A 57,671-nucleotide genomic window follows, 5' to 3' on the forward strand; every position below is an offset into this window, starting at 1 on the left:
ACAACGGCCAGGGAATCGAGGCGGAGTTTTTGCCCCACATCTTTGATTTGTTTGCCCAGGGCGACCAGGCGCTGGACCGCGCCCAGGGCGGGCTCGGAATCGGGTTGACGCTGGTCAAACACCTGGTGGAACTGCACGATGGGCAGGTGCACGCCTATAGCGAGGGCCGTGGCAAGGGTTGCCGGATCTCCCTGAGTTTTCCGGCCAGCGTCTCAAGCGGGGAGGGCATGGGGCTTGGCCCTGCCGCGCCAAAGATCGCCAGGCCGGCCGAGGCAGCGTCCCGAAAGGTGCTGGTGGTCGACGACCTGCCCGCCTCGGCCGAGACATTGAAAGTGCTGCTGGAGCTCGAAGGCTTTGTCGTCAGGATTGCCAACGACGGCGCGTCGGCGCTGGACATCGCCCGGCAGTTCGTGCCGGATGTCCTCATCCTCGATATCGGGCTGCCCGGCATGGACGGCTTTGAAGTCGCCCGCCAATTGCGCAGCCGGCCGGAGTCCAAAGACGCACTGCTGATTGCGCTGACCGGGTATGGCGAAGCCGAAAGCCGGCTTCGCTCACAGCAGGCAGGGTTTGATCATCACGTGGTGAAGCCTGCCGACATCGACTTCCTGCTGTCCATCGTCAGCCAGCCGGCGGCAGGCCGTCAGGTTGCGGCCAGTTCGTAGCGCGGGTGCCTGCACAAACAGGCAGTGCGCCCGGAAAGCCCGGGTGCTATCAATTCAATAGCGTATACCCATTGCCGGGATTGGGCCGGAGGCCGATTTCATGCATGAATTCGGTCCCGCCGCCGGCGGCGCCTTGACTAGTCGGCCGGATGGTTTTCGCTTTCCGCGGGCGCGCTGCGAACCACCAATACGGGGACAGGTGCCAGCCTCAGTATCTGTTCCGCACCGCTGCCCAGCAACACGCGGCCTATACCGCGCCGGCCGTGGGAGCCGACCACCACGAGGTCGGCGTTCCACAGCTTGGCGGCTTCGGCCACGGATTCACCCAGGCGTTTGCCAGGTTCATCAAGCAGCGCCTGGCTGGCTTCCACGCCGGCCGACTGGGCGATAGCCATGGCGTCATTCAAGACCTTGGCGCCGTTTTCCCGCATCATGCCGGCCACGTCGGCAGAGTAGGTGCCATAGGGGTCTATGCCGCCCATGTAGGCCATTTCATTGACGGTGTGCACCAGCCGTACTCTGGCGCTGGTCTCTCGGGCCATCTCAAGCCCAACGACAAGCGCTTTGTTGGAGGTGTCGCTGCCGTCCACGGAAATCAGTATTCGTTTGAACATGGGAGGTGCCTCATTGCTGTTGGAACATCATGAGTGTTGCCAACGTCCCGGTGTCGTATGTTGATACGGATCAAATGCAGGCCGATTAGCGGTGTCCGCCCGGCGCTTCTTCGCCAGTGGTTTGACATGCCACACAAAATCGGGCGGACGGTAACGCTTCCAGGCGGCGCAGGTCGATGGGTTTGCTGCACCGCAAACACCGGCCGTAGTGCCCTTCCTGCAAACGGCGGCGCGCCGCGACAACCTGGGAAAGTTCTTCCAGGGTCCGTTCCGTATCCAACACCGCCATGCCGGACTGCAATTCCCGTTCAGCCAGGTCCTTGAAGTCCTGTACTTCCCCGCTGGCGGCTTCTTCGGCTGCGAGTTCATTTTTCTTGTCTGTCTCGAGTGCGGCCCTCAGTTCGGCTTCGCGCCGGGCGAGGAGATCGCCGAAATGCCCGGCAAGTGAATTCACGTCATGTGTCATGACAGACCCTGTCAATGGTTGATTAGGCGGTGTTTGCTTGTGTTGTGAATTTTCCGGATGCACAACGCCGCGTTATTGATCTGGCGCAAACGGAACCAATCTTGGGCGCGCCGGCCCGCTTTGGCCTTGATGAGAATTGCACCGGTATCAAGCCGAAAATCCGCCGCGGTTGCGCTACATCAAATACCTGCGCCTTCTGGTTGGCCATCATGAGATATCAACTTCGTCGAAAGGCTCGCCATGAACATCAAAACCGCTGTGATCGGTGCGGCTTTCGCCGCATGCTCCGCCGGCTACGCAGCGGGCGACGCCCTGGCGCAGGCCACAGAGGCACAAACTCCCGCTGGAAAATCCAGCGCGCCGGCGGGCGTGGCCGCACGCTCAAAGGCGGCCGCGCAGAAGGCTGCACAAGAGGCGGCTGACGCAGCCCGCGCGGCCGCCGATCTCGTCAAGCTCACACTGCAGCTGGCCGACACCGCTGCCGAAGACGTCTCGCGCCGGGCCGCCGAAGAGATCCGTGAGAAGGCCCTCAAAGCGGACGAAGCCGCAAAACGGGCTCGTGAGAAAGCGGAGCAGGCCGCCGCCATGGCAACCGAAGACATGAAGAAACTGGCGGCAAAGGCCGCGGAAGCGGCCAGGCGGGCGGCATCCGCCGTACGCGCGGCATCGGCAAGCGCCGAGCAGGCGATGCGCAAGTCGGGCCAGCCCGACAAGGCGGAAACACAAAAAGCCATGAAGGCAACCCAGGATGCATTGAGAAACGCGGAAAAAGCCGCGCAGGAGTCAGCTGAAGCCGGCAAGCAGGCGTCGGACAAGAGTGCGGATTCCGGGTTGAAAAAATAGCCGGTGGATTTCCGTGATTCGGCTGAAGACATGACTGGCGCCATTCAAGCCGCCGGCCTCCCGCATGAACCGGCAACGGCGATCCTGGGATTGAGCAGCGAAGAAGCCTTGGTGCGGCTGCGGGCAGACGGGCCCAACCTGCTGCCGGGAAGCGAGCCTCAAAGCTTCTGGAAAATGGCATTGGGCGTCATGAAGGAGCCGATGTTCCTGATGCTGCTCGCCGCCGGTGCGGGCTACCTGGTGCTGGGTGACACGGCCGAAGCCACGTTTTTGCTGGCCTCGGTTTTCCTGATCGTTACGCTGACGATTTTTCAGGAACAGAAAACACAGCGAGCGCTGGAGGCCTTGCGCGACCTGTCCGCCCCGCGTGCACTCGTCCTGAGGGACGGCAGGGAGCTTCGCATCGCCAGCCGTGAGGTGGTTCGCGGTGACGTGCTGGTGGTGCGCGAGGGGGACCGTATCGCGGCCGATGCCGCCTTGCTGGAGGGGGCCCTCGAAGCCGATGAGTCGCTGCTGACCGGCGAGTCGGTGCCCAGGCCCAAGCTGCCGCATCCCCAAAATGGGCACAGCCCTGATGCCGATGACGAAAGCGGCGCGTCTCTTTACGCCGGCACCGTGATAACGCAGGGTGCGGGACTGGCACGGGTCCATGCCACCGCAGGCCTTACCGCAATGGGCCGCATCGGCCTGGCGCTTGCGACCACGCAGCCCCCGGCTTCACGGCTTTACCGGCAGTCGCGGCGCATCGTACGGGGATTCGCTGGCGCCGGGCTGGCGGTGGCCGTTCTGCTGGTCTTGCTGGCATGGCTCAGGGATGGTCAGGGCTTTGTCGCCAGCCTTCTGCCTGCGATTGCCTTTGCGATGGCTGTTCTGCCGGAGGAGATTCCCGTCGTTCTCGCCGTGTTCCTGGCTCTGGGTGCGTGGCGTTTGTCGCGGCAGAAAATTCTCACCCGCAGGGTTGATGCGATCGAGGTGCTGGGCGCCATCACGGTGCTGGCGGTGGACAAGACCGGAACCTTGACTCTTAACCGCATGGAGCTCGTCGAACTGGCAGGACTGAATACCGTGTTCAAAGCCGGCAGTGACACGCCGCTTCCCGCGGCGCTTACAGAGCTGCTCGAATGCGCCATGCTGGCCACGCCGCTAAAGCCTTTTGATCCGATGGAAAAAGCCATACGGGCGGTCGGCAACGCTCGCCTCACACCAGACTCCAGGGCGCTGCTGGGCGCCGAGCCGGTGCGGCTGTATCCGCTGACGCCCCAGCTTCTGGCCGTCACCCATGCCTACGAAAGCGGCTCACCCGGGCAGTATTTTCTGGCGTCCAAAGGGGCGCCCGAAGCCATCATGGGCTTGTGCCGGCTTGAGGCGCGCAAGCGCGAGGCTGTACAGCAGCAGGTGCAGGACATGGCAGCCAGGGGCCTGCGTGTTCTGGGCGTAGCGTGCGGTGAATGGCAGGGTACCGAATTGCCAGGTAGCCAACAGGACCTCAGTCTTCGCTTTGTCGGCCTGCTGGGCCTGGCCGATCCTCTTCGGCCCACGGTGCCGCAAGCCATTCAGGATTGCCACGAGGCGGGCATCCGCGTCATCATGATGACGGGCGACCATCCCGTCACGGCCAGCGCGATTGCGCGCCAGGCGGGCCTGCCGAACCCGACCGATGTGCTCACGGGCGCGGAAATCGATGCAATGGATGATGGCGCGCTTCGTAACCGCTTGAGGAGTGCCTCCATTTGTGCACGGCTCAGGCCCGAACAGAAGCTGCGGCTTGTGCGCGCGCTGCAGGCCGACGGCGGGACGGTAGGCATGACAGGGGATGGCGTCAACGACGCGCCCGCGCTCAAGGCTGCGGATGCCGGGATTGCCATGGGAGAGCGCGGAACCGACGTGGCCCGGGAGGCGGCGGCCCTGGTGCTGCTGGATGACAGTTTTGCCAGCATCGCGACCGCCATACGCCAGGGCCGCCATGTCGATGACAACATCCGCAGCGCTGTGCGGTTCATCTTTGCCGTGCATACGCCCATCGTGGCGCTGGCATTGATTCCGGCCTTGCTTCGCTGGCCTGTTTTGTTGCTGCCGGCACAGATCATCCTGCTTGAACTGATCATTGATCCGGCCTGTTCCATCCTGTTTGAGGCGCAACCGGCGGACCCCAGGTTAATGCGCCGCCCGCCAAGACCGGCAACGGATTCACCGTTCGCTCTGCGCAACATGGCTTATGGACTCTTGCAGGGCTTTGGTCTGGCGCTGACGCTGCTCCTGGCAAACTGGTTCATGCTGGATCAGGGGTGGCATGCGGCGGAGATACGCACCACGTTGTTCGTGAGTCTTGTCGCAGGGCTGTTTTTTCTGGTGCTGGTGCATCGCCATTCGGTGAATGTCCTCAAGAACCCCTGGCTTCCTCGCCTCGCCGCGGCTGTTGCGGTGCTCCTTTCATTGGTGTTGTGGCTGCCGTGGCTGCGCGGCGTCATGGGCTTTATCGCTCCGTCCGGGCGAGGCGCAGTCGGGTTGTTGTTGATCCTGGGCGCCGTGACGCTGTGGTTGCTGGCCTTGCGACACCTATCTGCGGTGTTGCAGGGTGCGACCGAAGGCAAGGGCTTGTGGCAAAGCCACCGCCCTTGATTTACCTCAAGGAGTGGCCGAGTCGCCTGCCATACCCTTGCTGGTGACCGGTGCCTGCGCAGCATTGCATCGATCCAGCTTAGTTGCTTGCAACCCAAGGAGAAAACCATGTCCAAGTCAACCCTTATCGTTTGCTATTCCAACACCGGGACATCGCGCCGAGTAGCGGAGCTCCTGGCCAGCCAGTTCCAGTGGCCGTGCGGCGAGATCAGCGAAGACCGTTCGCGCACAGGAACCATAGGCATGCTGCGCTGCGTGGCGGATTCGCTGCTCAGGCGCCATCCCGCGATTCGTTATACCGGCCCGGATCCCCGGAGCTTTCATACGGTCGTGCTGATCGCCCCCATCTGGCTCTACCGGCTGGCCGGGCCCATGCGCAGTTTTGTGCGGGACCATTCCTCAATCCTCAAACGGGTTGCGGTGATCTCGGTGATGGGCGGGCAGGGCGCCACCAACGCATTTTCGGAAGTCGACCAGATACTCGGCCATCCCCCCATCCTTTCGGCCTCATTCACGGCCCGTGAAGTGGACGACGGCAGCTATTCGTCCGGCCTTGAGGCATTTGGCAGAGCCGTCCGCGACAGCGGGCAGAAAGACGAAGCCGTGCGGCCGACGGACCTGTCACCCAGCGCTGTCTGACCGTATGGCCTCGCTTCACCAATTACTTGTGCCGGTTGATGGCAGCCCGACCTCCGCCAAGGCGATGGAAACCGCGGTTCAGCTGGCGCGCCTGAACGGGGCGCGCATCCGGCTTCTTCACGTGGTCGATGAGCTGGACTATGTCAACGGCTTTGAAACCCCGAAGACGTATCACGAGGAACTGGTACCCCTGATGCACGCCGCAGGTGAAAGACTGCTGGCTCGCATGCGCCGCCTGGCCACCAACAAGTGTGTGCCGTGTGACAGCGTACTGGTTGAGTCAGGCGCCGGCCGCGTTTGCGACCGGGTCGCCGAGCAGGCGAAACAGATTCATGCCGACATGATTGTGCTGGGCTCGCACGGGCGGCGCGGCCTCGAGCGCATGTTTATGGGCAGCGATGCCGAACAGATCGTGCGGCACGCACCCGTTCCGGTGCTGGTGGTGAAAGGCTGAGCCGGCTCCATGGCCGCGGCGTGTCCCGCCGGGCACGCCTTCGCCTAGATCGTTTTCAGGCGGCAACTTCCAGCTTGTTGACGATGCGTGTCACACCCCTCGCTGCGAATGCCGCACCGGCAGCCGCTTCCCGTTCCGCCAGGGAGTGCACCTTTCCGTGAAGGGTGACGACGCTGCCTTTCACGTCGACCTGGATGTGCCGCGCTTCGCGTTCGGCCTGGCGCTCGAGTGCGGAACTTATCTCCGCCGCGACATCCCGCGTGCTCACAGTGGGTTTGACGGCGATGTTGTTGGACAGGCCTCGCACGCCCACCAGGCCGCGTACGCATTTCTCGGCGGTGCTGGACTGGTAAGCCCAGTCGACATCACCGGTGAGGGTCACCCATCCTTTTTCGACCTCGACCTTGATCCGGTCGGGTGGCAGGAGCACGCTCCAGCGCAGTGCGGATGCAGCAACCGAGGCGAGTTCGGAGTCGCTGCGATGGTGGGCGGCCACCAGTTTCACGTCCAGCTCAATGGCCAGCCCGCGCACACCCGCCACGCGGCGAACGGCGCGCTCTGCCGCCACTTTTTCGGCAAAGGTGTTCAGGTGCCCCGTGAGGGTCACGACGCCGTCATTGACGAGCACGCCGATGCCGGCTGAATTGACGGCCGGTTCCCAGGCCAGTTCGGCGGTGACGTCGGCCTTGAGTTGCATATCGGTTTTCATGGTTTTCCCTTCGATAAAGCGATCACCACACCGTGTGGTGACGTCACTTTAGGCAAGGGTGAAGGTGCTTGTTTTGACATTTCTCAAGCAAGCCGCATGTCGCGGGAATCCCCTGTCCTGCCACCAAAAGAAGCCTTGTTGACGTTCATCAAACGGCAATTGCGTCAGCGGGAATACGCTGAAGGCAGGATCATTCAAAGGACACCTGCCATGACACACAGGGTAGGTAAGGTAGAACGATGGTTTCGCATCGCAGCCGGCATCGCGCTGCTGTCGCTTCTCTTTTTGCTTGAGGGAACCACCCGTTGGTGGGGCTTGCTGGGCCTGTTTCCGCTGCTGACGGGCTTGTTCAGTTTTTGCCCCTTGTACTGGGCTATCGGCGTGGACTGAGCGAGCCGGAACGTCCAGTTGCACGCCCTCGCTAGCGTTTCTTCGCTGCAGGAATGCGCAGTGGCACATAGGCCGCGTTCCCGTCCCGCATCACCAGCAGTGCAAGGCTGGAGCCGGGCTCGAGGCGGGACAGCACACGGTCAAAATCCTCCACGCTGTCCAGACTGAGTTCATTGGCGGCGATGAGCACGTCGCCGGCTTGTATGCCTTCGCTGCGCGACAGCCCGGCGGCCTGGCGCACCAGCAGGCCACCCTTTATGCCCAGTTGCGCCTGCAAGTCCCTGCCGGATTCGGCCAATGCCAGACCCAGGCGAGGGAGATCACCGGGGGCCGGTGCCGCCAAGGGGCGCGGCGCGCTCGCGGGAGCCTCCGCCAGCAGGACCGTCGCCGTTCTTTTCAGGCCCTCGCGCCATACCTCCAGCGTGCCTGGCGTGCTGGTGCCATGGTCGCTCATCTGCAATGCCAGGCTGCTGAAATCCCGGACCTTGGCGCCGTTAAAGGCTGTGATGATGTCGCCGCGCAGCAAGCCGGCCTGCGCTGCGGGGCCGCCGGGCGTGACCTGCACGACGAGTGCGCCGGTGGGGTCGCGCACCCCGAACGAATGCGCGAGCGCGGCGGTCATGCCCTGCAGTCTGGCTCCGAGCCAGGCGCGCCGTATCCGGCCCTGCGAACGCAGGCGCCATGCGATGTCGACGGCCAGGTTGATGGGCACGGAAAACGACACCCCCATGTAGCCGCCGCTGCCGCTGTAGATCAGCGAGTTCAGGCCGACGATCTCGCCGTCGGCATTGAAGAGCGGGCTGCCTGAACTGCCGGGATTGATGGCCACGTCGGTTTGCAGGAAGCCGGTTTCGCCGCTGCCGGAAAGGGCGCGGTTTTTGGCGCTGACAATGCCTGCGGTGACGGAGCCGGGAAAGCCAAATGGCGAGCCGATCGCGGCGACCCAGTCACCCACGGCGAGTCTGGAGGAGTCGCCTATCGGTGCAGGCGACAGCCCGGTGGCGTCGATTTTGAGCAAGGCCACGTCCGAGATGCGGTCCAGCCCGACCAGCCTGGCGGGGAAATGCCGGCCGTCCTGCAGCCGTACCTGGGCCTCTTGCGCATCCCACAGCACATGCGCGCTGCTGACGATGTAGCCATCCGCCGTCAGCACAAAACCGGAGGCAAGGTCACGCGCTTCGCCGTGCGCAAGACTGATTGGCTGCGGCCTTGCCAGCTGATCACCGAAGGTGTCTGGCGGCGCAAATTCGGGTTCCGGCTCGGCGCTGCCGCTGGGCACCCATGCGTTGATGGTGCTGATTTCAACGACGCCGGCGCCGCGGCTGGCCACGATGGCGCCAGCCGATAACGAGGGGCGGCGGGCCAGCGGCTCCGCATGGGCGCTTGCCGGGATCACGGCGGCACAGACCGCCAGTCCCGCAAGCAAGGCACGGTAAGACTTCATGCGGCCATTGAACAGGCTGCCGGCAACGGGCGATTTGAGCCACCTCAAGTTCGCTGCAAAAAAAGCCGGACGGCGGTCTTTCAGGCCGCTGTGCCGCCGTGGGGACTGACCTCGGTGCCGGCCTGGCCCGCCAGCATCTCTTCGATCCGGGCCAGCGAGCCTATCAACGCCTTCTTGCCGGTGTTCGAAACAAAGCCGGTGGCGGCCTGGACTTTGGGGCCCATGGAGCCTGCGGGGAAGGAATGCGCCAGCAGCTCCTGCGGCCTGACTTTTCCCAGGGCGCGCTGCGACGGCATTCCCCAGTCGAGGTAAACGGCATCCACGTCGGTGGCGATCACAAGGCAGTCGGCGTGCAACTCTTGTGCGAGCAGGGCGCTGGTCAGGTCCTTGTCGATCACGGCATCCACGCCCTGCAGGGAACGCCCGCCGTTCGCGCGCACTACCGGGATGCCACCACCACCGGCGGCTATGACCACGGCCTCATGCTGTAAAAGCCAGCGGACCGGGTCGGCGCCCAGTACGCGCAAGGGGTAGGGCGAAGCCACGACACGCCTGAAGCCCGTGCCGTCGGGGGCGGTGTTCCAGTGCATGGCCTGCGCAACCCTTTCGGCTTCCTCGCTTGTATAGACCGGTCCTATTGGTTTGGTGGGGTGGCTGAAGGCCGGGTCGCCCGGGTCGACTTCCACCCGCGTGAGCAAGGTGACCACGGAGCGGCCGGGCGGAAGGTGGTTGGCGAGCTCCTGCTCCAGCAAGTAGCCGATCATGCCTTCGGTTTGCGCGCCCAGCACGTCAAGCGGGTAGGGTGCCACCGCCGCGTAGGCCGAGTTCTGCAGGGCCAGCAAGCCTATCTGGGGGCCGTTGCCGTGCGTCACCACCAGTTCATGGTGAAGCGCGACGCGGGCCAGCTGGGCCGCCACGGACTGGATGTTCTCCAGAAGATTCTGCGCACTGAGCGACTGGCCCCGGCGCAGCAGGGCATTGCCGCCCAGCGCCACCACCAGCTTCATGAGAGTGTGGCCACGAGCACGGCCTTGATGGTGTGCATGCGGTTTTCCGCCTGCGTGAACACGACGGAGGCATCGGACTCAAACACCTCGTCGGTCACCTCGATCTCGCTGAGGCCGTAGCGCTCGTGGATCTGGCGCCCCACCTCGGTCTCCAGGTTGTGGAAGGCCGGCAGGCAATGCATGAAGCGGGTTCGCGGTTTGCCAGTGGCTTTCATCAAGGCACTGTTGACCTGGAATGGCCGCAGTTGCTCAATCCTGAGTTTCCAGGTCTCGTCCGGCTCTCCCATGGACACCCAGACGTCGGTGTAGAGAAAGTCCGCGCCTTTGACCGCTTCGGCCGGATTGTTGCTGAGGTTGATACGTGCGCCGGTTGTCGCGGCAAGCTCGCGCATTTGCGCGACCAAAGTCGGCGGCGGCATCAGCGCGGCGGGTGCGGCAATGCGCACGTCCATGCCCATCTGCGTGCCGCCCACCAGCAGGGAGCAACCCATGTTGAAGCGGGCGTCGCCCAGGTAGCAAAAAGACAGTTCATGCAGCGGCTTTTCGCCGAACTCCTGCATGGTGAGCAGGTCGGCCAGCACCTGGGTGGGGTGGGCTTCGTCGGTGAGCCCGTTCCAGACCGGGACATGCGAGAAGCGCGCGATCTCTTCCACCACCGTCTGGTGAAAACCGCGGTACTCGATGCCGTCATACAGCCGCCCCAGCACCCGCACCGTGTCCTTCAGGGACTCCTTGTGTCCCAGCTGCGAGCTGACCGGGTCGATATAGGTGACATGGCCACCCTGGTCGTGCACTGCGACTTCGAACGCGCAGCGCGTGCGGGTAGAGGCTTTCTCGAAGATCAGCGCGATGTTTTTTCCCTTCAGGCGCGCAAGCTCATTGCCCGCATATTTGGAGCGCTTGAGCTCCGCCGCCAGGTCCAGCAGGAAACGGATGTCCCTGGGGGAGAAATCCTTGAGGTCCAGCAGGCTGCGGTTGTGAAGGTTAAAGCTCATGGGTGGCCGTCTTTCGTGGATGCCTCAAGGCAGAGGTCGGTTGGGGCGGCGCTCAGGCGGGGTCGCGTTCAATCGGGCAGGACATGCAGTGGCTTCCGCCCCGGCCGCGGCCCAACTCGCCGCTGGGAATGGTGATGACTTCCACGCCTGCCTTGCGCAACAGGGTGTTGGTGTGGGTGTTCCGGTTGTAGGCCATGACGACGCCGGGCGACAGCGCCAGCACGTTGTTGCCGTCATCCCACTGTTCGCGCTCCGCTTCATAGGCATTGCCGCCGGTGGCGACAACGCGCAGCTTCGGCAGGCCCAGCGCCTGCGCGAGCACTTCAAGAAACGGCTCAGTCTCCGCCCTGACGTCCAGCGCGCCGGGTTCATCGCCGGGCCTGAGGCTGAACACGCGTATGGCCTGCACGATCTCCGGGAACACCGTCACCAGATCCCGGTCGCAAAAAGTCAGCACCGTGTCCAGGTGCATCGCCCCGCGAGACTTGGGCAACTGCGCGGCCAGCACGCGGGTGGCGCCGTCGCGGGCAAACAGGTTGCGCGCAAGCTGGGTCACAGCCTGGGGTGAGGTCCTCTCACCCATGCCGACCAGCACCAGCCCATGGCCCAGGGGCATCACGTCGCCGCCCTCGAGCGAGGCCTGCGGATGCGGCTGCTCCGGGTCGCCCCACCATTCAGTCACCTTGCCGGCGAATGCAGGGTGGAAGCGGTAGATCGCCGCCATGAGCAGGCTTTCCTGCCGGCGTGCGGGCCAGTACATGGATCCCAGCGCCACACCGTCGCCTATCCAGCAACTGCTGTCGCGCGTGAAGAGCGTGTTGGGCAGGGCGGGCAACAGCAGGTCTGACGGGCCCGAGCATGCGGCTGTGAGACCGGGTAGTTTGAAGGGCACATCCGCCGGTGTCAGTCCGCCTATCAGGAACTCGGCCAGGCGTGCCGGCGGCAGTTCCTGCAGCCAGGGCCGCAGCACGGCAGCGGCCTCAAAGTCGGTGCCGGCCAGTTCACGGTCCAGCAGCCGGTCGCGCGCCAGCGGATTGCGCAACGTGACTGCCAGCAGGTCATGCAGTTCCAGCACTTCCACGCCTTGCTCCGTCATGGCGCTGGTGAATGCATAGTGATCATTTCTGGCCTGGGCGACCCACATCACGTCGTCGAACAGCATGTCCCGGCAATTTGCCGGCGTCAGCCGCATGTGCGCCAGGCCCGGCCGGCAGACCAGCACCTTGCGCAGCCGGCCCGTTTCTGAATGGACGCCAGCCATTACAGGCTCAACTGGCCGGTGGCCAGCATCCAGCCCGCCACCACCGCGAGCCCGAGTACCGCAGCGAGCATGACTTTCTCGCCCGCTGTGAAGGGTTGTTTGCGCGCCTGCTGTTTGGCGACGAAGTACAGAGCAGCGCCCGGAGCGTAAAGCAGGGCGCTCAGCAGCAGGTATTTGGCGCCGGCGGCATACAGAAGCCACAGACAGTACACCGAGGCAAGCGCGGCCACCGACAGGTCCAGCGACCAGCGGGCGCCTTGAGGCACCTGACCCTCGCTCGCAATCAGCTTCAGACTGTAGAGCGCACTGAACAGGTAGGGCAGCAAAATCATCGCGGTCGACAGGGAGATCAGCGCCAGGTAGGACGCTTTGGAAACCAGCGTGACGACGAGGAAGATCTGAACCATGGCGCTGCTCAGCCACAGGGCATTGGCGGGAACACCCTTGTTGTTCTGGCGGCCCAGCCACTCGGGCATGGTGCCGCTGTTGGCCGGCGTGAAGAGCGACTCGGCAGCGAGCAAGGTCCAGGCCAGGAAGCCGCCGCCCACAGATACGATCAGGCCCCCATAGATCAGTACCGCGCCCCAGGTGCCCACGGCTTTCTCAAGAACGCCGGCCATGGAGGGGTTTTTCAGACCGGCCAGTTCCGGTTGCGTGAAGATGCCCAATGACAGCAAAGAGACGGCCATGAGAAGAGCCAGGCAGATCAGAAACCCTATGACCGTGGCCCTGCCCACATCCTTGCGCTGCCGCGCGCGTGCCGAATAGACGCTGGCGCCCTCGATGCCGATGAAGACCCATACGGTCACCAGCATGGTGCTCTTGACCTGGTCCAGCACGGAACCAAGCTTGGCGCCACCCCAGAAGTCCAGGTTAAAGGTGGGCACCTGGAAAGCGGCTGCGGCCAGCACGATGAACAGCAGCAGGGGAATGACCTTGGCCACTGTGACCATGGCATTGACCCAGGCGGCGGTATTGATTCCGCGGAGGACCAGTGCATGCACGATCCACAGGGCTGCCGATGCGCCGGCCACCGCCGCGGGGGTGTTGCCTTCGCCGAAGGCCGGGAAGAAATAGCCGAGCGCGCCGAAGGCTGCTACCAGGTAGCCGACGTTGCCTATCCAGGCACTGATCCAGTAGCCCCAGGCGGAGTTGAAACCGATGTAGTCGCCCGACAGGGCGCGCGCATAGGCGTAGACGCCGTTGTCCAGCTCAGGCTTGCGCAGGGCCAGCATTTGGTAGACGCGCGCCAGGACCAGCATGCCTCCGCCCGTGATCAGCCAGCCGATCAGGATGGCGCCCGCGCCTGCGCCTGCCGCCATGTTTTGCGGCAAGCCGAAGATGCCGCTGCCGATGATGGAGCCCGCCACCAGCGCCACCAGCAACGCGAGACCCAGGGTGCTCTGGGACTGCCGCGTGGTGGGAATGGCCCGCTGTGCCGACGAGGGGGAGGGTGTCGTTGACAGTGTGTTCATGGGATTCTTTCAGAAGGGTTTGGCGTTGGCGTCGGCAGTGAACGGTCGAAACGGGTGTCCGGTGACTTACTGAACCAGCAGCACCGGCACATCGACGTCTGCCACCACCCGCTGGGCGACGCTTCCGAGCAGGGCCCGTCCGAGCAAGCCATGGCCGTGGGTGCCCAGGACCAGCATGTGAACCTTTTCGCGCTTCGCGGCCTGCACGATTTGTGTGGCTGGTGTGCCAGCGACCCACGAGGCCCGGTAGTGCACGCCATGGCGCTTGAGGAAGCGCTCGATCGGCTGCAGCACTTTTTCAGCCTCTTCCTGGTGCCATGCGCGCACGGTGGCGGCACCAACCATGGTCTTGACGCGCGGGGTAACAGCCGGTTGCACGTTCAATACGACGAGTTCTGCGTCCGGCCCGATCAGGGTTTCGTGGGTGACCAGAAAAGCGAGGGCCTTTTTGGTGAATTTGCTGCCGTCAACGGCCAGAAGGACTCTCATGGTTTTCTCCAGGAATTAAGGAAATGAAAAGCCGCGTTCAGCGCAGGACAAGCACGGGAATGGTGCTGTGCGTGAGCACCTGCTGGGTCTCGCTGCCGAGCAGGATGCGCGAGAGGCCCTTGCGGCCGTGCGAGGCCATCACGATGAGGTCGCACTTGTTCTTTTTGGCCGCTGCCAGGATGGCACTGGCGACGAGGTCGGATTTGGCGATCAATGCCTTGGCCTTGACGCCTGCGGCCTCGGCGGACTTCTGCACGGCGTCGGCGATGGCCTGGCCCCTGTCGGCCCACTCTTTTTCAATGCGGCCGACATCCTGTGGCGATATGGTGGCGCCGCCTTCGAAGTAGCTCATCGGGTAGCGGGGAACGACGTTGAGCGCCACAAGGTCGGCTTCCAGCGACGCGCCAAGGGCGATCGCGTCCTTGACTGCTTTTTTGGAAAGCGGGGAGCCGTCTGTGGCAACAAGAATGCGTTTGTACATGGTGGTTCTCCTGTGTTGATGTGCCGCAGTCTAGGAGTGCCGCACCTGCCCAGGCTTGATCCATGTCAAGGGCGCAGCACTCTGCGCCGGCAGTCTTGCGTCATGCGAACGGGGCCTACGGCTGGAGCGCGTTGGAAGTGGCGGGGGATGTGTGTGGATGCGTACAAAGCCGCATCGACCGAAAGATATCCGGGCGACTTCAGCGCGCGACAGAAAGCCTCTGCGGCGGCACGGACGAGCCTAGGCCGCTGGAACCTGGGGCGCGCGCAAAGTGATAAACCGTGTCGTTCAGGTAACCGGCCACTTCCGAGATATCCGCTTCTTCCCACTGCAGCCCGGAGTTGCCTTGCCAGAGGCGAACCTGCGTCTTCAGGCTCTGCCAGTCATGAACGCGCCGGTTGTTGCGCCAATGCATTTCCGAGGTGTGACAGGCAATGCAATGCGTCGTGTACAACAACTCGCCGCGGCTTGGTACGGGTGCCTTCTGTGCATGTGCCGCCAGACTGGCGAGCCCTATGGCGGCTGGCACAAGATACCGGCTTGCAAATCTGATTGGCGATGTCATGGGATTCATCAATGCGCTGCTACGCGATTCAAGGGAAGGCAGGCCTGCAGGCGGGTTCCGCGGCCCGGCGCCGATTCCACGAGAAGCTCTCCTGCGCAAGCTTCTATTCGCTGTTTCATGCCCATCAGGCCATGTCCGAAATTGTCTTGCTCTTTGACAGTAAAGCCGACTCCGTCGTCCTCGACTTCGACCTGCACGGCATCCCCTGCTTTACGCAAGGTAATGGAGCAGCGGGAGGCGTTTGCATACTTTCCGATGTTTGTCAGCGCCTCCTCTACAAGCCTGTAGACAGCGAGCTGGGCACCAGCGGGAAGGGCAACATCGCTCAACGTGGTCGTCACGCCTATCCCCGACGCCGATGAGAAGTCCCGCGCCAGATTCGCGACAGATTTGACCAGACCGTGCTTCGATAGCAATGGGGGATCCAGCCCATCTATGATCCGGCGCTTGAGCGCCATGGCCTGATTGAGAATGTCTGTCAGATGGCGCAAATGTTCCGAGGCTGCGGGAGAAATCCTGTTGACCTCCGGCTGTATGCAGGCAATATCTAGCTTTGCGCTCATCAGAAGGCTGCCAAGTGCGTCGTGCAGCTCTCGAGCGAGATGCTCGCGCTCCTGAAGGCGAACCTGCTCCTGGCAGTTCAGACAGCCAGGCAATGGCAACGAAACCGGGTCGGGAGGTCCATGGGAGAGTGCTACTCGTATTTCAGTGGCCATTTGTGTACTTCCCTGGTTGCGTGGCGCGTATGAGACTTCGCTTGCTCAAAGCTGGATCAGTGGAGGCTGGCGGATCAACACCCCATCTCATATCAGTACAACGTGGATCGTTCAAATGCTAGTCCTGCCGCGGGAACTCGCATCGCCTGATTCGTATGTGTATGTGTTGGCGCAATGGTTGGAGAGATTCCGCTTCTAAATGCACGGCCTTTGATTTAGCTCAAGACTCCAAAATTTCTTCGGTGCTATAGACCCATCCGTGCGCAGGGAAAACCAATCGGCTTTCTGAATTCAATAGCTCAATAAGGCAATAAGTCATTCCGTTTTGAGCGGTGCCGACGGCAAACCTGTGGTGGACGGTGACGACATAGCGCCACTCTGCGCGCCGCATCGGCAAGTGTCTGTGCGCCAGCGAACTTATACAGCTGCGCCAAACAGCGCGCCTACACCCGCGGTAATGCCCATGGCCAGTGCGCCCCAGAAAGTCACGCGCCATGCGCCGACCGTGATCCCCGCGCCGCCCGCCTTGGCGGCCATCGCACCCAGAACCGCCAAAAATACCAGAGAAGTTCCTGACACCCACCAGATCAGTGTGTCGCCGGGCGCTATCGCCGTGACGGCCAGCGGCAAAAGCGCACCGGCCGCGAAGCTGGCTGCGGACGCGAGTGCTGCCTGCAGGGGCCGGGCCGCCATGCTGTCGGAAATGCCCAGTTCGTCGCGGCCGTGCGAACCCAGTGCGTCATGGGCCATGAGCTGCTCCGCCACCTGCTCCGCCAGAGCCTGGTCCAGCCCGCGCGCGACATAGATGGCGGTCAGTTCGCGGTGTTCGGCCACGGGATCCTTTTCAAGTTCGGCGCGCTCCCGGGCCAGGTCGGCTTTCTCGGTGTCGGACTGCGAGTGGACCGACACGTATTCGCCCGCGGCCATTGACATCGCGCCCGCCGCCAGGGCGGCCACGCCCGTCATCAGTACATTGCCATGCGTGGCGCTGGCCGCGGCGACACCCACGATCAGGCTGGCGGTGGATACGATGCCGTCATTGGCCCCCAGCACGGCGGCGCGAAGCCAGCCGATGCGCGAGGTTCGATGCCGTTCAAGATGCCTCATGCATCCATCCTTCTTTTCAGAGTTAGGGGGAATCAGCGACGGCCCGAAAGCATTCGGGTCAGTGTGTTGTCGCGCAGCAGGTAGTGGTGGTACAGGGCCGCCAACGCATGCAGGCCCACCAGGAAATACCCTGCAGTCGCTCCCGCTTGATGGACTTCCTTGATCCAGCCCGCCGCGTCCTTGCTCTCGGCCATCAGTGCGGGCAGTTGCAAGCCGAAAAAAGGAAAGGGCTGGCCGCGGGCGCTGAGTAGCAGCCACCCGGCCACAGGCATCACGATCATGAGCAAATAGAGCCCCGCCTGCACCAGCCGGGCCAAGCGGCTTTGCCAAAGTGGAGGAGCCGGATCGACGGGCGGGGCGCGGTCGCAGAGATTGACCGCCAGGCGAAGCCAGGCCAGTGCAAACACAGACAGACCCAGCATGTAGTGCCAGGTTCTCAGCCCGCTGCGCATGTCACTGCCCCTGGGGAAGGCGTCACTGAGCTCCATGCAGGTGTAGACCGCCACCAGCAGGACCAGCATGAACCAATGCAAGCCGATGGAGAGTTGGCCGTAGCGTTTTTCCGGGTGATTTTTTGAAATCATGATGTTTCCCGCTGTCGTCAAGATGAGTCGTTCATCGCGGCATTCCGGCCGCGGCCGTTTCACGTATCCGCACACTTCCCCCGCTTTTTCCGGACGGCCGGAACGGACGAGCCGGTTGCCCGCTTGCACTGGTTAAAACAATAGCGCGCCGCTGCGGCCCGGACTTGATCCATGTCAAGAGCGCGGCAGTCCGCGCGGCTACGCTTGTGTGATGCAAACCGCTGCCGTCCCGGTTCCCGCCGGTTTTCCCCCGCCCGATGCCGGCCGCGCCGCCGCATGGGAAGCGATGGACGATCCGGCCGAATGGGAAGGTTTCAGCCGGCCGGTGGCGGGGCGCGAGGGCTGGTGGGAGTCTTGCCTGGCGCTTGAGGGCATGCACTGCGCGGCTTGCGCGCTCACGGTGGAGGAGGCGCTGCACAAGCTGCCCGGCGTGGACACTGTTCAGGTCAACGGCGCTACGGCGACGGCCAGGCTTCAATGGCAGTCGCAGGCCACGCGGCCGTCCCTCTGGATGGCTGCCTTGCGGCAGGCCGGTTACGGCGCCTTGCCGGCAGGCGACCTGATGCTGGCCGGCCGCAGGGTGCAGTCCCAGCGCGTGATGCTGTGGCGCTGGCTGGTAGCCGGGTTTTGCATGATGCAGGTCATGATGTATGCGACCCCGGCCTACCTGGCAGCCGCTGGCGAGATCACCCCTGACATCCACGCGCTGCTGGGCTGGGCCTCGTGGGTGTTGACCTTGCCGGTGCTGCTGTTTTCGTGCTGGCCCTTTTTCTCGGCGGCACTGCGCGATGTGCGCCACCTGCGTATCGGCATGGACGTGCCGGTGGCCTTGGGTGTACTGATCGCCTTCGGGGCCAGCACGGCCGCGACCTTCGATCCCGGCAGCCCCTGGGGCGGCTACGCGTCGTATGACGCGGTGCCCATGTTCGTGTTTTTCCTGCTCTCTGGCCGCCTGCTGGAGCAGCGCTTGCGCGACCGCACCGCCGGCGCGCTGGAAGCACTCATGCGGCGGCTTCCGGACAGCGTGGAGCGGCAGGAGGCAGACGGCAGTTTTCGTGCGGTGGCCGTGCGCCGCCTTGTCGCCGGCGACCTGCTCCGCGTGCTGCCCGGCCAGGCCTTTCCCGCCGACGGGGCCGTGGAAACCGGCGAGAGCCGGGTCGACCAGTCGCTGCTGACCGGCGAATCCAAGCCTTTGCTGCGGCGGGTGGGCGATGGCGTCATTGCCGGCAGCCATAACCTCACGGGTGCGCTGCTGGTGCGTGTGCAGCGGGTCGGGCCGAAAACCCGGTACGCCGAAATCGTCGCCTTGATGGAGCAGGCCTCGGTCGAAAAGCCCGGCCTGGTGCAGCTGGTGGACCGCATCGCCGGCCCTTTCCTGGTAGCGGTGTTGCTCGCGAGCGCCGCCGCTGCGGTGTGGTGGTGGCCTTTCGGGCAGGGGCACGCATTGGCCGTTGCGGTCTCGGTACTGATCGTGACGTGCCCTTGCGCCTTGTCGCTGGCAACGCCGGCAGCCATGCTGGCCAGTGCCGGCGCCCTGGCACGGCGCGGCGTGCTGGTGCGCAAACTCCAGGCGCTGGAGAGTTGCGGCGCCGTCGACACCGTGGTCTTCGACAAAACCGGAACGCTCACGCAAGACCGCCTGGAAGTGGTGATGGCCCACACCCCGGCAGGCGTCAACCGCGATGAGGCCTGCGACAGGGCGGGCGCTCTCGCCCGGCACTCGCTCCATCCGGTTTCACGCGCCATCGCCGCGCGCTTTCCTGCACCGGGCTGGGTGGCCAGCGAAGTGGAGGAGGTCGCCGGCCGCGGCCTGCGGGGCAAAGTCTCCAGGCTGGACGGAAGCGGGCAGCAGCACCTCTGTCTGGGCTCGGCTTCCTTCTGCGGTGCGCCGGTTCCGGGGCGTGATGTGCCTGTGCTGCGGGCACACCTCTCCGACGGGGAGCATTACCTGGCGGGTTTCGAACTGGATGAAGCGATACGGCCCGATGCGGCCCAGGCCGTGTTGGCCTTGCTCAAACTTGGGGTTCGTGTGCAGCTTCTTTCGGGAGATACCGGCCAGGCTGTGGCCCACCTGGCGCACCGGGCCGGCATTGAATGGTGTTTTGCCGAATGCACACCTGAGGTCAAACTGGCGCATGTGCGCCGTCTTCAGCGCGAGGGCCATCGCGTCATGATGGTGGGCGACGGCATGAACGACGGACCGGTGCTGGCGGTGGCTGACGTGTCCATGGCCATGGGAGAGGCCGTTCCGCTGGCGCAAGCCAGGGCGGATTTCATCATGACCGGCAACCGGTTGCTCACTGTGGCAGCGCTGCTGACGCAAGCCCGGCGAACGAGGACGGTCGTGCGCCAGAACCTGCTGTGGGCGGCGATTTACAACGCGGCCTGCGTTCCGCTGGCGATTTTGGGCTACATGCCGATCTGGCTGGCCGGCTTTGGCATGGCGGCGAGTTCACTGCTGGTGGTGGCCAATTCCGCGAGGCTGGCACACCGTGCACCGGAACACTGAATGGACATCCTGTTTTTACTGATCCCGCTCTCCGTGGTGCTGGCGCTGCTTATTATTGGCGCGCTGGGCTGGGCGGTGTGGCGCGGACAGTTTGAGGCGCTTGAGCAGGAAGCCGAGCGTATTCTGCACAGTGATTGACCTGTATCAAATGGCGGCCCGTTCGTCGCATCGACACTTTGAAGCATCAAGAACAAAGGTGCTTCATGAACGAAGAAACGACGCAAAGAATCGCCTATCACGACAAGGTGGTTCGCCAGTTTTCACTGGCGGCCGTGCTCTGGGGCGTGGTGGGAATGGCGGTGGGCCTTTTTATCGCCGCCCAGCTGGCCTGGCCTGAACTGAACTTCGGAATCCCCTGGCTCAGCTACGGCCGGCTCAGGCCGCTGCATACCAATGCGGTGATTTTTGCCTTCGGCGGTTGCGCCCTGATCGGCAGCAGCTATTACGTGGTCCAGCGCACCAGCAGCGTGCCGCTGTTTGCGCCGCGGCTGGCAGCCTTCACCTTCTGGGGCTGGCAACTGGTCATCGTCGCAGCCGCGATCAGCCTGCCGCTGGGCTACACCACCGGCAAGGAATACGCCGAGCTGGAATGGCCCATCGACATCCTGATCACGCTGGTCTGGGTGGCTTATGCGGTCGTTTTCTTCGGCACGCTGGGCATCCGCAAGGTCAGGCACATCTATGTGGCGAACTGGTTCTACGGCGCCTTCATTTTGGCGGTGGCGGTGCTGCACGTGGTCAACAGTGCAGAAGTTCCGGCCGGCTGGATGAAATCCTACTCGGCCTATGCCGGCGTGCAGGACGCCATGGTGCAGTGGTGGTACGGCCACAATGCCGTGGGTTTCTTCCTGACGGCGGGCTTCCTGGGCATGATGTATTACTTCATCCCCAAGCAGGCGGAGCGGCCTGTCTACAGCTACCGGCTGTCCATCGTCCACTTCTGGGCGCTGATCTTTACTTATATGTGGGCCGGCCCGCACCACCTGCACTACACGGCCTTGCCCGACTGGACGCAATCGGTGGGCATGGTGTTCTCGCTGATCCTGCTGGCGCCCAGCTGGGGCGGGATGATCAACGGCGTGATGACCCTCTCGGGCGCCTGGCACAAGCTGCGCGAGGATCCCATCCTGCGTTTCCTGATCGTGTCGCTGTCTTTCTACGGCATGAGCACCTTCGAGGGTCCGCTGATGTCCATCAAGACCGTCAATGCCCTGTCGCACTACACGGACTGGACCGTCGGCCACGTGCATTCGGGCGCTTTGGGCTGGGTGGGGCTGATCTCCATGGGCACGCTGTACTACATGGTTCCACGCCTGTTCGGGCAAAAGCAGATGTATTCGGTGCGCGCGATCGAAGTGCATTTCTGGACGGCGACCGTGGGGATCGTGCTCTACATCGCGGCCATGTGGATCGCCGGCGTGATGCAGGGCCTGATGTGGCGCGCCGTCAACGCCGATGGAACGCTGACCTACACCTTTGTCGAATCGGTCAAGGCTACCTATCCCTTCTACGTGGTGCGTTTCTTCGGCGGGCTGCTGTACCTGGGCGGCATGGTGCTGATGGCCTGGAACGTCTGCATGACGGTGGCCAAGGGCCGTCCCGTGCGGGTGCCGGTTCCGGCACTGGCCCACGCATAACAAGACACAAGAGAAGAAAGCACATCCCATGAAAGACGACAACACAACGACCGCCGGTTTTTCTCACGAAAAGATAGAAACCAACAATTTCCTGATGATCATCCTGATCCTGCTGGTGATCGCCGTGGGCGGACTGGTGGAAATCGTGCCGCTGTTTTTCCAGAAGTCGACCACCGCGCCTATCGAGGGCGTGAAGCCCTACGGTGCGCTGCAACTGGCCGGGCGTGACATCTACCTGCGCGAGGGTTGCTACAACTGCCACTCGCAGATGATCCGCCCGTTTCGCGCGGAGACGCTGCGCTATGGGCATTACTCGGTGGCCGGCGAGTTTGTCTACGACCATCCTTTCCAGTGGGGCAGCAAGCGCACCGGTCCCGACCTGCACCGTGTGGGCGGCAAATACACCGATGAGTGGCATCGCATCCACCTGAACAACCCACGCGATGTGGTGCCCGAATCCAATATGCCGGCCTACAGCTGGCTGGAGAAAAAGCCCGTCGACCCGGCCGACATGGCGCCGCGCATGAAGGCGCTGCGCAGGGTAGGGGTGCCGTATACCGATGCCGAAATCGCCCAGGCCGCGGCCGAAGTGAAAGACAAGACGGAAATGGATGCACTGGTGGCATATCTGCAAATACTGGGCAAGGCCCTCAAGTAAGGAAAGCGCCATGGACGTCAACACGCTGCGCATCATCGCAACCCTGCTGTGCTTTGCCACCTTTATCGGCCTTCTGGTGTGGGCCTATTCGAAGCGCAACCGCGAGCGCTTTGAAGAGGACGCAAAGATCCCCTTCCTGCAGGATTAGCGACATGCCCCTCATCTTCACCGTATTTTTTCGACTTTCACAACGCATCGGGTGCGACTTATGAGCGATTTCACCGACAACTTCTGGTCCTGGTATGTGGCCGCACTGACTTTGGTCAGCATCGCCGGCGCCCTGGTGTTGCTGTGGGTCACAGCGCGCAAAAAAATACCCGAGCGCAGCGACAACACGACGGGCCACGTCTGGGATGAAGACCTGCGCGAATCCAACAACCCCATGCCGCGCTGGTGGATGTGGCTGTTCGTCCTGACCGTGATTTACTCGCTGCTGTACCTGGTCGCGTATCCGGGCCTGGGCACCTACCCAGGCGAAATGGGCTGGACCACACGCGGCGAATACGACGCCGCGATGGTCAGCGCGGACAAGGAGCTCACCCCGCTGTACGCCGGGTTCACCGCCAAAAGCGCAGAAGTGCTCGCGGGCGATGCCAATGCCATGGCGGTGGGTGAACGTCTTTTCATGAACAACTGTGCCCAATGCCACGGCTCGGATGCGCGCGGCAGCAAAGGCTTTCCCAACCTTGCGGACACCGACTGGTTGCACGGGGGATCGACGGAAAAAATCAAGGAAACCCTGACTTTGGGGCGCAAAGGGCAGATGCCGCCCATGGCTGCCGCTGTGGGCTCGCCTGAGGATGTCAAGAACGTCGCGCAATACGTTCTCAGTCTTTCGGGCGGCCCGCACGACTCGGTGCGCGCGCAACTCGGAAAATTCAAATTCAACGCCTGCGCAGCCTGCCACGGCATCGACGGCAAGGGCAACACCGCGATGGGCGCCCCCAACCTGGCGGACGACATCTGGCTGCACGGCTGGGGGGAGCAGGCCATCGTTGACATCGTGAACAAGGGCAAGACCAACGAGATGCCCGCACAGGCAGGCAAACTCACCGAAGCGCAGATCCATGTGCTGACAGCCTATATCTGGGGGCTTTCCAATAAAGCCGCCGCAGCCAAGCTTTGAGGCGACGGTGAGCCAACCCGCCATCCGAAAAATCATCCCCATCGTGCCGGCGGCAGAACCGGCCGGGGAGTCGCTTTACGAGGCACAAAAGAAGATTTACCCACGCTCCGTGAGCGGGCTGTTCGCCCGCTGGCGCTGGGCCTTCGTGATCCTGACCCAACTGTTCTTCTACGGCCTGCCGTGGCTGCAGTGGGGTGAGCGCCAGGCAGTGCTGTTTGACCTGGGGGCCAGGCGCTTCTATCTTTTCGGCTATGTGCTTTATCCGCAGGACTTCATCTACCTGACCGGCTTGCTGGTGGCCAGCGCCTTGTCGCTTTTCCTGTTCACGGCGGTTGCGGGCCGCCTGTGGTGCGGCTTTGCCTGCCCGCAGACGGTGTATACCGAAATTTTCCTCTGGATAGAACGCAAGGTGGAGGGCGATCGCACGGCCAGGCTGCGGCTGGACGGTGCACCGTTTTCGCTGGAAAAGCTGGTCAAGAAATGGTTCAAGCACATCCTCTGGGTCGGCGTGGCGATGTGGACCGGTTTTACCTTTGTCGGCTATTTTGTGCCGGCCCGGGAGCTGTTCATGCAGTTCCTGCAGACGAAGATGGGCGGCTGGGAAATCTTCTGGGTGCTGTTCTACGGCTTTGCCACTTATGGAAACGCCGGCTTCCTGCGCGAGCAGGTGTGCAAATACATGTGTCCCTATGCGCGCTTCCAGAGCGCGATGTTCGACAAGGACACGCTGATCGTGAGCTACGACCCCGCGCGGGGCGAGCCCCGCGGCGCGCGCTCACGCCAGGCTGACGCTGCGGCACTGTCGCTGGGCGCTTGTGTCGATTGCACCCTGTGCGTGCAGGTGTGTCCAACGGGCATAGACATCCGTGAGGGCCTGCAGTACGAGTGCATAGGCTGCGCCGCTTGCGTGGACGTGTGCGACGGCGTCATGGACAAAATGGGTTATGCGCGAGGCCTGATCCGCTTCACGACCCAGAACGCGCTTGCCGGAAAATGGAACGCTTCGCGCATATTGCGCCAGGTGCTGCGTCCGCGGGTGCTGATCTACACCACGCTGCTTGGCGTGTTGTGCCTGGCGCTGCTGTGGAGCCTGGTGGCGCGCATGCCGCTGAAAGTGGACGTCGTCCGGGACCGGGCGGCTCTCTCGCGCATCGCGGCGGGCGGGCGGCTTGAAAACGTTTACCGCCTGCAAGTCATGAACGCCACGGAACAGCCGCAGCGCTACAGCATCGCAGCTGCCGGGCTGGAGGGCCTGACGGTCGCATCCGAGCCAGAAGTCAAAGTCGGCCCCACGGAATCACGCTGGGTCGCTGTGCGGCTGCAAATTCCCTACGGGTCGGCGCAGGCCGGCTCGCACCCCATCGTGTTCCGGATAGGCGATGAAAGCGGTCGGGCCCACGTCGAAGAAAAATCCGTGTTTCTGGTTCCGCGATGAAAGGCCGCTCATGAATACTTCTTCCATCTCCCTTCAGGCGACCCCCTGGTGGAGGCACGGCCACGTCTGGCTGGTGATTTCCGGCCCCGCAGTGGTGGTCGTTGCGGGTCTGGTAACGGTCTTTCTCGCCGTCAGATATCCGGATGCCGTGATAGGCGGCCAGGAACCGGCGCGGACGTCGCGCGCCAAAGTACCCCTGCAAACCAGGGACAGGGCGCTGGCCCCGGCCCTGGAAGGGCGCAACCACGCAGCGACACCCGACGAGGCGCAGCACCCCTGATCTGCCACGACGCATACGACAACAAGGAGACCTCATGATCTCAGCCAACAAGATATTGGGCATTGCCTGGCCGGCTTTTCTGTCCGCCTGCCTGCTGGAATTGCTGCTGTTCGGGCTGTTCGATCCTGAGGAAATGTTGCGCTACGGGGAACCCGCCGGCTTGTCCCGGCTGGCGGTTCAGACGATTGCCTTTTTTGTGTTCTGGCTTGCCTGCGCGGCGTCAAGCGCCTTGACGGTGCTGCTGATGGGGCCTGCGCCGGTTTCCGTAGAAGGGGCCGGGCGGTAAGATCGGGTCCTACTCCCGAAGTTGCCCCATGTCTCTTTTCCCCCATGTCGGCGATGCGGTGCCAAAGCGCCGCCCTTCAACTGCCATCGTTCCGGCCGTGATGGCAACCTTCACATTGCTGGCCGCCATCCACCTGGCAACGAGCGCGCAGGCACCGTCCGGGCTGCCGCTTGTAGTGGCCCTGGCCGCTGCGACCTGTGGTGTGGCCTGGCTACTGGCCGTACGGGATGGGGCGCGAGACCGCGCAGGCAAACAGGCCCTGGAGGGCGCGGACGCCAGGCTGGCAGGATTGCTGGACTCTGCCATGGACGCCATCATCACCGTTGACAGCGAGCAAAACGTGATTCTCTACAACCAGGCGGCCGAGAAGATCTTCGGCTGGCCTACGCGCGAAATGCTGGGCCAGCCGCTCACGCGCCTGATCCCCCAGAGACACCGGGCTGCGCACGGCGACCAGGTCAGGCGTTTCGGCCAGACCGGCACGACCTCGCGGCGCATGGGAGACGGCACGGTGCTCTATGGACAGAGGGCTAGCGGCGAGGAGTTCCCGCTGGAAGCCTCGATCTCGCAGCTTGATACCGTGCACGGCAAGATTTACACCGTCATTCTTCGCGATGTGACCGAGCGCGTGCGCGCCAGCGAGGAACTGAGCGCCTTCGCATCGGCAGCCCACGCGATTCGCGAAAGCGAAAAAACACGGATCGCGCGCGAACTGCACGACGAACTCGCACAGTCCCTGACGGCCATCAAGATGGACGCCACCTGGATCCGGGAGGCCGTGCCTGCCGACGCGGATGCGGTGCACGCCAAGCTGGATGACATGTTGGGCCTGCTCGACACGACGGTGGCTGCGACCCGGCGAATTGCCTCGGACTTGCGGCCGCTGCTGCTGGATGACCTCGGCCTCGTTCCTGCGATCCAGTGGCTGACCCACAACTTCAGCCAGCGCCACGGTGTGGCGTGCAGGCTGTCGCTGGATGAGGAGGTGGAGCTGGCCGAACCCTATGCCACAGCCGTTTTCCGCATCGTGCAGGAGTCGCTCGTGAACGTGGCAAAGCATGCCGGCGCGTCGCAGGTTGACGTGCGCATTGAAAGAAGCCCCGCAGCCGTGATTCTCGAAGTGGCCGACGACGGTGCCGGATTTGCGTTGAATGCGCCGCGCAAGGCCAGCTCGCTGGGCCTCATGGGTTTGCGTGAGCGGGCCCGCCTGCTGCAAGGCACGGTCGACATAGACACCGCGCCGGGGCGCGGCGCCCGCATACGGGTCAGCATCCCGGTGCCCGAGACAGGAGACATCACGTGATCAGGATTGTTATCGCCGACGACCATTCCATCGTGCGCGAAGGGCTCAAGCGCATCGTGTCATCCATTGACGGTATGGAAGTCTCCGGTGAAGCCGGCAACGGGACGGAGGTCATGCAGCGGGTGCGCGAACTGCTGTTTGATGTGCTGGTACTCGATCTTTCCATGCCCGGGCGCAGCGGCATGGAACTGATCAAACTGATCCGCGCCGAAAAACCGCAGGTGCGCATCCTGGTGTTGAGCATGCACCAGGAGTTGCAATACGCCGTGCGGGCCATTAAAAACGGCGCCAGCGGCTACCTCACCAAAGAGAGCGCCCCGGGCCAACTGGAGCAGGCGATACGCAAGGTAGCCTCCGGCGGCGCCTTTATCAGCGCTGAAGTTGCCGAGCAACTGGCGCTGGGCGCGATGCCTGGCAGCCAGGTGGTGCCGCACGAAAGCCTGTCCAACCGCGAGTTCGAGGTGCTCCAGCTGCTGGTAGCCGATGTTTCCATGACGGACATCGCCACCAGGCTGAACCTGTCGGTCAAAACTGTCAGCACCCATAAAACCAACCTCATGCAAAAGATGGGGTTGCAAAACCAGAACGAGCTGATCCGCTATGCGCTCAAGCACGGCTTGACGGAGCCGCTGGAGCCCTGAGCCCCTCTTCCGCGGCTTCGGCCGCCAGGAAATAACGATGTGTTGACAAGCGTCAATACGGACGTTGGTGCACTGCCTACAGTCAGGGTATTCAAACTCTGAACCGGGGGTGTCCCTTGAGCAATGAACTCAAACAGCTGCTGGTCCACGCCGACGCCTCGCTACAATTCGCGCAACGCCTCGAATTTGCCGGCCGGCTTGCCGCCCGGCATGGCGCCGGCATCACCGCACTGTATGCGTCGCCTTCGGCATCGGAGGCGATTCCTGCCGCTTCCGGCATGGGGCCCGGCCTGGCCGTGAGGCGGGAAAACGTGCAAGACACCGAACTGGCACGGGCGCGCTCACTATTCGAGCAGCTCAAACCCGTGGGGGTGCCGGCCGCCTGGGCTGAAATCCATGAATTCCCGCTGGTTCCCGCATTTGCGGAACAGGCGCTCTACGCCGATTTACTGGTGCTGGGTCAGCATGGCCCGGGCGAGGGCTGGTCCACACTCATGCCCGCAGATTTTCCGGAAACCGTGATCGCCCTGAGCGGACGGCCCGCGGTGGTGCTGCCCTATACGTCGGCGAAGCCCGGTTTGCCGGGCAATGTGGTGATTGCCTGGAAACCCACTCGCGGGGCCGCGCGGGCCGTGACGGCGGCCCTGCCCATCCTGCGCAACGCCAATGCCGTGCATATCCTGAGCTGGGGCGCCGATGCCGCCGCAGGCATCGGTGCAGGCCCGAGCATCGTCTCCTACCTCAAAGCCCATGGCATCCAGGCCACCTGGCAACAGGAAGAGACGGAGCCCGAGAACCTGGGTGACCTGCTGTTGTCGCGCGCATTCGACCTGCAGGCGGACTTGCTGGTGATGGGCTGCTATGGCCGTTCCCGCGCCCATGAATGGGTGCTCGGCGGTGCGTCCCGAACCGTACTCAAGAGCATGACCCTGCCTGTATTGATGGCGCATTAACGCGCGCCAGGGCGGCAAAAACTCGGAAAATTCCGAGAGGCGCTCGGAGCGACGGCGCCGGCAAACCAGCGTTATCCGAGCCGGCCTTTCAGCAAACGCCGATGTCGCTGCGGCCATGCCTCGGCGACAGTAGAGGCATGCAACACACCGCTTCACCCATCCGGGTTTTCCTGGCCGATGATTCCGCGCTGAGCCGCCGCCGGGTGGCCGAGATGCTCACGGCCCAGGGCATGGTGATCACCGGCCAGGCCAATACGCCACAGTCTGCTGTGTCCGGCATTCTGGCGACACAACCTGACGTTGTGGTGCTGGATGTGCAGTTCGAAAACGGCACGGGGATGCAGGTGCTTCAGGCCGTTTTCAAAACCTCCCCGACTATCCCATTCATCATCCTCAGCAACCATGCGGAGCCGGCCTACCGCGCGCGTTACCTGGCTGCGGGCGCCCTCCAGTTCCTCGACAAAAGCAGCGAATTCAATGAACTCGGCGAAGCCGCAGTCCGGCTTGCGAGGCTGCAACGTTCAGGCCGGTCTATTTCTTCCCTTCAACCCCAGGAGCCGCTATGTCCCTAGCTCAATCCCCCGCCATTGGCGCATCGCAAGCGGAGAACCTCAATTCGCCGCAGGGATCCACCATCCCGCCGCTGAAGACCCACTGCTCAAACTGCAGCCTGCGCGACATCTGCCTGCCTTGCGGCATGAAGCCTTCCGATGTGGATGTCCTGGACAACCTTCATTTCAACCGCACCAAGGTCAAGGCGGGACAGACGCTCTACCATGAAGGGCAAACGTTCCGGAACATCTACGCGGTACGCATGGGCACCTTCAAGTCCAGCCTGACGCTGGCAGACGGCCGTGAGCAGGTCAGCGGCTTCCAGATGGCCGGCGAGCTGATGGGCCTGGACGGCGTCGCAGACGGCGCCTACGCCAGCAACTCCACCGCCATTGAAGACACCGAGGTTTGCACCATTCCCTACGACCAGATCAGCGGCCTGGCTGCGACCAGCGCCGACCTGCAGCAGGCTGTCAGCCGGTTGATGAGCCGGGAAATCGTCAGGGAGCACAGCCTGATGATGCTGCTGGGCAGCATGAATGCTGAAGAGCGGCTTGCCGCCTTCCTGCTCAACCTGTCGCAGCGGCTCAAGCTGCGCGGCTACTCAGCCAGCGAATTCCACCTGCGCATGTCGCGCGCCGAAATCGGCAGCTACCTGGGCATGAAGCTGGAAACCGTGAGCCGCACTTTTTCCGCATTCCAGCAGCAGGGCATTCTGGAAGTTGACAAGCGCCATATCCGCATCCTTGAAGCCGCAGCCCTTCAGCGGGTCTTTGATACCCGGGTTCACTGAGACGCCGGCGCAATACCGTCCATTGTTTCAGCGGTCGGATTGCCGGAAAAATCCGTCCACTGCCGCCGTTCGAAGTCATAGAGTTTGCAGCGGCGCGCCGTGTCAAAGTACCAGCGCCAGGAAAAAGGCTGCACCACGATATGCCCGGGCAATTTTTCCTCTAGCAGGGCCTGGGCCTTTTTCAGCCGGTACAGCGGCACGCCCATGTCCACATGGTGGGCAGTGTGCTCCATGATGTGATGCAGCGCCGCACCGAACAGTGAGTTGAAGGTCAGGTGCACGGTGGTGGAGACAAAGGGGTTGGCATCCGACCAGCTCTTTTTGTTGTCATACCAGGCGATGCGGGTATGTGTGTGGTGCACATAAACGACAAAACCGATCAAGCCGTTCCACACCAGAAGCGGCAGGAAAAAGCCGACAGCCAAAAGCCAGATCGTTGACTGGCCGGTGGCGGAAGCTGCGATCACAAGGCCCGCGGCCCATACTGCGGCGGCGGCAGTCACCAGCAAGCTGTCCGCCACAAAAATCCCGCGCCGCGTGGGCATCACGCTTTGGGACGGAAAGTACAGCCGCTTCCACCAGATTTCCACGAGGTAGTAGAGCCAGGGCGCCCAGCCGCTACGGTAAGTGCGCTCCAGCCACTGCTTCCAGACAGGCATGCGCTGGTAGGCGTTCAGGGTTGCCGGCTGCCAGACAAAGTCAAACCCGCTGAGGTTGGTATAGCCATGGTGCACGACGTTGTGCCCGACATCCCACAGGCTGTAGGGCGTGAGCGACGGCAAAAAAAGCACGCGCCCCAGCCAGCGGTTGAGCTTGCGGTGAGGGGTAAAGCTTTGATGGCAGGCGTCGTGACCGAGGATGAAGAGCCTGGCGATCATGAATCCGGCGAGCGTCGCCATGAATACCTGCACGGCGGGGTGGCCCGCAAGCACCGCACCGGCCATGCAGGCGCTGAACAAGACGATGTCCATCAGGGACAGGGCCAATGCCAGCCCGGTACTTTTGGCCGAGACGGGGAGAAGCCAGGAGCGGAGAATTTTTCGGTGGGGAAGGGGAGTTGTTTGGGCAATGGACATGAGGCGTGAGGATCTGGCGCCTGGGATCGATTGCCCCCGGCGGAGGAAAAGCCGTCAGCTTACGGCGCTCCCCGTTCAGCAATTTGACACAGGTCAAGGGCAACGCAAACGCCCGGCATCGGCTCAACACCTCAACTTCCGTTGATCCACATCAACATGGCAGGGATTGCAGGGCGGCACATTGGAGGCCTCACTCCCTGAAAACTTGCATGCCTGCCGTTCTACCCCAAGCCCTGCGCCGGTTCGATATTTCCGGCCCCCGGTATACCTCTTTTCCCACGGCCGACCGCTTTGTCGAAGCCTTCACCGCCGTCGACCACTGCCGCGCGCTGGATGACAGGCGCGCAAGGGCCGGGGCCTCGGCCACGCCGCTGTCACTCTATGTGCACGTTCCGTTTTGCGAATCGCTGTGCTACTACTGCGCCTGCAACAAGATCATCACCAAACAGCACAGCCGCGCCGCCGCCTACCTGGGCTACCTGGAGCGCGAAGTCGCCCTGTACACGGCGCGCCTGGGGCAGGGCCAGCCCGTCAGCCAGCTACACCTGGGCGGCGGCACGCCGACTTTTCTGTCTGATGCAGAGCTCGCGCGGCTCATGGACATGCTCAGGCGCAACTTCGACTTCACACCCGGCGCTGAAATGGCCATCGAGGTGGACCCGCGCACCGTCGACAACGCGCGCCTGGCGGCGCTGGCGGCCCTGGGCTTTAACCGCCTGAGCTTCGGCGTGCAGGACTTCGATCCGGACGTGCAGAAAGCCGTGCACCGCGTCCAGCCCGCCGAACAGGTGTTCGCGCTGGTCGCACAGGCGCGCGCGCTCGGCTTCGAATCCGTCAACGTGGACCTGATCTACGGCCTGCCGCGGCAGACGCAGACCTCCTTCGCGCGCACCATACGGCAGATCGAGGAACTCAAGCCCGACCGTATTGCCCTGTATGCCTACGCCCATTTGCCCGAGCGCTTTAAACCGCAGCGGCACATACCGCTTGCGCTGCTGCCGGCGGCTGAGGACAAGGCTGCCATGCTGGCCGACGCCATGCAGCGCTTTCAGGGCGCCGGCTACCGCTACATCGGCATGGACCACTTCGCGCTCGAGAATGACGCGCTGGCCGTGGCCAGCCGCGAGGGCCGGCTGCACCGTAACTTTCAGGGCTACAGCACACAACCCGATCGGGACCTGATCGGCCTGGGTGTTTCGGCCATAGGCGCGGTCGGCGCTACTTACAGCCAAAACGCCAAGACCCTGGAGGAATACTGCGATCTCCTGGATCAAGGGCGCTTTCCGGTGGCAAGAGGGCTGGCGCTCAGCCGCGACGACCTCGCGCGCCGCACGGTGATCATGGCCATCATGTGCCAGGGACGGGTCTGGTTCGAATCGATAGAGCTCGCGTGGATGCTGGATTTCAAGACCTACTTCGCCCCGGAGCTCGAACGCTTGAGTGAACTGGAAGAAGGCGGTCTGCTGCGGCTGTCCGACACCGGCATTGAGGTGACGCCCGAAGGCCGCTTCGTGCTGCGCGCAGTGGCCATGGTGTTTGACCGCTACCTGCAGTCCGACCTCAACCGCAGCCGCTTCTCGCGCATTATTTGATTGCAGCCAGCCGTGTCTTATGCGCTCTTCGCCACTGCTTTGCTGATGGGCCTTGCCGGAGGCCCGCATTGCGCGGTGATGTGCGGCGCGGCCTGCGGCGGCTTGCGGCGCATCGGCGGGCAAAGGCGGCCGCAGTCACCGCTGGTCTTCCAGGCCGGGCGTCTTGCGGGCTATTCCACCGCGGGTGCGGCGGCAGCGGCGGCGGTGCAAAGTTTTGCCTGGATCACGGAACAGGCCGCCGCGGTCAAGCCGCTTTGGGTGCTGTTTCACCTGGCCGTGCTGGGCTGGGGGCTGATGCTGGTGGTCAAAGCCAGCCAGCCGGCCTGGGCCGACCGGGCAGGGCGCTCGGCCTGGTCCCGGGTGGGGGCCGTGGCCGCATCGCGCGGCGGCATGTTTGCGGTGGGCGCGCTGTGGGCCTTCATGCCCTGCAGCCTGCTCTACTCGGCGCTGCTCGTGGCGTCCCTGAGTGGTGGGGCGCTTCAGGGCGCGCTGGTCATGGCAGCTTTTGCGGTGGGTAGCGGTGCTTCTCTGCTGCTGGCGCCCAGGCTGCTGGCCGGGCTGCGACGCGCCGGTAACAGGCTGGGCGGCCAGCTGGGCGTGCGTCTGGCCGGCGGTGTGCTGGTGCTGGCAGCCGCGTTCGGTTTGTGGAGCGACATGTTGCACCGCATCGCGCTGTGGTGCGGGCTGGCCTGACACCGTCTCAGTCGAGAGACGCCGACTCCAGGTAGCAGGGGAGGTGACAGCGCCAGTGGAGCTCCCGTTCAATGCGCTGGCGCATGGCGTCGGCTGCCGCCGGTTCGCCATGGGTGATGAAAGTCTGTTTCGGCGCTGATTTGAAGCCGCGCAGCCAGCCCATGATCTCGGAGGCATCCGAATGCGCCGACAAATCGTCCAGCATCGCCACTTCGGCGCGTACCGGCACATCCTGGCCATGGATGCGCACCGTGGGCGCACCGCCGGCGATGAGGGCCCCGCGCGTGCCCCCGGGCTGAAACCCGGCAAACACGATGGTGTTGCGCTTGTCGGGCGCAAAGGCCTTGAGGTGGTGAACCACTCGCCCGCCGGTCGCCATGCCGCTGGCGGCAATGATGACCATGGGGCCGTGCTTTGCATTGAGCAGTCGCGACCCCTCCGGTGACTCGACGATGTGGGCCGTGTGCGCCATGGCCTCGCATTCCCCGGACGTAAGGCGCAGTTCTGCCTTGTGCTTCAGATAAGCCTGCGTGGCTTTGGCGGCCATGGGACTGTTGAGGTAGATCGGCAGCTTGCGCTGGATGACGCCCTGCGCCTTGAGCACCTGGATGCAGTGCAACAGGCTTTGCGCACGCCCCACCGCAAAAGCCGGAATCACCACCACGCCGCCACGCGCCGCCGTGCGGTTAATCACCTGGCCCAGCGCGAGCAGGGGGTCTGAGTCCTTGTGCAGGCGATCGCCGTAGGTGGATTCCACCACCAGATAGTCCGCGCCGTCCATCCGGGAGGGCGGCTTGAGCACCAGGTCGTTGGGGCGGCCGATATCGCCGGAAAACAGGATGGAGCGCGACCCGTTGTCCAGTTGCACAAAAGAGGATCCCACCATGTGGCCTGAGGAGGTCAGACTGGCATTGAGGCCCGGCGCCGGATGCCAGTGCTTGCCGATGGGCACCGGGTGCAAGAGCTTGAGACATCGCAGCGCATCATCGCGCGTGTACAGGGGTAGTGCCGGCGCGTGCTTTGAAAAACCGTGCCGGTTGGCGTATTCGGCTTCTTCTTCCTGCAGATGGCCGGCATCGGGCAGCAGGATGCTGCACAGGTCTGCTGTAGCGGGCGTACAGAACACCTTCCCTTTGAATCCCTGGCGTGCCAGCAGCGGCAGGTAGCCGCTGTGGTCTATGTGGGCATGCGTGAGGATGACGGCATCAATACCGGCCGGCGCAACAGGCAACGGCGACCAGTTGCGCAGGCGCAGCGGCTTGTAGCCCTGGAACAGGCCGCAATCCACCAGCACAGTAGAGCCGACATGCCGGACCAGGTATTTGGAGCCGGTAACGGTGTCAGTGGCACCCAGAAATTGAATTTTCATGCCTCAGCTTAGAGGCGAAGGAAATCCCCGTAGTTGATGCAGCGCAGCTACGGTAGAAATTTGAAAATTTGGAAGGTATGAAGCCGGGCTAGGGATACCGGCTTGAACCAAACAACAAGGCAGGTATGGACAACGATTTCGTAAACTGCGTGGGCCTCAACTAGGGCTAAGTGCTTGATTTGTATGGTTGGCAGATGTCGAAAGGCGTGTTGTCATGCAAAAAATCATTACGTAAAAGTGATTCTTTCCTATCACGGAACGTAACTTTTAAACTTTCCGCTGTGCTTTGTAAAGCCGAGCTTTAGATAGGCCTTGATAGAGCATTCCGTTAGTTATCTTCCTCAAGTCTTCGATCCACGAAAGAGTTAAAAAGAAACTTGAAACGCATGCGGTTCTGCACAATTTTTCGAGGAGATTGCTCGAATCCGAGTTGCACAATGCCAGCTCAGTGTGAACAAATATCAAGTCGTCAAGGATCTGGAAAAGTGGTTGAACAACTCGAAGGCGCAGAAGACGAGGGCTCAAATGCAGAAATGCACCAAAAACTTTGTAAGCCCACTTGTGTTGAATGCCGTCGAAATCTGACCCGGTTAGAGCAGTAATTTCCATCGAAACCTGACCCACGTAGGCACTACTCTGCTTGTTTTAAAAGCAGAGGGAAATTAGGAGTGATAGACGTGGCGACATTGAATGTCATCAGGCGGTGGGCATTGAGAGATCAGTTGTCCATCCGCGAGATTGCAAGGCGTACAGGCCTGGCTCGCAACACAGTAAAGAAGTACCTTCGGTCCGATGAGGCTGAGCCCAGGTACGCAAGGCGGGTCAGCTCAAGCAAGCTCGATCCCTACGCTGAGAAGCTGGCCACCTGGCTGGGAATCGAGGCAACAAAATCGCGGAAACAGCGGCGCACTTTGAGGCAGATCCACACACTCAGCCCAAAAAGGAGAAGATCAAGAACTTATCCACACCGTGAGCACTCTCTGCTCACAAAGAGTGTGGGTCAAGATTTGATGGAAAGATCGGGTCAGGCTTCAGCGGAACTCAACAAGCGGCCCCCTAACCGACACCCTCACCAAGCTAATTGGACTTGTACCAGTAACTGACGGGACCAGCCGACGTGAAAATTTTGTTTTCCAACGCTGCAGCGTACGTGCCATCAAGGCTTTTAAACGCGCGAAAGCACAAGCCCGCGCGTTCTTTGAGAAGGCGGGGGAAGTGGACCGAGGCGCATCTCTTTCAAAGCTTCATCTGGTGAATCTGCGCGGCGCCGTCATTCATAACGCCCGTCGAGAAGTGGGGGACCTAGACCTTGCTTCAGTTTTTTCCTGGGTATACCTTAAAGGGTATCCAGTCATCAATCAGTACTTGCTATCACACATCGATTGGGATGTGGAAAAACGATTGCAGAGTATTCGAAATTTATCCGATTGGATCGCTAAGAGCGAGCAAACTCACGGGGGCCGAAGCAAGCCGTCGTCTTAGCAGGTAATCAAACGGTGGAAGGCTCAAGTCATCTATTCCCGTGGGCTAGTCCTAGGAGTTCACTCCCGGGACGGGTTCTCAATTCACCGAAGCCACAAACACCCATTGCGCATAAGTCTCTTTGTCCTGAAAGTCTCGGTACTGTACCGGGAAGTCCCTTTTTTTGAAGGCGCCGAGGGTGGAGCGGCTGTGCACACCAAGGATGCCGCCAGCGCCCTGAACTAGCACCCAGTCAGCTTCTCCGGTCATAGGGTCAGGATAGAGGCGGCGCAAATGGCGAACGGGCATAGGGAAACGTTTGTCTTCCAGCAGATCATCGAGTGAGCGAGGCAGGGTCTGGCCTTTCCCAGCGGGCACGCTGCTGTAGTAAGACTTGATTGCGCGGCGAAATTGATCGCCGACAAACAACAGCTCGGCTTCCTTTGCGCGCTGGGTGTGCGTGCGTTGCAGCTCCACCATGGCCGATGCTCCCAGCGTAGTGAGCAGCAGAAAAATCAACACCGCGAGCAGAACGAGGCCCGACTGCTTGATTGAGCGCTTGCACGGCTGGTTTGCGTTGTTCATGGGCTGCCTCGTCACCAGGCGCTATAAGCCGAACCATCCAGTCCGTGCCTGGGGGATTTCGAGGAAACGTCAAACACGTCCGAGCCGGGCCGCGGAGCGTCGGCTCGGCTGTTGTAGGCGCGGGTGTTCCATGTCTGCACGTCGCTGAGGGCCGGGTCTTCTGCGAAAGGATCGCGCGGTATCCTGCGCAGCACTACAAAAGGCTGGGCCGAAAAACCAAACGCAGCCGAGCGTGGGACCCCTGTGACGAGCACCTCCAACGACGGCGGATAACCGGAGGTGCCGACACTCTTGTCAATGACACCAGCATCGGAAGCCGCTTTGTAGCTATCCAGCGCCTGGCGTATGACGCGTAAGCCTTGTCTAAGCTCCGCTTCTTTGGCGCGTGTCTGCACCACCTGGGTCAAAGGGAGCGCCATCATGGCCAGCAGGCCGACGATGGCCAGCGAGACGAGGAGCTCTATCAGCGTGAAGCCTCGTTGCCCGGACTGCTTCATGGTGTGTCTCCTGTCGGCGACGGAGGTGCGTTTTCCGGAGACTGCGATGGACTGGCTGCATTGGGTGCACGAACGTCGTAAATGCCGGGCTCCGAACTGTTTGGAACGGGCAAGGTCTCCCACACCCGGGAGCCGGACACCGGATCCAGCGGGATCTCGCGCAAGTAGCGCTTGTCCACCACTTCCTGGAGCTGAGCCGGATACTTGCCTTGGTCAGCACGAAACTTGTCGATGGCGTCACGCAGCGTAGCCAGGTTCTGCGCCTGGACTTTTTCCTTGCCGCCATCCAGGGCATTGAAGTAACGCGGCGTGGCAAGTGTCAGCAGCAGCGCAAGGATGGAGAACACCACCAGCAGCTCTATGAGCGTGAAGCCGGTTTCGAAGGAATTCCTCGCATGACGGTGGCCCGCCTTGCGCCTAAAGCCGGCGGTCGTTCGCAAGTCTGCCGCGCGCAAGCTGCTAAGGAGAGGGATCACGGTGCCTCTTAACGCTTGATCATGGGCGGAGGCGGCGGCAGGCCGCTGCCGCTCAACTGCATGGCGGGAGGGGAGAGCGGAATGGGGATATCGGGCGATGGTGCGCCGGGTGCCTGCAGTACTGGAGCGACAGCCGGGCCGGAGCGAGTGCCCGGCGCCGAATTGGGCAGGCTCAGGCCGCCCACGGGGTCGCCGAGGATCTGACGGTCGCGCAGGGTCAATGCCGTTCCCGAAAACACGTTCGCCCGGTCGTAACCGATATCGGCGTAGTTGCGCAAGATACGCGGCGTGATTGCGAGCACGATTTCAGACCGGGACTTGTTGGTCCCCGAGTTACCAAACAGGCGTCCGACCACAGGTAAATGGCCCAGACCCGGAATCTTGTCGGCGGTGTTGCGTTCCTCGTCGGTGATCAGGCCGCCCAGGATCTGTGTTTCCCCGTCAGCTAGGCGCAAAAAGGTGCTGGCGTTGCGGGTGCCAATCTGATACGAGCGGCTGCCCTGTGTGTCGGTGAACTCACGGGCGATGTTACTCACCTCGAGGTTGATCTTGATGCCTACATCACTACTTCCATACACCTGAGGCTCGAACTCCAGCTTGAGGCCAACGTCCTGGTAAGTGACGGTGCCCGTGACGACGGAGGAGCCGCCGTTGACCGGGGTCACGTTATTGATGATGGTAGGAACGCGGTCCCCAATCATGATCTTCGCTTTTTCCCTGTTGCGTGCACGAATGCGTGGGCTTGCCAGGATCTTTGTTTCTGTGTCCTGGAGTTTGAAATTGAGAGTGCCAGAAATCGGTGAGACAGTGAGGCCGCCCACCCCCAACTGCCTAAGCTGGCCGATCGTAAGGCTGCTGACGGTGCCGCCCGGCGTGGTTGCGCCACCGTTGGGTGTGCCGATGGTAATGGCGCTGGGCGGCAAGACACCCAAATTGCTGTTGCGTCCTTCAGAGATTTCAAGCACTTCTACTTCAAGCATGACCTCGGGATCGGGTTCGTCGTGCAGGGCGATGAGCTTCTCTGCAATACGCAGCGTCTCCGGCGTATCGCGGATGACCAGCAGGCCGCTGCGGTCGTCCGCGGATACTTCCTTGAGCTTGAGCATAGTCTTGAGCATGCCGGCCAGGTATTTGAGGTCGGTGTTGGTCACCCGGAAGGAACGCACGGTCAGTTCCTGATACTCCGACTGCTTACCTGCCGTCGCCGGGTAGATCATCATGGTGTTGCTGTTGACGATCCGTTTTTCCAGCTGGTTCTGCATCAGAATGAGTTCGATCGCGTCTTCGACCGCCACGTCCTTCACAAAAATCGTGACCCTCGCGTCTGCCTTGACGTCGCGATCCAGCAAGATGTTCAGTCCTGTGGACTTTGACAAGGCCTCGAAGACGGTACGCATCGCCGCATCGCGGAACTGCAGCGTCACTGGAGAGCCCATCACCGATTTGGCCTCCCTGAAGCGGTCTCTTTCGACTTCAGCCGCAGCCCTGACGTCCAGGACTGCTTTCCTAAGTTGCGCCGCTCGCTTGTTGCCGGGCTGCTCCGCGAGCACCCTTGCCGCCCGCTCGCCCGCTGCTTCCAGTCGACCGTCTTTCAAGTAGCGTTCGCCTTCCAGCAGCAACTGGTCATTGCGCGTATCCTGGTCTAGTGCTTTCAAGGCAGTCGCCGCACGACTGTTACTGGGATTCAAAGTCAGGGCTCGGCCGTAGAGATCGCGCGCGCCGGCAATGTCCCCGCTTGCGCGAACCTGGTCGGCCTGCTTGACGAAGGCGTCGGCGTGCTTGTCGCGCTGCACGAGGTAGTCGATCTTGTAGTACTGGTTCCCGTCATCAAGCTCCGTCGCTTTTTTCAGGGAAGCGATGCCTGAGTCGATGTTTCCCTCTCCGATCTGGCTCATGCCATCGGCGTGGTAGCGTGCGCCGGCGCAGGCCGTCAGCAGCAGGCAGGTCAGAACTCCCGATGCGATTTGCGTCAGGCGCTGGCGCCTCTCGTTCGAGTGCGCTGCTCCTTCGCCACTTTCGGAAGGCCCAGCATTCCGTTCAATTGTTGTCATCTTGGATTGTCCAGAAGTAGAAGCGATTGTTTTTGACCTAGAGGGAGATAGGTGAACACCACACGGTCCGAGGTGATGTCGTCCACGCGGTAACTGCCGGCGACCGTGTCGCCTTTTTGGATGACGGTGAGTGAATCGCCATGTTGGATAAAGGCCTGCTGCTGGCCGTTGCCAATCTTCTTGCCCTGGATGGCACCCACCGCAGTGAAGGGCAGCGGAGGTGCCGTGGGCGGCGCAGGTGGAGGTGGCTCAACTGCCACGGGCGGGGGCAGTGACTTGCGAGTTTTGACAAGAGGTGAGGGCGGTGAGGCCGGAGCCGGCACTTCTGGAGGGGGTACGAACTCGGGTGCGAGCGGGCCGAAGGGATCGCGGACAACCATTTTGTTCATCCGCAGAGTGGGATTACTCATCGCCACCTCGAGGCGCAGAGCCGTAAGGTCGGCAAGAGACGACACTGCGTTGACCTGCTGCGGGGTGACAGACGTGCTGGGCGTATTTCGCTGGCGCGGCGGCGCCGCCAGATCGAGGTCTGCGTCACCGGCCTGCCATTTGCTTTGCATGGCGGCAGCCAGCACGAAGCTGGCTAAACCCGCAGCCAGCAGGACAACTGCCTTTTCCCACCCGACATGCGCCGCAGTACCGGTCTTTGAAGACGACTGGCTCATGGCGTCGCCTTCACGCCGCCAGATTCCGGGAGATCGGCCGGAATTTTTCTGGTCATGGCTTGTGGCAGCTGGGTATTGACCTGTCGTGGTGAATACACCAGTGCGAACTTGAGGAATATCTGGTGTTTGGCGGCCATGCCGTCCTTGCGTTCGATGCGCAGCTCTTGCACTGCGGCGTGGGGCATCGCGTTCAGCACGCTCGCCAGAAATTCCTTGAGTTTGCTGTAGTTCTCATTGATGCGCAGGTCCACCAGCCGGGTGTCGAGCCCCAGAGCCGTGGCGTCCGCATCTCGGTAGTCGCCGTTGGCCAGCACAATGCCTTGTGCCTTTGCGATGTCAAAAATCTGCGCCAGGTCTGCTGTGTAATCTGTTGAAGGCGGGAAGATGACGGGCACGCCCCGCGTGTGATTTGTCATTGGCTTGGGGCCGGATTGCTGGGTTTGCTGCAATTCCTGCTGGAGCTTGCTTGCCTGTATGCGCAACTGATAAGAAAGGCCTGCCAAAAGGGCCCCCACCAGCATCAATCCAACGCCACACAGTACAGGCCAGCCGACGGAACCAAGCGACCCTGTGCCCGTACCTCGGCGAAGCTGGTCGAGCACTTTTGCCATGAAAATGGGGCTGCGCATCATGGCGAAGGTCCCTTGATGCCCGGTTTCAGGCTAGGGACTGAGACTTCAGCTGGAGTGAGTGGGCTAAGAGAGCCGACTGAAGCAAGAGGGGTTTCCTTCGCCAGAAATACGCCTTCATTGAGGCGATTCCATCCCGCGACCAAGCGGAAACGAAACGTGGTCGGTGTGCTGCGTTCATCCAGCTGATGGCTGACAATGCGCACGTCCGAGAAACCGCTCACAGTGCCCAATGCATCGGTGTACGCCAGCATGGACGGGTAACTGGAGGCTATCAGAGTCAATTCGATCTTGCGGCTGTTCTGATCCGATACGTTGGGCACCATCGACAGCAAAGTGACCCTGCCTTCCACGGTGTCAGTGGCTGCTTCCAGGGCTTCAAACATCAGCGACCAAGGTGTTTGCAGCAACGCCTCCAGCTGACGCCGCGCCTTGAGTTTCTCGAGCATGGCAGGGTCGTTTTCCACCTGCCGCATCTGTTTGGCGATACTGATCTGCTGCTTCGATATTTTTGCTTGCTGGGAGCGTACGCTTTCAAGTTGTGTGCCGCTTCTAGACGTCACATACAGACCCGAGAGTGCCATACAGGCGCCTGCGGCCAAGATGATCCAACTCAGGGGTCGGTAGCGCGCGGCGCCGGGTGCAAACTCGAAGGGGCTTTCCACCAGTCTCCGGCTCATGCTGCAACCTCCACTGGGGCAGTGGGTACCGAATTCGATCCGTGAAATGGCCAAGTGCAGGGGATTACCTGCTCATCTCTAGACGCTCCCGAGGCGATCAGGAAGCGGTCCAGTACCGGTTGAAGCCAAATGTCCTCGCCGTCAGACGGAGCAGACGTGACCGTGCGCCAGGCATTGACAGCGCTACCGTTCACCAGGCGGACAAACGTCACTATCGGATAGCGTTTTCCCGAGGGGTCAGACTCTGTCCACATCAGCGTGCGCGCATCGCGTTGTCGCCGGCATTCTTTCAGTTCACTCTCCAGTATTTCCACGATTGCCGGTTGGCAACTTGCCAGTCGTATTTGCTGGGCCTGAGCCATTACCTGAAGGGAGGTGACTAACGCCGACTCCAGCGTGATTACGCACAGATGACTCTGGTTCACCTGAATGCTCCAGCGTAGCTCGTGCCCTGCCGCCTCAATGCCCATGGCTTCCTGCGAAACAGCCTTCGCGATGATGCGCAACTGCGCGTTGGAACGTGCCGAGGACGAAGAAAAATCCACCGGAACGACGCCGACATAGGAAGAAGTGACCCCCGTGCGCACCGCGAGGCGGCTACCGTCGAGGGACACTTGGTGGCGCGCGCGTAGCACCTGCAGAGCCTGCGCGGCGGCTTCCAGCAGCGAAGAGATGGTTTCAGCGCGGGTGGCTCCGGGTGTCCAGTTTGCGACTTCCGTGATCGTGCTTGCCCCAATTTCTTCAGCAGGCAATAGCTTGATTTGCGCCTCTTCAATCGGGTTTCGACTTTGCGCTAATTTGGAGCCCACAGCGCGGACAATACGCCGGCCCCACCCCGGTGGTCTTGGCTTGAGCGTCATTCTCAGATGGGATGCGCCGATGTCTAAATAAATGTTCGCCTTCATGAGGAACGCCGATCCGTGGCCTGACTCCGGTGATCAGGCATGGGTAGCCTCGATGTTCTGTGCGCCGCGGAGATTCTCGGGAGGTGTCACGCGGTTGATCTCTGCCACCGTGGTTTGGCCCTGTATGGCCAGGGACAGCGCCGAGTCGCGCAGGCTCATAAAGCCTTTGCTCCGTGCGACCTGCTTTATCTCGGATATTGAAGCTTGCCGCACCAGAAGGTCACGAATCTCGTCGTCCATCTTCAGCGTTTCGGCAATCGCCAGTCTTCCTTTGTAGCCGGTGCCGCGGCAATGTGCGCAACCCGCGGCGTTCACAAACTTCGCTTGTCCTCGGCCCATGCGATCCACGGGAATACCCAACAGCGTCAACTGGTCGTGGGTCAGATCTGCGGGTGCTGTGCAGTGCGTACACACCGCGCGCAATAGACGTTGTGCGACGATGCCTGTGAGGGCGGACACCAGGCTGTAGCTATCGACATTCATATTTTTGAAGCGCCCGATCACATCGAAAACATTGTTGGCGTGCACGGTGGTGAACACCTGGTGCCCCGTGAGCGCGGCCTGCACGGCAATCTGGGCGGTTTCCGCATCTCGTATTTCGCCGACCATGATCTTGTCGGGGTCATGGCGCAGTACGGAGCGTAGGCCGCGCGCGAAGGTTAGCCCTTTTTTCTCGTTGACCGGAATCTGCAGAACGCCCTTGAGCTGATATTCGATTGGGTCTTCAATCGTGATGATTTTGTCCAGGCCGGTGTTGATCTCGGATATCGCTGCATACAAGGTGGTCGTCTTGCCACTACCCGTCGGCCCGGTCACCAGCAGCAGGCCGTAGGGTAGGTGGGAAGCTTGTCGAATAAAGTCCTTGACGCTTTGCGCAAAGCTCAGGGTGTCCAGGCTCAGAGACTGGAACTGGCCAGTGAGGTGTTTGCGGTCCAGCACCCGAAGGACAGCATCTTCCCCAAAGAGGTTTGGCATGATGGACACGCGAAAGTCGATCTCGCGCCGCTCGACGCGGACTTTGAAGCGGCCATCCTGAGGTGTGCGCCGCTCTGAGATATCCAGCTCGGACAGCACCTTGATGCGTGAGATCGCTTGATGGCCCATCTCGGCGCTGTCGATGCGCTTGACGTTTTCCAGCACGCCGTCGATCCGGTATTTCACGTGCAGCCCCACCGGCTGCGTCTCGAAGTGAATGTCGGATGCGCCCATCTTGAGCGCGTCATACAAAATGGAATCCACCAACCGGACCAGTGGATTGGCCGTGGTTTCGATGCCTGCGATGGATAGTGCCACGACCGATGCATCCGTAGAGTCTTCTGCCTGAAGCCCCGTTTCACCGTCCTCGCCTGCGCCGCTCATGGCCATCAGGTTGCGCTCGGCATGTGCCAGCCAGGCTTGTATGTCTTCAATCAGTGCCAGGCCGCGCACGACCTCACCCACACCGGCGCCGCTCAGCTGCAGGTCTATCCATTCCTGTCCCTTGAGGTCCAGGGGGTCGCTGACAACGATAGTGCGCACTTGCGTGCCTGATGGATCGGGGGACCAGCCGCCCAGGCAGCCGCGCAGCTGACATTCAGCGAAGGAAATCAATTCAAAGTCGGGTGCTATGCCTTGCAGGTCTCCCGTAGACATGGGGCTCAATCCCAACGCGGCGGCGACATCGGCGAGTACTTGCCCAGCCTCAAGACCGCTTTTTCGGACCATCCATTGCACGCGCGCACCGGTTGGTGCGGCAATCACGGCTTCGAGCATCAGCTCACGCCCAGCTTTGAGTACGGTCAGCGGGTCCGTATCGGCAAGCGGTCCTAGGGGAAGAGGGGCATTCATGCGGGCATTGGGTACAAAGATCCTGGCAAGGTCAGTTCAGGGTGGAAGCCAGGTCAAAAATGGGCAGGTACATGAGGACCACGATCGCGCCAATCACGGTGCCGATCACGATCATCAGCGCGGGCTCTATGACCCGCGTAGCGACGTCGATAGAGCGCTGCAGCCGTCGCTCGTAGAACTGAGCAATCCGCTCCAGCATCTCTGACATGGAGCCGGTGCGTTCCGCCACCTTGAGCATGCTGGTGGCCACGGGGTCGGACAGGCCGGCGCCGGAGAGGGCCGTGCTCATGCTGAGGCCTTCCCTCATCAAGACAATAGCGCGCTCCAGGCGTTCACGATCTGAGTCATTGAGCAGCTTGGCGCCGTGCTCCATCGCGCGGTGGATGACGATTCCGCGTGAGACGAGGATGGACATCGTGCGATACAGCTGCAGGTGCTGGAATTCGCGAATCACCCCCGCGATGTAGGGAATGCCTTGCAGCCATCGCGAACGCACGCCGTGCGCGCGGAAATGCGAGAAGACCCAGGCCGCAAGAGTCAGGATCAGGCCAAAGAAAACAGCCAATACCCAGGGCCGATCGGCAACGAGCCGTCCCCAGGCCATCAGGCCCGACGACAACATGGGCAACTGTGTACGGGTGCCGTCCAGCAGGCCTGCAAAGCGGGGAATGACCACACCCATGAGAAACATGACAACCAGCCCTCCCACCACCAACAACACCATGGGATAGACGGAGGCGCCTATGAGTTTGTCCTTGAGCGCTTGCATCTCTCTTTGATGGGCCGCATAGCGAGCCAATCCCTTGCCAAGGTCACCGGTGCGTTCGCTGGCCTCCACCGTGGCCACCAATAACTCGGGGAAGGCCCCCGTTAATTGCATGGCCACAGACAGGTTCCGGCCTTCAGATACTGCGCGCATCACCTGTTCGATAAGCTCGCGTCGTGCGCCGCCAGTCTCCTTGATCGACAAGGTTTGCAGTGCTTCGGTGACGCTGAGACCTGCGTCGATAAGCGCCGCGAAGTCTTGAGAAAACGCAGCGGTGTCTAAGCCCGAGCGGGCAGGCGATATGGATTTTGCGCGGATGAGACTCGCAACACCAGTGCTTGATTCTTGGGAAATTTCCCAACTCAGGACCGTCGATCCGCTCCGCACTATTTGAGCAACCGCCTCGGCGGACGTACCGGCGCGCACCCGCCGTGAGGCGATACGCCCTGCACTGTCCCGGGTGACGAGATCGTATGTGGCGGGAGCCGTGGTCATACTTGCGCCTATTTAGCCTTGCGGGCTGCCATCAATCGGACGAATGCAGTGATATGTCCTGCGCTTCCCCGTCGCCGCCGGGTTTGCCATCTGCGCCGTAAGAAATGATGTCAATAGCACGTGAACCCGGTTGCAGCACATACGTATAGTTGTTGCCCCAAGGGTCGGCAGGAAGAGCCTTTTTCAGATACGGGCCTTGCCATTTAGCGACGCCTGAGGGCTGCGTGTTCAGCGCGCCAAGACCCTGTTCTGTTGTGGGGTAGCTGCCTACGTCCAGGCGGTATTGGTCCAGCGCCTTGTCGATAGATTCAATCTGCGCCTTGGCGATCTTGGATTTAGATTTGCTAACCGAGTCAAAGTAGCGCGGTGCAACCAGGCCGGCCAGCAGGCCGATGATGACCACCACCACCAGCAACTCCAGAAGGGTAAAGCCGCGCGTGCGGTTACTGCGCGTTGACATGAAGTGGCTTCGCGTCTGATGCACGAGGTGATTCAATGAGCTTTCCCTCCCAGAGAAATGCTTTCACGCATTTTTCGAGCGCGACAAAAATTATTTTCGGATAGCTGAGCCCAATGCCTTGAGCTGTTCTATTTATTCTTAATCCAGTGCAGGTCGATACTGAAAAGGTGTTCGTTTTGAAGTGGTGCCATTTTCAATATCACGTGAGCCGTCGGATTCTGCCAGAAGAGTATGAGCTTGGTAAGAATGAAATTTTTGACGCCGGAGATTTCGTTGTCTATACGCACACTTCAGATTTCTATCCTGCACATGGAGGGTGACAAGCGCGATGCCTGTCACTAGACTGCGGGCACATTCGCTCGACTGAAGCGTCATAAGAAAAATCAACGGGAGGATTCAATGGGATTTTTTCCAGGACTTGCACCGGGTATGGTGCGGTCGAATCAAGTGTGCTCATCCACTTGTGCGCATGGTGAGCAGAGTTTGGTGTGGGGAATTGCAGGGGGCTCCAGATGAGCCAAATGGACTTCCTTCTGCGTTTTTTTTTCAAGGGCCTCGCTGCTTTGCTGGGGATCATTCTTGTTTTTGCTCAATCAGAAGCAATGGCTTCGTTTCCAGCGACTTCGTCTGGCGTCACCGAGTATCGGTATACCTATGACAGCGTGACCGGGCCTTGGAATCCGGTGCCTTTGGCGGCTTGCCAAGGTTGGGGTGTCGCCTATACGAGTATCCTCCCCGCTGGGGCTTTTGTGAGCATTTCGGGTATGACGGGTACCACCTGCCGTTATATTCCCCACTATGCAAGCGGGGTTGTGGGCTCTGAAGGAACCATTGGTGCAAGCACCCGCATCGCTCCCCCTAGCTGCCCGAGTAACAGTGCGCAGACTGAAAGCCAATGTACCTGCACCACTGACTATCGCGAGACCGGAAGCCCTGCGACGTGTGAATTGAGGCCATCGCCAGTTGTGCCACCCATCACGTTGCAACTCAACGCTGCAGTTCCGAGCAATCCGCGAGGCAAGAGTTGCTCCGCGTCCGACCCCGATGGGAGCGCGACAAAGAAACCCATCATCCCCGCGACAGGCGAGAAGGTTCTGACCGAGCCCGACTACGCAGGTCAGGGCGCAGACGCCCTCAGCTTGGTAAGACACTACAGAAGCAGTTGGGGCGGAACCACGCCCCGTGGCCTGCCGCTCGATGCCGGCCTGAGCCGAGCCTGGACACACAACCATGCCGTATCGATCAAACGCGAAGGCACGGCCGGTGCGGTCGGCAGCACCGCCAAGGTGATGTTTGGCGACGGCAGCGTACGCGCCTTCGATTGGCAAACCGGTAGCAGCAGCTGGCTTGCCGCCAACAGCGCCGACATCCTGACTGTCAACGGCACAGGCCTGCAATACAAGCGGCTGGACGACGACAGCCTCTGGCAGTTTGATGCGGCCGGCAAGCTGCTGACTGTGACCCAGCGCAACGGCTGGGTCAACACTTATGCGTACGGCACCACGGCCACCTCCAGCGCCATCGCCCCGCCGCCATCGCTGGCAACGTTTGCGCCATCGCCTGCTGTCACTGAGTACCGGTACATCTATGACGGCGTCACCGGCCCCTGGAATACAGTGCCCTTGGCGGCCTGCCAAGGCTGGACAGCAGCCTATCCGCTCGTTTACCCCGGGGGCAACACTGTGACTACGCCGGGTGTGACGGGTACAAACTGCCGTTATGTCCCCCACTATCCGAACGGTTCTGCTGGCTCCGAGGGAAGCATTCCTGCGGCGACGCGCGTGACTTCCAGCAGTTGCCCGGTGGGCAGCACCTTGTCGGGGGGCAGCTGCATCCCCAATCTGCTGATCTCGGTTACCAACCAGTTCGGCCGCAGCCTGAACTTTGCCTACAACGCCGCTAGTCAGCTGGTCAATGTGACTGCCAGTGACGGCCAGGTGACTAGCTACGCCTATGACAGCACCACGGCTGGCGCACGACTGACCACGGTGACCTATCCCGGCAGTGTGAGCGGTACTGCCAGCAAGACCTATCTGTATGAGAGCACTACCTTCCCGCGTTTGGTGACCGGGATCGTCGACGAAACCGGCAACCGGCTGTCAACCATTGCCTACGACAGCCTGGGCAGGGCCATCAGCAGCGGCTATGCAGGCAGTGCGGACTTGTACAGCGTGAGTTACGCGACGGCAGGGGTGGCCACGGTGACCGACCCGTTGGGTACCCAGCGCAGCTATAGCTATGGCACTGCCAAGGGCCAACTGGCCGTCACAGGCGCGGACAAACCCAGCGGCACCGGCGCTCCCTCCGCGGCCAGTCGCGTGCAAGATGCCAACGGCTTCGTCACGCAAGAGACCGACTTCCTGGGCGTGAACACCATGTACACCTGGGATATCAACCGGCGCCTGCCCTTGACCACTACCGAGGCAGCCGCTCTGCCCGAAGCACGAATCACCACCACTCAGTGGCACGCCACCTTCAGGTTGCCCGTACTTATCACGGAAGCCGGTCGCACAACGGCCTACACCTATGACACGACAGGCAATCCGTTGACCAGAACGGTGACCGACACTGCCACCAGCGTCGCCCGCACCACCACCTGGACTTATAACGCTCAAGGCCTGCTCGCCACAGAGAAGGCTCCCACCAATGTAGTAACCAGAACCAACGCTTACTACCCGTCTACAAGCTATAGCGGCACGGCGCCCAACGAGGCCGGGCACGCGGCAGGCGACCTGCAGTCGATTACGAATGCGGCAGGTCATGTTACGCAGTTCCCGCTGTACGACAGAGCGGGCCGATTGCGCCAGATGATCGACCCGAAAGGTGTGGTCACCGACACCGTGTACACGCCAAGAGGCTGGATCGGCAGCGTGACGGTCACCCCACCGGGCGGCACAGCCCGAACTACCAGCTACACCTACGACAACGCAGGTCAGCTGACGGGAGTTGTTCTGCCCGATAGCACAACCATGAGCTACAGCTACGACGCGGCTCACCGTTTGACCGGAGTGACTGACGACAAAGGTAACTCCGTCACCTACACGCTTGATGCGATGGGCAACAGGACCGCAGAGCAGGTCAAAGACCCCTCAGGCAACCTGCAAAGAAACATCACGCGGTTGTATGACGCGCTGAACCGGGTGCAGCAAGTTACGGGCGCGGTCAATTGACGTCATATACAAGTGCAGAAATCTACCGAGTCTATTCGTCGGAAGAGAAATCTGGGTGGCAGCGGAATGTTCCTGTTGACCGATATTGAGCAATCGCATCGCGATGAATTTTTAAAGAGTTCGCAAAAATGAAACGAACTAATTTCCGCTTTCTATCGACTGGCTTGCTGTTGTGTTTCGCGGCTCTGCTTTGTGGACAAGCTTTTGCTTCTTCTGCGGACAAGAGCAAAGCTCCTATTCGCGACTTCACCTGCTTTAACGCAGCCCCTTCGACGATTACTCCAAGTAATGAAGCTTCCTGCTTCGCAACTTGGCGAGCCAGAGATGGGGGGATCCACTATCAGTTCTGTCTTAACGTGGGTGGCTCAATGAGGCGTCATGAGTCTCTCTATTCCAGCGGCGAACTTGAGTCCTCAGGCTATTCGTGCACTAACCCCTTGGGCGGAGGTATGTCTGTTAGACCGAACTACTACTGCCCCTCCGGCGAACTCCCCGAACAGGGTTTGTGTCCCGGCATAACACCTGAAATTGAGTCAAAAATTTGCTTGAGACCGCCTCAAAGCGGCGAGAAAGTTGGCAACCCTATCATTCCTGCAACAGGCGAGAAGGTGTTGGATCACGGCGACCACGCGGGGGAGGGCCCCGACCCTCTGGATTTTGTGCGCAGTTTCAGAAGCTTCAGAGTCGGAGTGGCGCCAAGTCTTGCCGTCAAACCGGGCATGGGTCAAACGTGGTCGCACAACCACGCAGTAGCACTGCAGCAGGTTGGCACGGCAGGTACCGCAGACAGTGTTACTCGAATATTCTTTGGTGAAGGCACTACACGAGTCTTTACCTGGCAGACGGGAAGCGGCAGCTGGCTTGCTACCAACAGCGCTGATACGTTGACGGCCAACAGCACTGGCTTGCTCTACAAGCGGCTCGACGACGATAGCCTCTGGCAGTTTGATGCCGCCGGCAAGCTGCTGACTGTGGTCCGACGCAACGGCTGGATCAACACCTATGCGTACGGAACCAGCACTACCTCTATCACGATCGCGCCGCCGCCCTCGCTGGCAACGTTTGCGCCGCCTGATGTCACGGAATACCGTCATGTGTATGGCGGTGTGTCCGGCCCCTGGAGTACGGTCCCCCTCGCGGCGTGTCAGGGCTGGGGCGCAGCCTACTCGCTCGCCTATCCCGGCTTCAATATAAATATCCCGGGCGTGACTGGCACCACCTGCCGCTATGTTCCCCACTACCCGAACGGGACTGTCGGCTCCGAGGGAAGCATTCCTGCAGCGACGCGCGTGGTCCCCGGCAACTGTCCTGTGGGCAGTAGTTTGACTGGCGGCAGTTGCATACCAAATCTGCTGATCTCGGTTAGCAACCAGTTCGGCCGAAGTCTTAATTTTGCGTACAACTCCTCTAGTCAGCTGGTCAGCGTTACCGCTGCAGACGGCAGGGCCACTAGTTACGGTTACGACAGCACCGCTGCTGATGGCCGGTTGACCACTGTCACTTACCCAGCAAATAGCGGAACGGTCAGCAAAACCTATCTCTACGAAAAGGCCGGCTTTTCACAACTGCTGACCGGCATCGTCGACGAAAACGGGAGCCGCCTGGCAACCTACGCTTACGACAATCAGGGACGCGGCATAAGCACTCAGCATGCCGGCGCAGCTGATCTGCACAGCATCAGCTATGGAGCAGCAGGCGCGGTCACAGTGACCGACCCACTGGGAACTCAGCGTACTTACAACTATGGCACGGCGCGAAGCAAGCTTGCCGTCACCGGTGCTTCGCTGCCTGGCGCGGGCGGCACTAGCGATGCGGCCAGCCGCGTGCAAGACGCCAACGGTTTTGTCACTCAGGAGATCGACTTTCTGGGCGTAAACACCATGTACACCTGGGACATTAACCGGCGCTTGCCGCTGACGACGACCAGAGCCGCGACTCTGCCCGAAGCGCAAACCGCCACGACCCAGTGGCATGCTACTTTCAGACTGCCTGTGCTCGTTACCGAAGCGGGGCGTACCACGGCCTACACATATGACACGGTAGGCAACCTACTGAACAGAACGGTGACAGACACCGCCACCGGCGTGGCACGTACTACCACTTGGACCTATGTAGCTTCTGGCAGCGCTCAGGGCTTGCCCGCAACAGAAACCGCGCCTACCAACGTGGTGACTCGAACCCATGCTTACTACTCGACTACGAGCTTTTCCGGCACCTCCCCCAACGAAACTGGCTACACGGCAGGAGACCTGCAATCGATCACGAATGCGGCGGGGCACGTAACGCAATTTACGTTGTACGACAGAGCAGGGCGGGTACGTCAGATGATCGACCCGAAAGGGGTCGTGACCGATACCGGCTACACCCCGAGAGGCTGGATCAGCAGCGTGATGGTTACGCCGCCGGGCGGCACAGCCCGAGTCACCAACTACACGTACGACAACGCCGGCCAACTGACAGGCGTCACGCTGCCGGATGCAACAGTCATGAGCTACAGCTACAGCTACGACGCGGCGCACCGCCTGACGGGTGTGACCGATGCCAAAGGTAACTCCGTCACCTACATACTCGATGCGATGGGCAATAAGACCGCAGAGCAGATCAAAGACCCGTCGGACAACCTGCAAAGAAATATCACCCGCGTGTATGACGCATTGAACCGGGTCCAACAAGTTACGGGAGCGAGCAATTGACGTCAGATAAGCCGTGCAGAAATCTACCGTGCCTATAAGTCGAGCGTTTGAGTGGTCAGACGCGTAAAAAAAGTTTTGGGAGATTCAATGTTTCTGTTCATAGCGGGGATCACCAGTCAACGCTCAGGCCGAAGGCAAAATAACTTCGGCGGACGTTTGAGCGGCGCATTAGGACTTTTTGTGATGCTCTGGCTTAGCTTGGTGCTGATTTGCTTCAGCGCTCCGGCAAACGCTTCATTTCCCGCAGCACAGACCGCTTGTACCGTTTCGCCCTGCTACTTATACAGAATACAGAGTTCGCGTCCAGACCCTGTCGGCGTGTTTCCTCATCCGACGCCAGACGCCGCCTGTAGGAACGCTATTCAGTGGCTCAACAGCATTGAACCCTCCAACCCCGTTACCTACATATCGAGTACTGAAACTCGGTGCAACTATCACTGGAGTTATCCCGATGGTTCCCCATCCGGCACAGCGTCACCGCCAATAGAAAGGAGTCCTGCGGTCCCGTGGCCTGCGTATTCATGCCCAATTAATAGCACCTTGTCAGGCTCTTCCTGCACGTGTGAGGCAGGTTTCGCAACCCATCCGCTGACCCCTAATAGTTGCGTGCCTGTTATCAACGTCTTCGGTGTTAATAAAACGCCTCCACTGGGTAGATGCGAATTCGGCATTGCCAACCCGATATACCCTCTAACCGGTGTTAAGAAGGAGTACATTTCCACCGGTATCGGAGTTGGTGGGCTGAACCTATCCTTGGTCTACGACACGACCTTAAAGATACCGGCCAATCAGGCTGATACGGCTTCTGCTCTTGTTGAGCTCAGCTCATTTGGTGCGTTGTGGAAAAGTAGTTTTCACCACAGGCTCTTGATTGCGACCGGCGCCACCAGGGCATTGCTGTCCCGTGGCGATGGCAAAGTCTTCAATTTCATCGGCAATGGTGCAGGTGTCTACACCACTGATGCAGACAACACCCACAAGCTCGTTAGTATCGCGGGAGGCTATCGGTTTACTGATGTTGCCACGGGTGATCAGGAAACCTATGACAGCACGGGTATCTTGCAGAGCCTTACGCGGGCCAACGGGATGGTGCTCAGCTTCAGTTACACCGGCAAAAACTTGACCCGTGTGCAGGCAAGCGATGGACGCATCCTTCGGTTCAGCTACACCAACAATCTGATCACCCAGATCATCACCCCAGACGGGCGGACCATCGTCCCCGCATATGACGCTAACCGCAACCTTGTCTCACTGACATGGCAGGACGGCAAGGTCAGCCAGTTCCTCTACGAGAACGCGGCCTTCCCCTGGGCATTAACGGGCAAGATTGATGAGAACAACGCCCGCTATGCAACCTTCATCTATGACACACAAGGCCGTGCCACAACCAGTGAACATGCGGGAGGTGTGGAGCGCTACAGCGTCAGCTACATCCAAGCACCCACGCTGGTCGTCACCGACGCCTTTAATACGGCTACCGGCGTTCTATCTCGCCAGCACAGCTGGCAGATGCCCAGCGGCACCACGCTGGAGCTGCCAAATGGTCAGAGTTCAACCGTGGCAGCCGCCAGCGTCATGGGCTTGCCATCGGTTACTTCGAAAAGCCAACCCGCAGGCTCGGGTTGCGCCGCCGCCACCAGCACGTTGAGCTACGACGCCAATGGCAACATCGCCAGCGAGGACGACTTTAACGGCCAGCGCAGCTGCTTTACCAATGACCTGACTCGCAACCTGCCCACCGTGGCTGTCGAAGGTCTGGCCAACACGGCCAGCTGTGCCGCCGTGCTTGCAAGCAACGCCAGCCTACCGACAGGCAGCCGCAAGGTGAGCCGGCAATGGCACCCAGACTGGAGTTTGACCACCAAAATTGCGCAACCTTTGAAGATCATCACCAGCATCTACAACGGCCAACCCGACCCGTTTAACAGCAATGCAGTGGCAAGTTGCGCACCTGTCACTGCAACGACACCGGACGGAAAGCCCATCGCGGTGCTGTGCAAGCAAGTCGAGCAAGCCACGACGGACGCCGACGGCAGCCTCGGCCTCGCGGCTACGCCGAATGTCGGTGTGACGCAGCGTGTCTCGACATACACCTATGACGCTTTTGGGCGGCTGCTTACCAGCACCGATCCTATGAGCCGCGTGACGACCTACGTTTACTACGGCAATTCAACGGACTTTACCGATCCGTTGATCAGTTCGGACCCCAACTTTGAATCGGTGGTGCTTCTGTTGCATGGAGATGGGATCAATAACTCTACCGTCATCACAGACAGCAGCCCGGTGGTCAAGCCCGTGACAGTTGGAGGCAATGCCAAGGTCAGCACGGTGCAAGGGAAATTCGGTGGGACATCAATGGCTTTTGATGGTGCAGGCGACTACCTGAGTAGCGCGAACCACGATAACTTCAACCTTACTTCGGCGGATTTCACAATTGAGGCATGGGTGTACGTGACCGCTCTAACAGCTGGAACTCAAGCGGTAGTAGACAAAGACGGGGTTTCCGGAACAAGTTATTCGCAGTACCAAGTGGGAATTTCACCTGCAGGAAAAATGACTGCATTCCTGGGGAATGGGAATGGAGTATCTCCGACCGGCACCGTCTACACGGGAACAACCACCATTACGCTTAACGCCTGGCACCATATCGCCCTTGTCAAGAGTGGATCAATCTTCAAAGGTTTTTTGGATGGAGCGCAAGAGTGGTCCGCGGCGGCGGCACCCATGTATAGCGGCGGAAAGGCTCTACTCGTTGGATACCTTGCATCAGGGGCGGCCGCACAGACGTTCAACGGGTACATCGATGATGTGCGCATTACCAAAGGCGTGGCCCGGTACTCGGCCAACTTCACCCCTCCAACGACGGCGTTTCCGAATGCTGGGCCGGTTGTTGACCCAAATGCCGTCGGCCACACGGTTGGCGATCTGCAGTCGATCACAAACGCAGGCGGTCACGTCACGCAGTTCACGCAGTACGACAGGGCGGGGCGATTGCGTCAGATGGTGAATTCTAAGGGCGTGGTCACAGACACCGCGTACACCCCGAGAGGCTGGATCAGCAGCGTGACGGTGACGCCGCCGGGCGGCACAGCCCGAGTCACCAACTACACATACGACAACGCCGGCCAACTGACAGGCGTCACGCTGCCGGATGCAACAGTCATGAGCTACAGCTACAGCTACGACGCGGCGCACCGCCTGACGGGTGTGAACGATGCCAAAGGTAACTCCGTCACCTACAGCCTAGACAACATGGGCAACCGGACGGGCGAACAGGTCAAGGACCCCTCGGGCAACCTGCAAAGAAACATCATCCGCGTCTATGACGCACTGAACCGGGTCCAACAAGTTACGGGAGCGAGCAATTGAACACCACGACGACCATCACTCAACGAGGAGCCAGCATGAGCAGTCCCAGTCCTACCAGAGCGTTTACCGCGTGGCTAAGCCGCCTGGCGCTGTTCATCATCATGGCCCCGGCTGTTGCTCTTGCCGCCACCCCAACGACCACGGTGCTTTCCAGCAGCGCCGGTGCGGCCCCTGTAGGCCAAAGCATCACGCTGACGGCGACCGTTACAGGCGCCAGCCCGACGGGAACGGTCACCTTCAAGGACGGCGCAACGACGGTGGGCAGCGGTGCTATCACGGCCGGTGTTGCCACTTTGGGCACCAGCGCGTTGGCTCTGGGCAGCCACACCTTGATTGCTGAATACGCAGGTGACACCAATAACGACCCGTCAACATCAGCCGGTATCACTGTGGTCATCAACGTCGGCACTCCGACCTGGCAGTTCGGCTACGACGCCATGGGCCGACCGACGACCGTGCTGGACCCCAATGGGCTGGCCAGCTACACCTACTACGACAGCCTGGGTCGTCCCATCCAGACCCAGCAGCCGGCCAACACCGGCAGCACCACGCCGACCACCACCAGCTTTGCCTACAACGCCCGCGATGACCTAACTCAGGTCACCGACCCGCGCAGCCTCAATACCAGCTACACGCCCAACGGCCTGGGTGACGTCACCACCCAGACCAGCCCTGATACGGGCGCCAGCCAGTACACCTACGACGCCAACGGCAACGTTCTGACAAAGACCGACGCCAGAGGCAAGCTGACTCAGTACACCTACGACAACCTGGACCGCCTGAAGCGTGTCCAGTACCCCACAGGCACAGATACCCTGATTGAATACGATGGCGGTAGCACCCCTACGCCTGCTGCAGTGGGTGAGCTCACCAAGATCACAGATGCCAGTGGCCAGGCCGTCTACACCTATGACAGCATGGGTCGCAAAACGGGCAAGACCCAGACCACAGGAGCCAAGACCTTCACGGTCGGCTACACCTGGGGCGACACGGGTACAGCGCTGGACAAGCTGACCGCGATCACCTACCCGAGCGGAACAAAGATCAACTACAGCTACAACGCCTATGGCGATGTATCCGGAATCACGGTCAACCCACCCAATGCGAATGGCGTGGGCACCAATACCGGAACCAGCCTGCCGATGATCAGCGCCATCACCCAGAACGCTGAAAGCAAGCTTACCGGCTGGACCTGGGCCAGCGCCAAGACGCAGGCCATTGCGTATGACGGCAATGGCGAAATAGCGGCGTACAACCTGGGCGATTCAACGGGTACTGGATCAGCAGCAGGCATCCGCCGCACCGTCACCCGTGACAGTGCAGGGCGCATCACTGGCTATACGCATATCAGCAATGGCACAGCCGTACCCGCGCTGGACCAAAGCTTTGGCTATGACAACCTGAACCGCCTCATCAGCGCCACCCAAAACGGCACGGCCATTCAATACAGCTACGACGCCACTGGCAACCGCACGGCCAAGGCAGTGAGCGGAACCAGCTATCCAAACACCATCTCGGCAACCAGCAACAAGCTGACCCAGATGCAAGACGTTGGCGGCGCGGCGACTGTCGTGCATGACGCGGTCGGCAATATCACGAGTGACGGCACCGATACCTATACCTATAGTGACCGGGGCAGACTGGCCACGATGACCAATGCGGGCGGCACGGTCACCTACAGCTACAACGCGCTGGAGCTGCGGGTTGGCAAAACAGGCCCTACCGCACTGGTACCAACGGGGGCCACCTACTACGTCTATGACGAGTCGGGAAAGCTGCTCGGGGAGTACGACGCCAACGGGACGCCGCTGTATGAAACCATCTACTTGGGCAGTCCGGTGGGGGTGGTGAAGCAGTCGGGTACGGCAGCAGGAAACGATATTGCGATAAACCTTTACAACGTCTCGACTGACCAAATCGGTGCGCCACGAATCATCACACGCCAATCGGATGAGGCGGTCGTGTGGCGTTGGGATTCGGCTGAAGCGTTTGGTGCAACCGCGCCGGATCAAAACCCCAGCAGCCTGGGTGTCTTCAGCTTCAATCAGCGACTTCCGGGGCAGGTGTTTGACTCGGAGAGCGGGCTGTTCCAGAACTGGAATCGAGAGTACAACCCACGCATCGGGCGGTATATGCAGTCTGATCCGATTGGGCTTGAGGGAGGTATAAATACCTTTGCTTATGTTGGTGGGAATCCGCTCAACGTAATAGATCCCCAGGGGTTGAATATGGTCATGGCCGCCAATAGAGCGGCGGCGTGGGTCCAAAGTGCCTACTACCGTTTTGGCCCTGTTATTACGGAACTCGTCGCCGGTGCCTCGGGCGTCAATGGCACAGTGGCCGCGCCGATGAGTCCGTTGGTTGCGCAAATTCCGACGACAGTGTCGCGCATGACACCGGTTGCACGGGCTGTTGCTGAAGGGGTTGAGTCCGGGGCATTTTGTCCCGCAAGGGAGGTAGCTCCGCTATGGTCGGCAACCAAGAGCAAGTCAGCCGTTGAAAATGCGTTCGGACAT

53 protein-coding genes and 1 pseudogene (2 of these 54 only partly in view) are annotated in these 57,671 nt (G+C 61.4%); 27 read left to right on the forward strand and 27 right to left on the reverse strand.

All coding sequences use genetic code 11. The features are described from left to right. Positions 1-665 carry the 3' portion of a response regulator gene (locus tag DT070_RS16550; RefSeq protein ID WP_228778472.1) on the forward strand. 1,516 nt of this gene lie to the left of the window's left edge, so only the last 665 of its 2,181 coding nucleotides appear in the window; the start codon falls outside the window, past its left edge; it ends in the stop codon at positions 663-665. A 137-nt stretch (positions 666-802) separates the two neighbouring features. Here DT070_RS16550 and DT070_RS16555 read toward each other — a convergent pair whose 3' ends face one another. After that, positions 803-1,279 carry a universal stress protein gene (locus tag DT070_RS16555; protein WP_122956384.1) on the reverse strand — a complete coding sequence of 159 codons (477 nt, stop codon included), beginning with the start codon at positions 1,277-1,279 and terminating at the stop codon, positions 803-805. Positions 1,280-1,364: 85 nt separating this feature from the next. Then, positions 1,365-1,745, reverse strand: coding sequence for a TraR/DksA C4-type zinc finger protein (locus DT070_RS16560; protein ID WP_122956385.1), 381 nt, complete (start codon positions 1,743-1,745; stop codon positions 1,365-1,367). 240 nt (positions 1,746-1,985) lie between these two features. On the opposite strand from DT070_RS16560, the gene DT070_RS16565 reads away from it, so the two are divergent. The 4 genes from DT070_RS16565 to DT070_RS16580 all read left to right on the forward strand — a co-directional run bounded on the left by DT070_RS16565 (position 1,986) and on the right by DT070_RS16580 (position 6,300). Further along, positions 1,986-2,588: a hypothetical protein gene (locus tag DT070_RS16565; RefSeq protein WP_122956386.1), complete on the forward strand. Its 603-nt coding sequence runs from the start codon at positions 1,986-1,988 to the stop codon at positions 2,586-2,588. 30 nt (positions 2,589-2,618) lie between these two features. Then, complete coding sequence (locus DT070_RS16570) at positions 2,619-5,207, forward strand: cation-translocating P-type ATPase (RefSeq protein WP_122957455.1); 2,589 nt, start codon at positions 2,619-2,621, stop codon at positions 5,205-5,207. A 108-nt stretch (positions 5,208-5,315) separates the two neighbouring features. Next, the gene (locus tag DT070_RS16575; protein WP_122956387.1) at positions 5,316-5,846 is read left to right on the forward strand and encodes a flavodoxin; all 531 of its coding nucleotides are present in this window, start codon (positions 5,316-5,318) and stop codon (positions 5,844-5,846) included. 4 nt (positions 5,847-5,850) lie between these two features. Continuing rightward, on the forward strand, positions 5,851-6,300 hold the full coding sequence (locus DT070_RS16580) for a universal stress protein (RefSeq protein ID WP_122956388.1): 450 nt from the start codon (positions 5,851-5,853) through the stop codon (positions 6,298-6,300). Positions 6,301-6,355: 55 nt separating this feature from the next. Here the strand turns inward: DT070_RS16580 and DT070_RS16585 are convergent, their stop codons facing one another. Then, the gene (locus DT070_RS16585) at positions 6,356-7,009 is read right to left on the reverse strand and encodes a BON domain-containing protein (protein ID WP_122956389.1); all 654 of its coding nucleotides are present in this window, start codon (positions 7,007-7,009) and stop codon (positions 6,356-6,358) included. On the opposite strand from DT070_RS16585, the gene DT070_RS21620 reads away from it, so the two are divergent. Next, positions 6,992-7,399 (forward strand): DUF2892 domain-containing protein, encoded by a 408-nt coding sequence (locus tag DT070_RS21620; protein ID WP_228778471.1) that lies wholly within the window; start codon positions 6,992-6,994, stop codon positions 7,397-7,399. The two genes, DT070_RS16585 and DT070_RS21620, sit on opposite strands and share 18 nt — an antisense overlap. Positions 7,400-7,430: 31 nt before the next feature. Here the strand turns inward: DT070_RS21620 and DT070_RS16595 are convergent, their stop codons facing one another. The 11 genes from DT070_RS16595 to DT070_RS16645 form a co-directional block, all read right to left on the reverse strand. Continuing rightward, positions 7,431-8,843 (reverse strand): trypsin-like peptidase domain-containing protein, encoded by a 1,413-nt coding sequence (locus DT070_RS16595; protein WP_153976347.1) that lies wholly within the window; start codon positions 8,841-8,843, stop codon positions 7,431-7,433. A gap of 80 nt (positions 8,844-8,923) precedes the next feature. After that, a complete protein-coding gene (arcC, locus tag DT070_RS16600; protein WP_122956391.1) occupies positions 8,924-9,850 on the reverse strand; it encodes a carbamate kinase in 927 nt (308 codons plus the stop codon). Then, positions 9,847-10,845 carry an ornithine carbamoyltransferase gene (gene argF / locus DT070_RS16605; RefSeq protein WP_122956392.1) on the reverse strand — a complete coding sequence of 333 codons (999 nt, stop codon included), beginning with the start codon at positions 10,843-10,845 and terminating at the stop codon, positions 9,847-9,849. The genes arcC and argF overlap by 4 nt, the downstream gene beginning before the upstream one ends. 52 nt (positions 10,846-10,897) lie before the next feature. Further along, positions 10,898-12,106: an arginine deiminase gene (locus tag DT070_RS16610; protein WP_122956393.1), complete on the reverse strand. Its 1,209-nt coding sequence runs from the start codon at positions 12,104-12,106 to the stop codon at positions 10,898-10,900. Next, positions 12,106-13,581: an arginine-ornithine antiporter gene (gene arcD, locus DT070_RS16615; RefSeq protein ID WP_122956394.1), complete on the reverse strand. Its 1,476-nt coding sequence runs from the start codon at positions 13,579-13,581 to the stop codon at positions 12,106-12,108. Before arcD ends, DT070_RS16610 begins: the two co-directional genes overlap by 1 nt. A gap of 66 nt (positions 13,582-13,647) precedes the next feature. After that, on the reverse strand, positions 13,648-14,070 hold the full coding sequence (locus DT070_RS16620) for a universal stress protein (protein WP_122956395.1): 423 nt from the start codon (positions 14,068-14,070) through the stop codon (positions 13,648-13,650). Between the two features lie 37 nt (positions 14,071-14,107). Beyond that, complete coding sequence (locus tag DT070_RS16625) at positions 14,108-14,551, reverse strand: universal stress protein (RefSeq protein ID WP_122956396.1); 444 nt, start codon at positions 14,549-14,551, stop codon at positions 14,108-14,110. Between the two features lie 199 nt (positions 14,552-14,750). Then, positions 14,751-15,125, reverse strand: a complete 375-nt coding sequence (locus DT070_RS16630) for a cytochrome c (RefSeq protein WP_228778470.1) — start codon at positions 15,123-15,125, stop codon at positions 14,751-14,753. Further along, positions 15,125-15,832 carry a sensor histidine kinase gene (locus DT070_RS16635; RefSeq protein WP_122956397.1) on the reverse strand — a complete coding sequence of 236 codons (708 nt, stop codon included), beginning with the start codon at positions 15,830-15,832 and terminating at the stop codon, positions 15,125-15,127. The genes DT070_RS16630 and DT070_RS16635 overlap by 1 nt, the downstream gene beginning before the upstream one ends. Positions 15,833-16,249: 417 nt before the next feature. After that, positions 16,250-16,939, reverse strand: coding sequence for a VIT family protein (locus DT070_RS16640; protein ID WP_122956398.1), 690 nt, complete (start codon positions 16,937-16,939; stop codon positions 16,250-16,252). A 32-nt stretch (positions 16,940-16,971) separates the two neighbouring features. Further along, positions 16,972-17,523, reverse strand: coding sequence for a cytochrome b (locus tag DT070_RS16645; protein ID WP_122956399.1), 552 nt, complete (start codon positions 17,521-17,523; stop codon positions 16,972-16,974). 211 nt (positions 17,524-17,734) lie between these two features. Here DT070_RS16645 and DT070_RS16650 point away from each other — a divergent pair, with 211 nt between their 5' ends. The 14 genes from DT070_RS16650 (at position 17,735) to DT070_RS16715 (ending at position 29,696) form a co-directional block, all read left to right on the forward strand. Then, positions 17,735-20,032, forward strand: a complete 2,298-nt coding sequence (locus DT070_RS16650; protein WP_122956400.1) for a cation-translocating P-type ATPase — start codon at positions 17,735-17,737, stop codon at positions 20,030-20,032. After that, entirely contained in the window at positions 20,033-20,170 is a 138-nt protein-coding gene (gene ccoS / locus DT070_RS16655; protein ID WP_122956401.1) for a cbb3-type cytochrome oxidase assembly protein CcoS, read from the forward strand. It begins immediately after the preceding gene. 65 nt (positions 20,171-20,235) lie between these two features. Further along, positions 20,236-21,669 carry a cytochrome-c oxidase, cbb3-type subunit I gene (gene ccoN, locus DT070_RS16660; RefSeq protein WP_122956402.1) on the forward strand — a complete coding sequence of 478 codons (1,434 nt, stop codon included), beginning with the start codon at positions 20,236-20,238 and terminating at the stop codon, positions 21,667-21,669. 28 nt (positions 21,670-21,697) lie between these two features. Beyond that, the gene (ccoO, locus tag DT070_RS16665) at positions 21,698-22,327 is read left to right on the forward strand and encodes a cytochrome-c oxidase, cbb3-type subunit II (RefSeq protein WP_122956403.1); all 630 of its coding nucleotides are present in this window, start codon (positions 21,698-21,700) and stop codon (positions 22,325-22,327) included. A gap of 10 nt (positions 22,328-22,337) precedes the next feature. Beyond that, the gene (locus tag DT070_RS16670; RefSeq protein ID WP_122956404.1) at positions 22,338-22,475 is read left to right on the forward strand and encodes a cbb3-type cytochrome c oxidase subunit 3; all 138 of its coding nucleotides are present in this window, start codon (positions 22,338-22,340) and stop codon (positions 22,473-22,475) included. Between the two features lie 60 nt (positions 22,476-22,535). Beyond that, complete coding sequence (ccoP, locus tag DT070_RS16675) at positions 22,536-23,453, forward strand: cytochrome-c oxidase, cbb3-type subunit III (protein WP_122956405.1); 918 nt, start codon at positions 22,536-22,538, stop codon at positions 23,451-23,453. Then, the gene (gene ccoG / locus DT070_RS16680; RefSeq protein WP_369973954.1) at positions 23,428-24,888 is read left to right on the forward strand and encodes a cytochrome c oxidase accessory protein CcoG; all 1,461 of its coding nucleotides are present in this window, start codon (positions 23,428-23,430) and stop codon (positions 24,886-24,888) included. The genes ccoP and ccoG overlap by 26 nt, the downstream gene beginning before the upstream one ends. 10 nt (positions 24,889-24,898) lie before the next feature. Then, positions 24,899-25,168, forward strand: a complete 270-nt coding sequence (locus tag DT070_RS16685) for a nitrogen fixation protein FixH (protein WP_122956407.1) — start codon at positions 24,899-24,901, stop codon at positions 25,166-25,168. Between the two features lie 34 nt (positions 25,169-25,202). Then, complete coding sequence (locus tag DT070_RS16690; protein ID WP_228778469.1) at positions 25,203-25,454, forward strand: hypothetical protein; 252 nt, start codon at positions 25,203-25,205, stop codon at positions 25,452-25,454. Positions 25,455-25,482: 28 nt separating this feature from the next. Then, positions 25,483-26,757: a PAS domain-containing sensor histidine kinase gene (locus tag DT070_RS16695; protein ID WP_228778468.1), complete on the forward strand. Its 1,275-nt coding sequence runs from the start codon at positions 25,483-25,485 to the stop codon at positions 26,755-26,757. Further along, positions 26,754-27,398 (forward strand): response regulator transcription factor, encoded by a 645-nt coding sequence (locus tag DT070_RS16700; protein ID WP_122956409.1) that lies wholly within the window; start codon positions 26,754-26,756, stop codon positions 27,396-27,398. Before DT070_RS16695 ends, DT070_RS16700 begins: the two co-directional genes overlap by 4 nt. Positions 27,399-27,514: 116 nt before the next feature. Then, entirely contained in the window at positions 27,515-28,351 is an 837-nt protein-coding gene (locus DT070_RS16705) for a universal stress protein (RefSeq protein WP_122956410.1), read from the forward strand. 137 nt (positions 28,352-28,488) lie between these two features. After that, on the forward strand, positions 28,489-28,923 hold the full coding sequence (locus tag DT070_RS16710; RefSeq protein ID WP_228778467.1) for a response regulator transcription factor: 435 nt from the start codon (positions 28,489-28,491) through the stop codon (positions 28,921-28,923). Continuing rightward, positions 28,914-29,696, forward strand: a complete 783-nt coding sequence (locus DT070_RS16715; RefSeq protein ID WP_228778466.1) for a helix-turn-helix domain-containing protein — start codon at positions 28,914-28,916, stop codon at positions 29,694-29,696. The genes DT070_RS16710 and DT070_RS16715 overlap by 10 nt, the downstream gene beginning before the upstream one ends. On the opposite strand, the gene DT070_RS16720 is transcribed toward DT070_RS16715, so the two are convergent. After that, entirely contained in the window at positions 29,690-30,772 is a 1,083-nt protein-coding gene (locus DT070_RS16720; RefSeq protein WP_122956412.1) for a fatty acid desaturase, read from the reverse strand. The two genes, DT070_RS16715 and DT070_RS16720, sit on opposite strands and share 7 nt — an antisense overlap. A 209-nt stretch (positions 30,773-30,981) precedes the next feature. Here DT070_RS16720 and hemN point away from each other — a divergent pair, with 209 nt between their 5' ends. Together hemN and DT070_RS16730 are read left to right on the forward strand one after the other, a co-directional pair. Beyond that, complete coding sequence (hemN, locus tag DT070_RS16725; RefSeq protein ID WP_122956413.1) at positions 30,982-32,364, forward strand: oxygen-independent coproporphyrinogen III oxidase; 1,383 nt, start codon at positions 30,982-30,984, stop codon at positions 32,362-32,364. Between the two features lie 12 nt (positions 32,365-32,376). Continuing rightward, positions 32,377-33,057 carry a sulfite exporter TauE/SafE family protein gene (locus tag DT070_RS16730; protein WP_122956414.1) on the forward strand — a complete coding sequence of 227 codons (681 nt, stop codon included), beginning with the start codon at positions 32,377-32,379 and terminating at the stop codon, positions 33,055-33,057. A 7-nt stretch (positions 33,058-33,064) separates the two neighbouring features. Here DT070_RS16730 and DT070_RS16735 read toward each other — a convergent pair whose 3' ends face one another. Continuing rightward, a complete protein-coding gene (locus DT070_RS16735) occupies positions 33,065-34,426 on the reverse strand; it encodes an MBL fold metallo-hydrolase RNA specificity domain-containing protein (RefSeq protein WP_122956415.1) in 1,362 nt (453 codons plus the stop codon). Between the two features lie 668 nt (positions 34,427-35,094). On the opposite strand from DT070_RS16735, the pseudogene DT070_RS16740 reads away from it, so the two are divergent. Further along, positions 35,095-35,352, forward strand: a pseudogene (locus tag DT070_RS16740) (IS21 family transposase); the annotation flags it as partial. Positions 35,353-35,986: 634 nt separating this feature from the next. On the opposite strand, the gene DT070_RS16745 reads toward DT070_RS16740, so the two are convergent. Genes DT070_RS16745 through gspG form a run of 11 tightly spaced genes read right to left on the reverse strand, consistent with a single transcriptional unit; the run spans position 35,987 to position 45,923 of the window. Then, a complete protein-coding gene (locus DT070_RS16745) occupies positions 35,987-36,472 on the reverse strand; it encodes a type II secretion system protein (RefSeq protein ID WP_122956416.1) in 486 nt (161 codons plus the stop codon). Between the two features lie 11 nt (positions 36,473-36,483). Then, positions 36,484-36,969, reverse strand: coding sequence for a type II secretion system protein (locus tag DT070_RS16750; protein ID WP_122956417.1), 486 nt, complete (start codon positions 36,967-36,969; stop codon positions 36,484-36,486). After that, positions 36,966-37,445: a type II secretion system protein gene (locus DT070_RS16755; RefSeq protein WP_369973885.1), complete on the reverse strand. Its 480-nt coding sequence runs from the start codon at positions 37,443-37,445 to the stop codon at positions 36,966-36,968. Before DT070_RS16755 ends, DT070_RS16750 begins: the two co-directional genes overlap by 4 nt. 8 nt (positions 37,446-37,453) lie before the next feature. Beyond that, positions 37,454-39,496, reverse strand: a complete 2,043-nt coding sequence (locus DT070_RS16760) for a secretin N-terminal domain-containing protein (RefSeq protein WP_122956418.1) — start codon at positions 39,494-39,496, stop codon at positions 37,454-37,456. Next, the gene (locus DT070_RS16765) at positions 39,493-40,161 is read right to left on the reverse strand and encodes a hypothetical protein (protein WP_122956419.1); all 669 of its coding nucleotides are present in this window, start codon (positions 40,159-40,161) and stop codon (positions 39,493-39,495) included. The genes DT070_RS16760 and DT070_RS16765 overlap by 4 nt, the downstream gene beginning before the upstream one ends. Next, complete coding sequence (locus DT070_RS16770; protein WP_153976346.1) at positions 40,158-40,793, reverse strand: hypothetical protein; 636 nt, start codon at positions 40,791-40,793, stop codon at positions 40,158-40,160. The genes DT070_RS16765 and DT070_RS16770 overlap by 4 nt, the downstream gene beginning before the upstream one ends. Continuing rightward, positions 40,790-41,470 carry a hypothetical protein gene (locus DT070_RS16775; RefSeq protein WP_122956421.1) on the reverse strand — a complete coding sequence of 227 codons (681 nt, stop codon included), beginning with the start codon at positions 41,468-41,470 and terminating at the stop codon, positions 40,790-40,792. The genes DT070_RS16770 and DT070_RS16775 overlap by 4 nt, the downstream gene beginning before the upstream one ends. Then, on the reverse strand, positions 41,467-42,375 hold the full coding sequence (locus tag DT070_RS16780; protein WP_122956422.1) for a hypothetical protein: 909 nt from the start codon (positions 42,373-42,375) through the stop codon (positions 41,467-41,469). Before DT070_RS16780 ends, DT070_RS16775 begins: the two co-directional genes overlap by 4 nt. Positions 42,376-42,408: 33 nt before the next feature. Then, complete coding sequence (locus DT070_RS16785) at positions 42,409-44,202, reverse strand: GspE/PulE family protein (RefSeq protein WP_122956423.1); 1,794 nt, start codon at positions 44,200-44,202, stop codon at positions 42,409-42,411. 31 nt (positions 44,203-44,233) lie between these two features. Then, positions 44,234-45,463, reverse strand: coding sequence for a type II secretion system F family protein (locus DT070_RS16790; RefSeq protein ID WP_122956424.1), 1,230 nt, complete (start codon positions 45,461-45,463; stop codon positions 44,234-44,236). A gap of 31 nt (positions 45,464-45,494) precedes the next feature. Then, positions 45,495-45,923, reverse strand: a complete 429-nt coding sequence (gene gspG / locus DT070_RS16795) for a type II secretion system major pseudopilin GspG (protein WP_122956425.1) — start codon at positions 45,921-45,923, stop codon at positions 45,495-45,497. A 521-nt stretch (positions 45,924-46,444) separates the two neighbouring features. Between gspG and DT070_RS16800 the strand changes: the two genes are divergently transcribed. The 4 genes from DT070_RS16800 to DT070_RS16815 all read left to right on the forward strand — a co-directional run. After that, positions 46,445-49,093 (forward strand): DUF6531 domain-containing protein, encoded by a 2,649-nt coding sequence (locus DT070_RS16800; RefSeq protein ID WP_164483768.1) that lies wholly within the window; start codon positions 46,445-46,447, stop codon positions 49,091-49,093. Between the two features lie 449 nt (positions 49,094-49,542). Then, a complete protein-coding gene (locus DT070_RS16805) occupies positions 49,543-51,786 on the forward strand; it encodes a DUF6531 domain-containing protein (protein WP_255416839.1) in 2,244 nt (747 codons plus the stop codon). A 606-nt stretch (positions 51,787-52,392) separates the two neighbouring features. Continuing rightward, positions 52,393-55,155 carry a LamG-like jellyroll fold domain-containing protein gene (locus DT070_RS16810; RefSeq protein WP_164483770.1) on the forward strand — a complete coding sequence of 921 codons (2,763 nt, stop codon included), beginning with the start codon at positions 52,393-52,395 and terminating at the stop codon, positions 55,153-55,155. A gap of 35 nt (positions 55,156-55,190) precedes the next feature. Beyond that, a protein-coding gene (locus DT070_RS16815) for an Ig-like domain repeat protein (RefSeq protein WP_122956429.1) crosses the window boundary here: on the forward strand, positions 55,191-57,671 show its 5' portion. The gene runs 231 nt beyond the window's last position; 2,481 of the gene's 2,712 nt are visible here — the first part of the coding sequence; its start codon is at positions 55,191-55,193; the stop codon falls past the right edge of the window.

Origin of the sequence: Polaromonas sp. SP1 (assembly GCF_003711205.1) — a bacterium.
Classification (GTDB): domain Bacteria; phylum Pseudomonadota; class Gammaproteobacteria; order Burkholderiales; family Burkholderiaceae_C; genus Polaromonas.

Coding starts and splice junctions, on each gene's coding strand:
- DT070_RS16630 (WP_228778470.1), bottom strand. CDS start 15,125: ATGAATCCCATGACATCGCCAATCAGATTTGCAAGCCGGTATCTTGTG.
- DT070_RS16670 (WP_122956404.1), top strand. CDS start 22,338: ATGGACGTCAACACGCTGCGCATCATCGCAACCCTGCTGTGCTTTGCC.
- argF (WP_122956392.1), bottom strand. CDS start 10,845: ATGAGCTTTAACCTTCACAACCGCAGCCTGCTGGACCTCAAGGATTTC.
- DT070_RS16570 (WP_122957455.1), top strand. CDS start 2,619: ATGACTGGCGCCATTCAAGCCGCCGGCCTCCCGCATGAACCGGCAACG.
- DT070_RS16650 (WP_122956400.1), top strand. CDS start 17,735: ATGCAAACCGCTGCCGTCCCGGTTCCCGCCGGTTTTCCCCCGCCCGAT.
- DT070_RS16760 (WP_122956418.1), bottom strand. CDS start 39,496: ATGACAACAATTGAACGGAATGCTGGGCCTTCCGAAAGTGGCGAAGGA.
- arcD (WP_122956394.1), bottom strand. CDS start 13,581: ATGAACACACTGTCAACGACACCCTCCCCCTCGTCGGCACAGCGGGCC.
- DT070_RS16800 (WP_164483768.1), top strand. CDS start 46,445: ATGGACTTCCTTCTGCGTTTTTTTTTCAAGGGCCTCGCTGCTTTGCTG.
- DT070_RS16580 (WP_122956388.1), top strand. CDS start 5,851: ATGGCCTCGCTTCACCAATTACTTGTGCCGGTTGATGGCAGCCCGACC.
- DT070_RS16775 (WP_122956421.1), bottom strand. CDS start 41,470: ATGAGCCGGAGACTGGTGGAAAGCCCCTTCGAGTTTGCACCCGGCGCC.
- arcC (WP_122956391.1), bottom strand. CDS start 9,850: ATGAAGCTGGTGGTGGCGCTGGGCGGCAATGCCCTGCTGCGCCGGGGC.
- DT070_RS16640 (WP_122956398.1), bottom strand. CDS start 16,939: ATGAGGCATCTTGAACGGCATCGAACCTCGCGCATCGGCTGGCTTCGC.
- DT070_RS16625 (WP_122956396.1), bottom strand. CDS start 14,551: ATGTACAAACGCATTCTTGTTGCCACAGACGGCTCCCCGCTTTCCAAA.
- DT070_RS16610 (WP_122956393.1), bottom strand. CDS start 12,106: ATGGCTGGCGTCCATTCAGAAACGGGCCGGCTGCGCAAGGTGCTGGTC.
- DT070_RS16645 (WP_122956399.1), bottom strand. CDS start 17,523: ATGATTTCAAAAAATCACCCGGAAAAACGCTACGGCCAACTCTCCATC.
- DT070_RS16715 (WP_228778466.1), top strand. CDS start 28,914: ATGTCCCTAGCTCAATCCCCCGCCATTGGCGCATCGCAAGCGGAGAAC.
- DT070_RS16560 (WP_122956385.1), bottom strand. CDS start 1,745: ATGACACATGACGTGAATTCACTTGCCGGGCATTTCGGCGATCTCCTC.
- DT070_RS16685 (WP_122956407.1), top strand. CDS start 24,899: ATGAATACTTCTTCCATCTCCCTTCAGGCGACCCCCTGGTGGAGGCAC.
- DT070_RS16765 (WP_122956419.1), bottom strand. CDS start 40,161: ATGAGCCAGTCGTCTTCAAAGACCGGTACTGCGGCGCATGTCGGGTGG.
- DT070_RS16770 (WP_153976346.1), bottom strand. CDS start 40,793: ATGATGCGCAGCCCCATTTTCATGGCAAAAGTGCTCGACCAGCTTCGC.
- DT070_RS16575 (WP_122956387.1), top strand. CDS start 5,316: ATGTCCAAGTCAACCCTTATCGTTTGCTATTCCAACACCGGGACATCG.
- DT070_RS16585 (WP_122956389.1), bottom strand. CDS start 7,009: ATGAAAACCGATATGCAACTCAAGGCCGACGTCACCGCCGAACTGGCC.
- DT070_RS16565 (WP_122956386.1), top strand. CDS start 1,986: ATGAACATCAAAACCGCTGTGATCGGTGCGGCTTTCGCCGCATGCTCC.
- ccoS (WP_122956401.1), top strand. CDS start 20,033: ATGGACATCCTGTTTTTACTGATCCCGCTCTCCGTGGTGCTGGCGCTG.
- hemN (WP_122956413.1), top strand. CDS start 30,982: ATGCCTGCCGTTCTACCCCAAGCCCTGCGCCGGTTCGATATTTCCGGC.
- DT070_RS16785 (WP_122956423.1), bottom strand. CDS start 44,202: ATGAATGCCCCTCTTCCCCTAGGACCGCTTGCCGATACGGACCCGCTG.
- ccoO (WP_122956403.1), top strand. CDS start 21,698: ATGAAAGACGACAACACAACGACCGCCGGTTTTTCTCACGAAAAGATA.
- DT070_RS16695 (WP_228778468.1), top strand. CDS start 25,483: ATGTCTCTTTTCCCCCATGTCGGCGATGCGGTGCCAAAGCGCCGCCCT.
- gspG (WP_122956425.1), bottom strand. CDS start 45,923: ATGTCAACGCGCAGTAACCGCACGCGCGGCTTTACCCTTCTGGAGTTG.
- DT070_RS16635 (WP_122956397.1), bottom strand. CDS start 15,832: ATGGCCACTGAAATACGAGTAGCACTCTCCCATGGACCTCCCGACCCG.
- DT070_RS16595 (WP_153976347.1), bottom strand. CDS start 8,843: ATGAAGTCTTACCGTGCCTTGCTTGCGGGACTGGCGGTCTGTGCCGCC.
- DT070_RS16790 (WP_122956424.1), bottom strand. CDS start 45,463: ATGACCACGGCTCCCGCCACATACGATCTCGTCACCCGGGACAGTGCA.
- DT070_RS16745 (WP_122956416.1), bottom strand. CDS start 36,472: ATGAACAACGCAAACCAGCCGTGCAAGCGCTCAATCAAGCAGTCGGGC.
- ccoN (WP_122956402.1), top strand. CDS start 20,236: ATGAACGAAGAAACGACGCAAAGAATCGCCTATCACGACAAGGTGGTT.
- ccoP (WP_122956405.1), top strand. CDS start 22,536: ATGAGCGATTTCACCGACAACTTCTGGTCCTGGTATGTGGCCGCACTG.
- DT070_RS16690 (WP_228778469.1), top strand. CDS start 25,203: ATGATCTCAGCCAACAAGATATTGGGCATTGCCTGGCCGGCTTTTCTG.
- DT070_RS16780 (WP_122956422.1), bottom strand. CDS start 42,375: ATGAAGGCGAACATTTATTTAGACATCGGCGCATCCCATCTGAGAATG.
- DT070_RS16735 (WP_122956415.1), bottom strand. CDS start 34,426: ATGAAAATTCAATTTCTGGGTGCCACTGACACCGTTACCGGCTCCAAA.
- DT070_RS16710 (WP_228778467.1), top strand. CDS start 28,489: ATGCAACACACCGCTTCACCCATCCGGGTTTTCCTGGCCGATGATTCC.
- DT070_RS16805 (WP_255416839.1), top strand. CDS start 49,543: ATGTCTGTTAGACCGAACTACTACTGCCCCTCCGGCGAACTCCCCGAA.
- DT070_RS16750 (WP_122956417.1), bottom strand. CDS start 36,969: ATGAAGCAGTCCGGGCAACGAGGCTTCACGCTGATAGAGCTCCTCGTC.
- DT070_RS16720 (WP_122956412.1), bottom strand. CDS start 30,772: ATGTCCATTGCCCAAACAACTCCCCTTCCCCACCGAAAAATTCTCCGC.
- DT070_RS16555 (WP_122956384.1), bottom strand. CDS start 1,279: ATGTTCAAACGAATACTGATTTCCGTGGACGGCAGCGACACCTCCAAC.
- DT070_RS16620 (WP_122956395.1), bottom strand. CDS start 14,070: ATGAGAGTCCTTCTGGCCGTTGACGGCAGCAAATTCACCAAAAAGGCC.